This window comes from Cellulomonas sp. RIT-PI-Y (genome assembly GCF_025642745.1).
Classification (GTDB): Bacteria; Actinomycetota; Actinomycetes; order Actinomycetales; family Cellulomonadaceae; genus Cellulomonas.
The window spans coordinates 1-45177 of sequence record NZ_JANZKP010000027.1; the positions used below are offsets into that span (position 1 = coordinate 1).

At 73.2% G+C, this 45177-nt stretch carries 42 protein-coding genes and 1 pseudogene; 37 read left to right on the top strand and 6 right to left on the bottom strand.

Annotated elements, in window-relative coordinates; all coding sequences use genetic code 11:
• The first annotated feature begins 50 nt into the window (after nt 1-50).
• Both OGL89_RS10000 and OGL89_RS10005 read left to right on the top strand, forming a co-directional pair.
• A complete protein-coding gene (locus OGL89_RS10000; protein WP_263119916.1) occupies nt 51-1346 on the top strand; it encodes an aspartate aminotransferase family protein in 1296 nt (431 codons plus the stop codon).
• Between the two features lie 71 nt (nt 1347-1417).
• Nucleotides 1418-2170 (top strand): SDR family oxidoreductase, encoded by a 753-nt coding sequence (locus tag OGL89_RS10005; protein WP_263119917.1) that lies wholly within the window; start codon nt 1418-1420, stop codon nt 2168-2170.
• Here OGL89_RS10005 and OGL89_RS10010 read toward each other — a convergent pair.
• Genes OGL89_RS10010 through OGL89_RS10020 form a run of 3 tightly spaced genes read right to left on the bottom strand, consistent with a single transcriptional unit; the run spans nt 2167 to nt 3973 of the window.
• Complete coding sequence (locus OGL89_RS10010) at nt 2167-2712, bottom strand: dihydrofolate reductase family protein (protein ID WP_263119918.1); 546 nt, start codon at nt 2710-2712, stop codon at nt 2167-2169. The two genes, OGL89_RS10005 and OGL89_RS10010, sit on opposite strands and share 4 nt — an antisense overlap.
• A gap of 1 nt (nt 2713) precedes the next feature.
• The gene (locus tag OGL89_RS10015) at nt 2714-3316 is read right to left on the bottom strand and encodes a dihydrofolate reductase family protein (RefSeq protein ID WP_263119919.1); all 603 of its coding nucleotides are present in this window, start codon (nt 3314-3316) and stop codon (nt 2714-2716) included.
• A gap of 9 nt (nt 3317-3325) precedes the next feature.
• Complete coding sequence (locus OGL89_RS10020) at nt 3326-3973, bottom strand: HAD hydrolase-like protein (protein ID WP_263119920.1); 648 nt, start codon at nt 3971-3973, stop codon at nt 3326-3328.
• A gap of 62 nt (nt 3974-4035) precedes the next feature.
• Here OGL89_RS10020 and OGL89_RS10025 point away from each other — a divergent pair, with 62 nt between their 5' ends.
• From OGL89_RS10025 to ndk, 10 genes are all read left to right on the top strand, one after another.
• A complete protein-coding gene (locus OGL89_RS10025; protein ID WP_263119921.1) occupies nt 4036-4542 on the top strand; it encodes a phosphoribosyltransferase in 507 nt (168 codons plus the stop codon).
• 248 nt (nt 4543-4790) lie between these two features.
• Nucleotides 4791-8057: an isoleucine--tRNA ligase gene (ileS, locus tag OGL89_RS10030; protein ID WP_263119922.1), complete on the top strand. Its 3267-nt coding sequence runs from the start codon at nt 4791-4793 to the stop codon at nt 8055-8057.
• Nucleotides 8054-9430: a folylpolyglutamate synthase/dihydrofolate synthase family protein gene (locus OGL89_RS10035; protein WP_263119923.1), complete on the top strand. Its 1377-nt coding sequence runs from the start codon at nt 8054-8056 to the stop codon at nt 9428-9430. The genes ileS and OGL89_RS10035 overlap by 4 nt, the downstream gene beginning before the upstream one ends.
• A gap of 98 nt (nt 9431-9528) precedes the next feature.
• Complete coding sequence (gene dhaK, locus OGL89_RS10040) at nt 9529-10524, top strand: dihydroxyacetone kinase subunit DhaK (RefSeq protein ID WP_263119924.1); 996 nt, start codon at nt 9529-9531, stop codon at nt 10522-10524.
• 63 nt (nt 10525-10587) lie between these two features.
• Nucleotides 10588-11226 (top strand): dihydroxyacetone kinase subunit DhaL, encoded by a 639-nt coding sequence (gene dhaL / locus OGL89_RS10045; protein WP_263119925.1) that lies wholly within the window; start codon nt 10588-10590, stop codon nt 11224-11226.
• The gene (dhaM, locus tag OGL89_RS10050; RefSeq protein WP_263119926.1) at nt 11223-11993 is read left to right on the top strand and encodes a dihydroxyacetone kinase phosphoryl donor subunit DhaM; all 771 of its coding nucleotides are present in this window, start codon (nt 11223-11225) and stop codon (nt 11991-11993) included. Before dhaL ends, dhaM begins: the two co-directional genes overlap by 4 nt.
• A 77-nt stretch (nt 11994-12070) precedes the next feature.
• Entirely contained in the window at nt 12071-12682 is a 612-nt protein-coding gene (locus OGL89_RS10055; RefSeq protein ID WP_263119927.1) for a TetR/AcrR family transcriptional regulator, read from the top strand.
• Nucleotides 12683-12763: 81 nt separating this feature from the next.
• Nucleotides 12764-14416: an MDR family MFS transporter gene (locus OGL89_RS10060; protein ID WP_263119928.1), complete on the top strand. Its 1653-nt coding sequence runs from the start codon at nt 12764-12766 to the stop codon at nt 14414-14416.
• Nucleotides 14417-14425: 9 nt separating this feature from the next.
• Nucleotides 14426-14842 (top strand): DUF4233 domain-containing protein, encoded by a 417-nt coding sequence (locus OGL89_RS10065; protein ID WP_263119929.1) that lies wholly within the window; start codon nt 14426-14428, stop codon nt 14840-14842.
• A gap of 21 nt (nt 14843-14863) precedes the next feature.
• On the top strand, nt 14864-15289 hold the full coding sequence (gene ndk / locus OGL89_RS10070) for a nucleoside-diphosphate kinase (protein WP_263119930.1): 426 nt from the start codon (nt 14864-14866) through the stop codon (nt 15287-15289).
• Here the strand turns inward: ndk and OGL89_RS17185 are convergent.
• Nucleotides 15286-18270: a DEAD/DEAH box helicase gene (locus OGL89_RS17185; protein ID WP_263119931.1), complete on the bottom strand. Its 2985-nt coding sequence runs from the start codon at nt 18268-18270 to the stop codon at nt 15286-15288. The two genes, ndk and OGL89_RS17185, sit on opposite strands and share 4 nt — an antisense overlap.
• Nucleotides 18271-18322: 52 nt before the next feature.
• Between OGL89_RS17185 and smc the strand changes: the two genes are divergently transcribed.
• The 19 genes from smc (at nt 18323) to OGL89_RS10170 (ending at nt 37907) form a co-directional block, all read left to right on the top strand.
• Nucleotides 18323-21880 carry a chromosome segregation protein SMC gene (smc, locus tag OGL89_RS10080; RefSeq protein ID WP_263119932.1) on the top strand — a complete coding sequence of 1186 codons (3558 nt, stop codon included), beginning with the start codon at nt 18323-18325 and terminating at the stop codon, nt 21878-21880.
• A gap of 90 nt (nt 21881-21970) precedes the next feature.
• Nucleotides 21971-22417, top strand: a complete 447-nt coding sequence (locus tag OGL89_RS10085; protein ID WP_263119933.1) for a hypothetical protein — start codon at nt 21971-21973, stop codon at nt 22415-22417.
• Between the two features lie 27 nt (nt 22418-22444).
• A complete protein-coding gene (ftsY, locus tag OGL89_RS10090) occupies nt 22445-23599 on the top strand; it encodes a signal recognition particle-docking protein FtsY (RefSeq protein WP_263119934.1) in 1155 nt (384 codons plus the stop codon).
• 141 nt (nt 23600-23740) lie between these two features.
• A complete protein-coding gene (locus tag OGL89_RS10095) occupies nt 23741-25045 on the top strand; it encodes an ammonium transporter (RefSeq protein ID WP_263119935.1) in 1305 nt (434 codons plus the stop codon).
• Entirely contained in the window at nt 25045-25386 is a 342-nt protein-coding gene (locus OGL89_RS10100; RefSeq protein WP_263119936.1) for a P-II family nitrogen regulator, read from the top strand. Before OGL89_RS10095 ends, OGL89_RS10100 begins: the two co-directional genes overlap by 1 nt.
• Nucleotides 25387-25396: 10 nt before the next feature.
• Nucleotides 25397-27133: a [protein-PII] uridylyltransferase gene (locus tag OGL89_RS10105; protein WP_263119937.1), complete on the top strand. Its 1737-nt coding sequence runs from the start codon at nt 25397-25399 to the stop codon at nt 27131-27133.
• A 24-nt stretch (nt 27134-27157) separates the two neighbouring features.
• Nucleotides 27158-28753 (top strand): signal recognition particle protein, encoded by a 1596-nt coding sequence (gene ffh, locus OGL89_RS10110; RefSeq protein ID WP_263119938.1) that lies wholly within the window; start codon nt 27158-27160, stop codon nt 28751-28753.
• 1 nt (nt 28754) lies between these two features.
• On the top strand, nt 28755-29840 hold the full coding sequence (locus tag OGL89_RS10115; RefSeq protein WP_263119939.1) for an amidohydrolase family protein: 1086 nt from the start codon (nt 28755-28757) through the stop codon (nt 29838-29840).
• A 166-nt stretch (nt 29841-30006) separates the two neighbouring features.
• The gene (gene rpsP / locus OGL89_RS10120; RefSeq protein WP_263119940.1) at nt 30007-30441 is read left to right on the top strand and encodes a 30S ribosomal protein S16; all 435 of its coding nucleotides are present in this window, start codon (nt 30007-30009) and stop codon (nt 30439-30441) included.
• Nucleotides 30441-30680: an RNA-binding protein gene (locus tag OGL89_RS10125; RefSeq protein WP_263119941.1), complete on the top strand. Its 240-nt coding sequence runs from the start codon at nt 30441-30443 to the stop codon at nt 30678-30680. The genes rpsP and OGL89_RS10125 overlap by 1 nt, the downstream gene beginning before the upstream one ends.
• 78 nt (nt 30681-30758) lie before the next feature.
• Nucleotides 30759-31301, top strand: a complete 543-nt coding sequence (gene rimM, locus OGL89_RS10130) for a ribosome maturation factor RimM (RefSeq protein WP_263119942.1) — start codon at nt 30759-30761, stop codon at nt 31299-31301.
• A complete protein-coding gene (gene trmD / locus OGL89_RS10135) occupies nt 31298-32095 on the top strand; it encodes a tRNA (guanosine(37)-N1)-methyltransferase TrmD (protein ID WP_263119943.1) in 798 nt (265 codons plus the stop codon). Before rimM ends, trmD begins: the two co-directional genes overlap by 4 nt.
• Nucleotides 32096-32262: 167 nt before the next feature.
• Nucleotides 32263-32628: a 50S ribosomal protein L19 gene (gene rplS / locus OGL89_RS10140; RefSeq protein WP_263119944.1), complete on the top strand. Its 366-nt coding sequence runs from the start codon at nt 32263-32265 to the stop codon at nt 32626-32628.
• 65 nt (nt 32629-32693) lie between these two features.
• Nucleotides 32694-33434, top strand: a complete 741-nt coding sequence (lepB, locus tag OGL89_RS10145) for a signal peptidase I (protein ID WP_263119945.1) — start codon at nt 32694-32696, stop codon at nt 33432-33434.
• Nucleotides 33431-34144, top strand: coding sequence for a ribonuclease HII (locus tag OGL89_RS10150; RefSeq protein WP_263119946.1), 714 nt, complete (start codon nt 33431-33433; stop codon nt 34142-34144). Before lepB ends, OGL89_RS10150 begins: the two co-directional genes overlap by 4 nt.
• A 45-nt stretch (nt 34145-34189) precedes the next feature.
• On the top strand, nt 34190-34513 hold the full coding sequence (locus tag OGL89_RS10155) for a DUF2469 domain-containing protein (RefSeq protein WP_263119947.1): 324 nt from the start codon (nt 34190-34192) through the stop codon (nt 34511-34513).
• A gap of 117 nt (nt 34514-34630) precedes the next feature.
• Entirely contained in the window at nt 34631-34984 is a 354-nt protein-coding gene (locus OGL89_RS10160; protein ID WP_263119948.1) for a YraN family protein, read from the top strand.
• A gap of 38 nt (nt 34985-35022) precedes the next feature.
• Nucleotides 35023-36513 carry a YifB family Mg chelatase-like AAA ATPase gene (locus OGL89_RS10165; protein WP_263119957.1) on the top strand — a complete coding sequence of 497 codons (1491 nt, stop codon included), beginning with the start codon at nt 35023-35025 and terminating at the stop codon, nt 36511-36513.
• Complete coding sequence (locus OGL89_RS10170; RefSeq protein ID WP_263119949.1) at nt 36510-37907, top strand: DNA-processing protein DprA; 1398 nt, start codon at nt 36510-36512, stop codon at nt 37905-37907. The genes OGL89_RS10165 and OGL89_RS10170 overlap by 4 nt, the downstream gene beginning before the upstream one ends.
• A 102-nt stretch (nt 37908-38009) precedes the next feature.
• Here the strand turns inward: OGL89_RS10170 and OGL89_RS10175 are convergent, their stop codons facing one another.
• Nucleotides 38010-38519: a hypothetical protein gene (locus OGL89_RS10175; RefSeq protein WP_263119950.1), complete on the bottom strand. Its 510-nt coding sequence runs from the start codon at nt 38517-38519 to the stop codon at nt 38010-38012.
• A gap of 305 nt (nt 38520-38824) precedes the next feature.
• On the opposite strand from OGL89_RS10175, the gene OGL89_RS10180 reads away from it, so the two are divergent.
• Nucleotides 38825-39757, top strand: coding sequence for a tyrosine recombinase XerC (locus OGL89_RS10180; RefSeq protein WP_263119951.1), 933 nt, complete (start codon nt 38825-38827; stop codon nt 39755-39757).
• Nucleotides 39758-39984: 227 nt separating this feature from the next.
• The gene (gene whiG / locus OGL89_RS10185; RefSeq protein WP_346770698.1) at nt 39985-40881 is read left to right on the top strand and encodes an RNA polymerase sigma factor WhiG; all 897 of its coding nucleotides are present in this window, start codon (nt 39985-39987) and stop codon (nt 40879-40881) included.
• Between the two features lie 72 nt (nt 40882-40953).
• Here whiG and OGL89_RS17190 read toward each other — a convergent pair.
• Nucleotides 40954-41895, bottom strand: a pseudogene (locus OGL89_RS17190) (peptidoglycan DD-metalloendopeptidase family protein); the annotation flags it as partial.
• A gap of 38 nt (nt 41896-41933) precedes the next feature.
• Here OGL89_RS17190 and rpsB point away from each other — a divergent pair.
• The 4 genes from rpsB to frr form a co-directional block, all read left to right on the top strand.
• Nucleotides 41934-42884: a 30S ribosomal protein S2 gene (gene rpsB / locus OGL89_RS10195; RefSeq protein WP_263119953.1), complete on the top strand. Its 951-nt coding sequence runs from the start codon at nt 41934-41936 to the stop codon at nt 42882-42884.
• Between the two features lie 29 nt (nt 42885-42913).
• Nucleotides 42914-43759, top strand: coding sequence for a translation elongation factor Ts (gene tsf / locus OGL89_RS10200; RefSeq protein ID WP_263119954.1), 846 nt, complete (start codon nt 42914-42916; stop codon nt 43757-43759).
• A 111-nt stretch (nt 43760-43870) separates the two neighbouring features.
• Complete coding sequence (pyrH, locus tag OGL89_RS10205; RefSeq protein WP_263119955.1) at nt 43871-44608, top strand: UMP kinase; 738 nt, start codon at nt 43871-43873, stop codon at nt 44606-44608.
• A gap of 37 nt (nt 44609-44645) precedes the next feature.
• The coding region (gene frr / locus OGL89_RS10210) for a ribosome recycling factor (protein ID WP_263119956.1) at nt 44646-45177 on the top strand (532 nt) is incomplete at its 3' end.

A 45177-nucleotide genomic window follows, 5' to 3' on the forward strand; every position in this document is an offset into this window, starting at 1 on the left:
CGCCGATGTACCGAACTCGGCGGACACCCCCACCCACCGAGGGACACACCATGACGTCTGTTGCGTATGAGCTGGACCGGGCGCACGTCTTCCACTCCTGGTCGGCGCAGGGCGCGCTGGAGCCGTTGGTGGTGGAGTCGGCGGCGGGCTGCGAGGTCACCCTGGAGGGCGGGCGCACGCTGCTCGACTTCTCCAGCCAGCTGGTGAACACCAACATCGGTCACCAGCACCCCGCGGTGGTGGCCGCGATCCAACGGCAGGCCGCCACCCTGAGCACGATCGCACCCCAGCACGCCGTGCTGCCCCGGGGCCGGGCGGCCGAGGCGATCCTGCGCCACGCACCGGCCGGCTTCGGCAAGGTCTTCTTCACCAACGGCGGCGCCGACGCGAACGAGAACGCGATCCGGCTGGCCCGCCAGGTCACCGGCCGGGACAAGGTGCTGTCCTTCTACCGCTCCTACCACGGCAACACCGGTGCGGCGGTGGTGGCGACCGGCGACTGGCGCCGGGTGCCGAACGAGTTCGCCCGCGGGCACGTGCACTGCTTCGGGCCCTACCTGTACCGCTCGGAGTTCTGGTCCGCGACCCCCGAACAGGAGTGCGAGCGCGCCCTGCACCACCTGGAACGGGTGATCCAGGCCGAGGGCCCGGGGTCGATCGCCGCGATCCTGATCGAGACCGTGGTCGGCACCGGGGGAGTGCTGGTCCCGCCGCCGGGCTACCTGGCCGGGGTCCGGGCGATCGCGGACCGCCACGGCATCCTGCTGATCCTGGACGAGGTGATGGTCGGCTTCGGCCGCACCGGCAGCTGGTTCGCCCTGGACCAGCACGACGTGGTGCCGGATCTGATCACCTTCGCCAAGGGGGTGAACTCCGGGTACGTCCCGGCCGGCGGGGTGATCCTGTCCGACGCGATCGCCGCCGTCTTCGACGACCGGGTGTTCCCCGGCGGGCTGACCTACTCCGGGCACCCGCTGGCGATGGCCGCGATCGTCGCGACCATCGAGGCGATGGAGGACGAGGGGATCGTGGCGAACGCCGCCCGGATCGGTGCCGAGGCGCTCGCCCCCGGCCTGGCGGAGCTCGCCGACCGGCATCCCGGTGTCGGCGAGGTCCGGGGTACCGGGGTGTTCTGGGCGGTCGAGCTGGTCACCGACCGGTCCACCCGCGCACCGGTGCCCGCCGCCACGATGGCCACCCTGAAGTCCGCGCTCCTGGACCGGGGACTGCTGCCCTTCGTCCAGGACAACCGGATCCACGTCGTCCCGCCCTGCCTCGTCACCGACGACCAGGTCGCCGCCGCGCTCGCGGTGTACGACGAGGCGCTGACCGCGGTCGCGCTCTGACCCGCGGCCGGTCGTAGGGTCGACCCGGCCGCACCCCCGCCCCGCACCGCCCTGAGGAAGGTTCCACCGTCATGACCAGCACCCCCGCCCTCCGCGCCGTCGTCACCGGCGCGTCCTCCGGCATCGGCGCCGCCACCGTCCGTCGGCTGCGCGCCGAGGGATGGCAGGTCGTCGCCGTCGCCCGTCGCGCCGACCGGCTGACCGCGCTCGCCGAGGAGACCGGCGCCGAGCCGTTCGTCGCCGACCTCACCGTGCAGGGGGACGTCGACCGGCTGGCCGCGCACGTCGAGGAGACCGGCGGCCTGACCTCGCTGGTCAACAACGCCGGTGGCGCCTTCGGCCTGGAGCCGGTCGCGCAGGCCGACGTCGCCGACTGGCAGCGGATGTACGACATCAACGTGCTCGGCACCCTGCGGGTCACCCAGGCACTGCTGCCGCAGCTGGTCGCCAGCGGCCGGGGCGACGTGCTGGTGGTCACTTCCACCGCGTCGCTGGCCCCCTACGAGGGCGGTGGCGGCTACACCGGCGTCAAGCACGCCGAGCGGATGCTCACCACCACGCTGCGCCTGGAGCTGATCGGCCAGCCGGTCCGGGTGATCGACATCGCCCCCGGCGCGGTGGCCACCGAGGAGTTCTCGCTCAACCGGTTCGGCGGCGACGCGGACAAGGCCGCGCAGGTCTACGCGGGCTACACCCCGTTGGTCGCCGACGACATCGCGGACGTGATCGCCTTCGCGCTCACCCGACCGCACCACGTGAACATCGACACCCTGGTGGTCCGGCCGCGGGCGCAGGTGTCGAACACCCAGACCGCCAAGGGCTAGTCGCGCCGGGGCCGGTAGCGCGCGGTCACCGACCCGCCGCCGACGTAGGTGGCGATCTGGTCCAGCCGTGCGCCCGGCCCCTCCGGGAGCAGCGGGGTCCCGCCGCCGAGCACCACCGGGACCCAGTTCACCATCAGCTCGTCCAGCAGTCCGGCGGCCAGCAGCTGGCCGGTCAGCGACGCGCCGACCACGCTGACGTCCAGGTCCCCGGCGGCGCGGCGGGCGAGGTCCACCGCGGTGGCCAGGTCGTCGACGTAGGTCACGTCACCGGCCACCGTGCCGGAGGGTCGTCGGTGGGTCAGGACGACCTCCGGCCCGTGCCACACCCCGGCGTACAGCCCCTCGTGCTCGGGATCGCCCGCGTGCGGGTCGTCGCCGAAGTGCGAGCGCGCGCCGGAGAGCACGGCCCCGGTCCGGGCGACCAGACCGTCGACCAGCGGGTTCGGATCGTCGGTCAGGTAGGGGGTCAGCCAGGACATGTCGCCGTCCGGTCCGGCGATGAACCCGTCGACCGACACCGAGGACGCCGCGATGAGCGCCACCTCAGGCCTCCCGCCGGCGGTACGTGGTGTGCAGGACCAGGTCGGTGGCGCGGGCGGACACCGGCACCAGGTCCACCGCGGGCACACCGTCGAACAGGCGCTCGCCCGCGCCGAGCAGCACCGGGGCGACATGCAGGCGCAGCTCGTCGACCAGGCCGGCGGTCAGGAACTGTCGGGCGGTCGAGGCCCCGCCGCAGATCGACACGTCCCGGTCCCCGGCGGCCTCCCGGGCCCGGTCCAGGGCGATCCGCGCGCCCTCGGTGACGAAGTGGAAGGTCGTCCCGCCGTCCAGCACCAGGTCCGGGCGCGGATGGTGGGTGAGGACGAACACCGGCCCGTGGTACGGCGGTTCGGATCCCCACCACCCGTCCCAGGGGTCGGCGGCCTCCCAGGGGCCACGGATCGGCCCGAACATGTTCCGGCCCATCACGAACGCCCCGGCGGCGACGATCCCCGCCAGCTCGCCGGCGTTCTCCTCCGCGGCCTCGAACTGCCAGCGGTGCACCGCCTCGCCGCGGACGCCCAGCGGGTGCTCGAGGTCCTGCCCCGGGCCGGCGACGTAGCCGTCCAGGGACACCGCCAGATCGCACGTGACGTCGGCCATGGGCCGACGCTAGCCGAGCGCGCTCAGCACCGCTCGGGTCAGACCGCCCGGGTCGTCGACCACGGTCACCGCACCCGCCGCGGCCAGCTCACCCGGCGCGCCGTAGCCCCACCCCGCGCCGACGGTGGCGATGCCGTGCTCCCCGGCGCCGTGCACGTCGTGCTCCCGGTCGCCGACCATCACCGGGGGCCCCTCGACGCCTGGCCCCGCCATCCGCAGGGCCCGCGCCACCACCTGGGACTTGGTGCCGCGCACACCGTCCATCGACGCCCCGGCGATCGCGTCCACCCGCCGGGTCAGGTCCAGGTGCGCGCAGATCCGCACCGCGAACGGCTCCGGCTTGGAGGTCGCCACCACCAGCCGCGCGCCGCTCGCCCGCAGCTCCGCCAGGGCCGCGGGGATGCCGGGGTAGACCGCGTTGTCGTACATCCCGGTCGCGTAGGACCGGCGGTAGGCGGCGACCGCCTCGTCCAGCCGCTCCGGCGGGACGCCGTGGCCGAGCAGGTTCTCGGTCAGCGGCGGGCCGACGAACCCCCGCAGCTGCTGCTCGGTCGGCAGCGGGAGGCCGAGCTCGGTGTAGGTCGTGCGGATCGAGCCCAGGATCCCGGGGGCGGAGTCGGTGAGCGTGCCGTCGAGGTCGAGCAGGACGAGGCGCATGCTCCGCATCCTCCCAGGCCGGTCCCGTCCGGCGCACAGCCGGGGCCGTCTAGGCTTCCGCCATGACGTTCGCCGAGGCCGCAGCCGGACAGGAACTTCCCGAGGATCGCGAGATCCTGACCTGGGACGACTTCGGTGAGGCGGCGCGCGAGCTCGCCCGCGAGGTGGTGGCCTCCGGCTTCGAGCCGGACGTGGTGATCGCGGTCGCCCGGGGCGGTCTACTGCCCGCGGGCGCGCTGTCCTACGCGCTCGGGCTGAAGGCCTGCGACGCGCTGAACGTGGAGTTCTACACCGGGGTCGACGCCCGGCTCGCGGAGCCGCAGGTGCTGCCGCCGTTCCTGGACACCGACGCGCTGGTCGGCCGCCAGGTGCTGGTGGTCGACGACGTCGCGGACACCGGCGAGACGCTCGCCCTGGTGCAGAAGATCGTCGCGCAGCACTGCGAGGAGGCCCGCACGGTCGTCCTGTACAGCAAGCCGCACTCGATCGTGTCGCCGGACTTCGTGTGGCGGCGCACCGCGAAGTGGATCACCTTCCCGTGGTCCGCGCTGCCGCCGGTGACCGCCTGAGGCGACCCGGGCTACCATGTCCGTCACAGGCACCGATCCGGCCATCACCGGGGAGCCTCCGGAAGAACGGGCGTCCGCGTCCCAGTAGAACCGGACGGGTAGGCCCGTCACAGCCCTTCGAGTGGTCGTTGCGCCGTGAGGCGTGCCGGCAAGCGGGGTGGTACCGCGGTATCGACCGGCGACGTGGGTCGTCGGGAGGCATCGTCCCCGTGGCCCCGCTGGAACGCCGACCACAGGAGTGCGCCGTCATGGCCTACCCGATGCACCGCGACGACCCCACCGCCCTGCCCGCCTCCCCGGACCTGCCCGCGCTGGAGCGCCGGATCCTGGACTACTGGCAGCAGGACGGCACCTTCCAGGCGTCGATCGACCAGCGCGAGGCGGGGCAGGACGGCGGCAACGAGTTCGTCTTCTACGACGGCCCGCCGTTCGCCAACGGCCTGCCGCACTACGGCCACCTGCTGACCGGTTACGCCAAGGACATCGTCGGTCGCTACCAGACCCAGCGCGGGCGCCGGGTGGAGCGCCGCTTCGGCTGGGACACCCACGGCCTGCCCGCGGAGCTGGAGGCCGAGCGGATCCTCGGCATCACGGACAAGTCCCAGATCGAGGAGATGGGGATCAAGGCCTTCAACGAGGCCTGCCGCTCCTCGGTGCTGCGGTACACGAAGGAGTGGGAGGAGTACGTCACCCGGCAGGCCCGGTGGGTGGACTTCGCCCGCGACTACAAGACGCTGGACCCGACCTTCATGGAGTCGGTGATCTGGGCGTTCAAGACGCTGTACGACAAGGGCCTGGCGTACCAGGGCTACCGGGTGCTGCCGTACTGCTGGCACGACCAGACCCCGCTGTCCAACCACGAGCTCAAGATGGACGACGACGTCTACGCCGACCGTCAGGACCAGACCCTGACCGTCTCCTTCCCGTTCACCGGTCCGGCGGCCGAGGCGGCGGGGCTGGCCGGGGTGTCCGCACTGGCCTGGACGACCACGCCGTGGACGCTGCCGACCAACCAGGCGCTTGCGGTCGGGCCGGACGTGACCTACGTGGTGGTGCCCGCCGGCCCGAACGGGACCTCCGCCGGTGACGGGTCGTTCCTGCTGGCGGCGGCGCTGCTGGGGAACTACGCCAAGGACCTGGGCTACGACGACGCCGAGTCCGCCCGCGCCGCGGTGACCCGGGAGCTGCCCGGCCGGGAGCTGGCCGGTCTGCGCTACGAGCGGCTGTTCGACTACCTGACCGACAGCTCGGTCCGGGACGGCCTGGACAACGCCTGGCAGGTGCTGCTCGGCGACTTCGTCACCACCGAGGACGGCACCGGTGTGGTGCACATGGCCCCGGCCTACGGCGAGGTCGACTCCGAGGCGTGCGCCGCCGCGGGCATCCCGACCGTGCTGAGCGTGGACGACGGCGGCAGGTTCCTGCCCTTCGTCACCGACTTCGCGGGGGAGCAGGTCTTCGAGGCGAACCGCCCGATCAGCCAGCGGCTGAAGGCCGACGGCCGGGTGCTGCGCCAGGCCTCCTACGTGCACTCCTACCCGCACTGCTGGCGGTGCCGGAACCCGCTGATCTACAAGGCGGTGTCCTCCTGGTTCGTCCGGGTGACCGAGTTCCGGGACCGGATGGTCGAGCTGAACGAGCAGATCACCTGGGTGCCGGAGCACATCAAGGAGGGCCAGTTCGGCAACTGGCTGGCCAATGCCCGCGACTGGTCGATCTCCCGCAACCGGTTCTGGGGCACGCCGATCCCGGTGTGGGTGAGCGACGACCCGGCGTACCCGCGGATCGACGTGTACGGCTCCTTCGCCGAGCTGGAGGCGGACTTCGGCCGACTGCCGCTGAACGACGACGGCGAGCCCGACCTGCACCGCCCGTACATCGACGACCTGACCCGGCCGAACCCCGACGACCCCACGGGCGCGTCGACCATGCGCCGGATCGAGGACATCTTCGACGTCTGGTTCGACTCCGGGTCGATGCCCTACGCCCAGGTGCACTACCCGTTCGAGAACACCGACTGGTTCGAGCATCACTACCCGGGCGACTTCATCGTCGAGTACATCGGGCAGACCCGTGGCTGGTTCTACCTGCTGCACGTGCTGGCCACCGCGCTGTTCGACAAGCCCGCGTTCCTGACCAGCGTGTCGCACGGCATCGTGCTGGGCTCCGACGGCCGCAAGATGAGCAAGTCGCTGCGCAACTACCCGGACGTGAGCGAGGTGTTCGACCGGGACGGCTCGGACGCGATGCGCTGGTTCCTGATGGCGTCGCCGATCCTGCGCGGCGGCAACCTGGTGGTCACCGAGGAGGGCATCCGCTCCGAGGTGCGGCAGGTGCTGCTCCCGCTGTGGAGCACCTGGTACTTCTTCGCGCTGTACGCCAATGCCGCGACGACCCCGGTCGAGGCCCGCCGGGTGACCGCGGACGACCCGCTCAGCACGATGGACCGCTACCTGCTGGCCCGGACCCGGACCCTGGTGGAGCAGGTCTCGGCCCAGCTGGACGCCTACGACGTCCCCGGTGCCTGCGAGACGATCCGGCAGCACCTGGACCTGCTGACCAACTGGTACGTGCGCACCCAGCGCGACCGGTTCTGGGCCGAGGACCCGGCGGCCTTCAACACGCTGTGGACCGCGCTGGAGACCCTGACCCGGGTGATGGCCCCGCTCGCTCCGCTGCTGACCGAGGAGGTCTGGCGCGGCCTGACCGGCGGCCGTTCGGTGCACCTGACCGACTGGCCGGTGCTCCGGAACGACAGCGGTGCGGACAGTGCCGACGGCGCGGCGCTGCCCGCCGCCGACGAGCTGGTCGCCGCGGTGGACGCGGTGCGCGAGGCGGTCTCGGCCGCCCTCGGGCTGCGCAAGGCGCACGGACTGCGGGTGCGCCAGCCGCTGCACGAGCTGCGGGTGGCCGTCGCCGACCCGGCCGCGCTGGAGCCGTTCACCGACCTGCTGGCCGGGGAGCTGAACGTCAAGGCGGTCCGGCTGACCACGGTCGAGGAGTCCGGGGTCGGTGTGCGCCAGAACCTGGCGGTGAACGCCCGGGCCGCCGGTCCGCGCCTGGGCCGCGGGGTGCAGGCCGCGATCAAGGCCGCCAAGTCCGGCGCCTGGTCGCTGGACGCCGACGGCCGGGTGGTGATCGCCACCGACGACGGCGACGTGCCGATGCTGGCGAGCGAGTACGAGCTGAGCACCACCATCGACGTGGCGGGCGGCGAGGACCTGGCCGCGGGCATACTGCCCGGTGGCGGGTTCGTGCTGCTCGACCTGCGCCTGGACGACGCCCTGCTGGCCGAGGGCTACGCCCGGGACGTGGTGCGCGCGGTGCAGGACGCCCGTAAGGCCGCCGGTCTGGACGTGTCGGACCGGATCGCCCTGACCCTGGGCGTGCCGACCGCCGACCAGGCCGCGGTGGAGACCCACCGCGACGTCATCGCCCGCGAGACCCTGGCCACCTCGGTGACCGTGGCCGCCGCCGAGGAGCTGACCGTGACCGTGACGAAGGTGGACGCATGAGCAAGCCGAACGCTGGGGACCGAGCGGCGTCGGAGGCGCAGGCGCGCCGGGAGGCCGACGAGGTCTACGCGGGCATCCTGGCCCGCCGGCCCGAGCACGACATCGACCCCACGATCGACCGGGTCGCGCAGGTGTGCGAGCTGCTGGGGGACCCGCAGCGCGCCTACCGGGTCGTGCACGTGACCGGCACCAACGGCAAGACCTCCACCGCCCGGATGATCGAGCGGCTGGTGCGTGAGCACGGGCTGCGCACCGGACGGTTCACCAGTCCGCACCTGAGCCGGGTCACCGAGCGGATCGCGATCGACGGCGAGCCGATCAGCGACGAGGACTTCGTGGCCACCTGGCAGGACGTGGCGCCCTACGTGCACATGGTCGACGTGCGAGAACGGGAGCAGGGCCGCCCCGGCCTGAGCTTCTTCGAGGTGTTCACGGTGATGGCGCTGGCCGCCTTCGCCGACGCGCCGGTGGACGTCGCGGTGATCGAGGTCGGCATGGGCGGTCGCTGGGACGCCACCAACGTGGTGCACGGCGAGGTCGCGGTGATCACCCCGGTGGCGCACGACCACGAGCGCTGGCTCGGGCACTCGCTGGTCGAGATCGCGGGGGAGAAGGCCGGGATCATCAAGGAGGGCGCCACCCTGGTGCTGGCCACCCAGCAGGAGGAGGCCGAGTCGGTCATCCTCGGCGAGGCCGCGGCCCAGGGTGTGCGCGTGGTGCGCGAGGGCGTCGACATCGAGGTGCTGGACCGCCAGGTCGCGGTCGGCGGTCAGCTGCTCACCCTGCGCGGGACGGGCGGGGTCTACACCGAGGTGTTCCTGCCGTTGTTCGGCGCGCACCAGGCGCACAACGCGCTGGCCGCGCTGGCGGCCACCGAGTCCCTGATGGCCGGTGGCGGGGCGCTGGACGGCGGGGTGGTCGAGGCGGCGTTCGCCACGGTCGACTCGCCGGGCCGCTTGGAGATCGTGCGCAGCAGCCCGACCGTGATCGTGGACGGCGCACACAACCCGGCCGGTGCCGAGTCGCTGGTCGCCGCGCTGGACGAGGCCTTCGCCTTCCAGCGGGTGGTCGGGGTGGTCGGGGTGATGGCGGACAAGGACGCGGAGAGCATCCTGGCGACCCTGGAGCCCGGCCTGGCCGAGATCGTGATCACCCGGGCGGCCACCGACCGCTCGATGGAGGTCGACGACCTGGCGGAGATCGCGAACGACGTCTTCGGTGAGGACCGGGTGCACGTGCGCGAGCGGCTGGACGACGCCGTGACCCTGGCCAGCGACCTGGCCGAGGGCGGGGTGGAGCGCGGTGCGGGCGTCATCGTCACCGGCTCGATCTTCCTGGTCGCGGAGGCGCGGGTGCTGTTCGGGCGCGCCTGAACGGATGTGCACGGCCGGTCCTTGACGTCCCGGCGGCTGCACCGCGACTGTGGGTCCATCAGACGACGCCGTCTGACCCCCTGCGGAAAGGACCGGCCGTGAAGAAGCTCATCAACGACCCGCAGAACGTCGTCGCCGAGTCGGTGGAGGGCTTCGCGCTCGTCCACGCCGACCTGGTCACGATGCACACCGACCCGCTGTTCGTCAGCCGGGCCGGGGGTGCGGTCGACGGGAAGGTCGGGCTGGTCTCCGGCGGCGGCAGCGGGCACGAGCCGCTGCACGCCGGGTTCGTCGGCGACGGGATGCTGGACGCCGCGGTGCCGGGCGCCATGTTCACCTCCCCGACCCCGGACGCCATCGCCCCGGCGATCGCCGCCGCGGACTCCGGCGCGGGTGTGCTCGCCATCGTGAAGAACTACACCGGCGACGTGCTGAACTTCGAGACCGCGGCCGAGCTGGCCGAGGCCGAGGACATCAGCGTGCGCACCGTGATCGTCAACGACGACGTCGCGGTGGAGGACTCGCTCTACACCGCCGGCCGGCGCGGTGTGGCGGGCACCGTCGCGGTGGAGAAGATCGCCGGTGCCGCGGCCGCGCGCGGGGACGATCTGGACGCGGTCGCCGCGGTGGCGGAGAAGGTGGTCGCCCACGTCCGGTCGATGGGGGTCGCGCTCACCGCCTGCACCGTGCCGCACGCGGGCAAGCCGTCCTTCGACCTGCCCGAGGACGAGATCGAGATCGGGATCGGCATCCACGGCGAGCCGGGCCGGCGCCGGATCCCGCTGGCCCCCGCGGACGAGATCACCGAGCTCCTGCTCGACCCGGTGGCGGACGACCTCGGGCTGGCCTCGGGTGAGAACGTGCTGCTGTTCGTCAACGGGATGGGCGGCACGCCGCTGAGCGAGCTGTTCGTCGTCTATCGTCAGGCACGCAAGCTGCTGGAGGGGCGCGGGGTCCAGGTGACCCGGTCGCTGGTCGGCAACTATGTGACATCACTGGAGATGCAGGGCGCCTCGGTCACTGTGCTCCGGCTGGACGACGAGTTGACCGCGCTCTGGGACGCGCCGGTCCGCACGGCGGCGTTGCACTGGTGACGCGCCAGCCGAGGCCATGAGGCACGACGACGCAGCGTGGGACAACCGGAGGCGACACAGAGCATGGCGGGAAGCCTGGGTGTGGACTGGGCGGTGGCGTGGACACGACGCACCGCGCAGGTGATCGGTGAGCACCGGGACGAGCTGATCGAGCTCGACCGGCAGATCGGCGACGGCGACCACGGGGAGAACCTCACCCGGGGTTTCGCCGCGGTGGTGGCCAAGCTCGACGGGCTCGCCGAGCCCCCGGCCGACCCGGGGGAGGTGCTGAAGCTGGTCGCCACCACCCTGATGTCGACCGTCGGCGGCGCCGCCGGTCCGCTGTACGGCACCGCCTACCTGCGGGCCGCCAAGGTCACCGGGGTGCCCGAGCTGGACGCGCACGGCGTGGTCGCGCTGCTGGAGGCCGGGCTGGAGGGCATCGTCGCGCGCGGCAAGGCCTCGCCCGGCGAGAAGACGATGGTCGACGCCTGGACCCCCGCGGTCGAGGCGGCGGTGGCGGCGGCGGACCAGGGAGCGTCCCCGGCCGCGGTGCTGGCGGCCGCGGCCGAGGCGGCGCGGGCCGGGGCGGAGGCCACCGTGCCGCTGCTGGCGACCAAGGGCCGGGCGTCGTACCTCGGCGAACGGTCGATCGGCCATCAGGACCCGGGGGCCACGTCGACCGCGCTCATCCTGGCCGCGGCGGCGGAGACGGCCGCATGACCGCCGCGGTCGCGCTGGTCCTGGTCTCGCACTCGGCCCTGATCGCCGAGGGACTGCGCGACCTGGCCGGGCAGATGGCACCCGGGGTGGAGATCGTCCCGGCGGGCGGCGATCCGGCCGGTGGGCTGGGCACGTCGGTGGACCGGGTGACCGTGGCGATCGAGCAGGCGGCGGCCGACGGGCGTCAGGTCCTGGTGCTCACCGACCTGGGCTCGGCCGTGCTCACCACCGAGATGGTGCTGGAGCTGCTGGACGAGGGCGTGGCCGCGCGGGTCCGGCTGGCCGACGCGCCGCTGGTCGAGGGGGCCGTGGTGGCCGCGGTCGAGGCGGCCGGTGGCGGCGACCTGGACACCGTACGGACCGCGGCGGAGCGGGCCGGGGCTGCCGCGGCGCCGGCCCCGGACGAGGTGACCCAGGACGGACCGGCCCCGCACGAAGCGGCCCAGGACGGACCGGCCCAGGACGGACCGGCCCAGGACAGGCCGGCTCAGGACGGGCCAGCCGACAGCGGGACGATCAGCGGGCAGGTCACGGTCAAGAACCCGCTGGGGCTGCATGCCCGCCCCGCGGCGGTGCTGTCCCGGATGATGGCCGGGTTCGACGCCTCGGTGCAGGTCAACGGCGTCAACGCGGCCAGTGTGCTGGAGCTGATGCAGCTCGGCGCCACCCAGGGTCAGGTGCTGGCCCTGTCCGCCACCGGGTCCCAGGCCCGTGCCGCGGCCGACGCCTTCATCGGTGCGGTGGACGAGGGTTTCGGCGAGATCTGACCCGCGCCGGGCGGGTGTGATCGGAGGAACAGCCACCGGGATGGGCTTTTCTTGCACGCCGTGCAAAAATGCATGCCATGCAAGAAGTCGACGGCAGTCTCCGGGCGCGCAAGAAGCGTGCCCGCCTGGAAGCACTGGTCGACGCCACCCACCGGCTGGCCGCCGAGCACGGGCTGGACCAGGTGACGGTCGAGGCGATCAGCGCCGAGGCCGGGTGCAGCGTGCGGACGTTCTTCAACTACTTCGAGTCGAAGGACGACGCCGTGCTGGGCATGGCGCAGTGGCCCGTGGACGCGGAGGCCGCCGAGGTCTTCGCCTGCGGCGGTCCCACCGGTGACCTGCTGCCCGACCTGGAACAGCTCGTCCGGGTCCTCCTCGACCACCCCCCGCTCGGCAAACAGCGGATGGAGCGTGCCTTCGAGCTGGCCAAGGGCCATCCCGAGCTGCTGCTGCGCGCGTACACCCTGATCCAGCAGCACCAGGAGGAGACCGCCGACCTGATGCGCCGACGGCTCGGCCCGGACTGCGACGTCGCGACCATCCACCTGGTGGGTGGCCTGCTGATGGGTCTCACGCACAGCACCTTCGTGCGCTGGGACACCTCCGGCCAGGTCGGCGAGGTGCAGGAGTACCTGCCCTCGGTCGTCGCGGACCTGGCAGGCATCCTCACCTCCCGCGCCCCGGCCTGACCGCGACACTCCGCCCCGCACCACCCCGCCGACGACGGCTCGCCCCCACGGCGTGCCCAGAACCAGAACGGAACGTCCCTCATGGCGAACACGGCCCCCGCGCCGGACAAGCCGCTGGTCGTGCTGAACCAGCGCACGATCTGGCTGATCTTCGGAGCGCTGCTCGCCAGCATGCTCCTGTCCTCCCTCGACCAGTCCATCGTCGGCACCGCGATGCCGACCATCGTCGGCGAGCTCAACGGCGTCGAGCACCAGGGCTGGGTCATCACGATCTACATCCTGGCGATCGCGATCGTGATGCCGCTGTACGGGAAGTTCGGCGACCTGTGGGGCCGCCGCTGGCCGTTCCTGGTCGCGATCGGCCTGTTCACCCTGGCCTCGGCCGGTGCCGGCTTCTCCCAGACCTTCCACGAGCTGGTGATCTGGCGCGGGATCCAGGGACTGGGCGGCGGTGGGCTGATCATCCTGTCCCAGGCGATCATCGCGGACATCGTGCCGGCCAAGGAGCGCGGCAAGTACATGGGCCCGATGGGTGCGCTGTTCGGCGTCTCCGCGGTCGCCGGCCCGCTGCTCGGCGGCCTGTTCACCGACCACGCGGACTGGCGCTGGTGCTTCTGGATCAACATCCCGATCGGCCTGGCCGCGCTGGTCACCGCCTGGTTCACCCTGAAGCTGCCCAGCCACCGCTCCGGTCGCAGGCTGGACGTGGCCGGCATCGTGCTGCTGACCCTCGCCACCTCCGGCATCGTGCTGGTGACCAGCTGGACCTCGCTGACCGGTGAGGGCGGCTACGACTGGTCCGACGGGCGCCTGATCGGCCTGCTGATCGGCACCCTGGCCGCCGCGGCCGCCTTCGTGCTGGTCGAGCGGAAGGCCGCCGAGCCGATCCTGCCGCTGCACCTGTTCAAGAACCGCACCTTCACCCTGGCCACCCTGGTCGGTCTGGTGATCGGCATGGGCATGTTCGCCTCGCTCGCGTTCCTGCCGACGTTCCTGCAGATGTCCACCGGTTCGGGCGTGACCGAGTCCGGGCTGCTCATGCTGCCGATGACCGTCGGCGTCATGCTGACCGCCATCGCCTCCGGCTTCGCGATCACCAGGACCGGGCGCTACAAGGTCTTCCCGGTGGTCGGCATGGCGATCGCCACCGCCGGTCTGGCCTGGCTCACCGCGATCACCGGCGACATGTCGATGATCCTGTTCGGCGTGATGATCTTCTTCCTCGGCGCCGGTCTGGGCCTGGTGATGCAGACCATCGTGCTCGCGGTGCAGAACTCGGTGGACCCGAAGGAGATCGGGACCGCGACCAGCGCGAACAACTTCTTCCGTGAGATCGGCGCAGCGGTCGGCACGGCGCTCTTCTCCACCATCTTCACCACCCGGCTGACCGAGCGGCTGACCGACGTGTTCGCCGGCTCCGGCGGCGCGGTGGACACCTCCGGCGGCGCCGAGTCGCTCACCCCGGCGGTGGTCGCCCAGCTGCCCGAGGCGCTGCACGACGGCGTGGTCAACGCCTACACCGACGCGCTGGCGCCGGCGTTCTGGTACCTCGTGCCGCTGCTGGCGATCGGCTTCGTGCTGACCCTGTTCCTCAAGGAGGTCAAGCTCTCCGACGTGGCCGGCATGGTGGCCCGGGGCGAGGCGGTGACCGAGGCGCCCGCGACCGTGGCGGCCGCTGCGCCGACCTCGACCGGTGCCGCGGCCGACTCCGCCGACGACGAGCGCGCCAGGTAGCCTGCCCGCGTGAGTCAGCCTGCACCGCGGCCCGTACGCCGGAAGAAGCCCGCCAAGCCCCAGTTCACCTCGACGATCCTGTTGCTCGAGGGTGTGCTGGTGCTGTTCGCGGCGCTGACGGCGTACGGGCTGCAGGTGCTCCCGGCCGGGGTGATCTGGACGGTGGCCGGGGTGATGTTCCTGGTCTTCGTCCTGCTGTCCCGGATGGTCGAGCTGCCCGGCGGGTACGTCGCCGGGTCGATCGCCCAGGTGCTGGTGCTCGCCTGCGGGCTGGTGATCCCGATGATGTATCTGCTCGGCGTGGTGTTCATCGCGCTGTGGGTGTCGGCCTACCGGTTGGGGGCGCGGATCGACGCGGAGCGGGCGGCCTACGACGCCGAACACCCCGACGAGCGTGGCCCGGAGGACGCCCGGCGCGCGCACTGACCAGCACGTAGGGTGACGCCCATGAGCGACATCCAGCGCACGTTGATCCTGGTCAAGCCGGACGGAGTCCGCCGCGGTCTCGCCGGGGAGGTGCTCCGCCGCATCGAGGCCAAGGGGTACACCCTGGCCGCGGTCGAGCTCCGCACCGCCGACGACGCCCTGCTGGGCGCGCACTACGAGGAGCACCAGGGCAAGCCGTTCTTCCAGCCGCTGGTCGACTTCATGAAGTCCGGTCCGGTGCTGGCCGTGGTGGCCGAGGGTCACCGGGTGATCGAGGGCTTCCGGTCGCTGGCCGGGTCCACCGAGCCGACCGCCGCCGCCCCCGGCACCATCCGTGGCGACCTGGGCCGGGACTGGGGCCTGGCCGTGGTGCAGAACCTGGTGCACGGCTCGGACTCGCCGGAGTCCGCCGAGCGCGAGATCGGGCTCTGGTTCCCGGGGCTCTAAGCCAGCAGCTCCCGCACGTCGTCCGCGGTGAGCGTCGCGGAGAACAGGTCGCCGTCGTCGATCACGGCATCGACCAGCGCGGCCTTGCGGGCCTGCAACGCCAGCACCTTCTCCTCGATGGTGTCCGCGGCGATCAGCCGGTACACCATCACGTTCTTGTCCTGGCCGATCCGGTGGGCCCGGTCGACCGCCTGCTGTTCGGCGGCCGGGTTCCACCACGGGTCCAGCAGGACGACGTAGTCCGCCTCGGTGAGGTTCAGGCCGATCCCGCCCGCCTTGAGGCTGATCAGGAACACCGGGGCGTCCCCGGCGCGGAACTCCTCGATCACCCGGTCCCGGCCGGTGGTGGACCCGTCCAGCCGCGCGAACGGCACCCCGGCGGCGGTCAGCCGGGTGGCGGCCAGGTCCAGGTAGGACGTGAACTGGCTGAACACCAGCGCGCGGTGCCCCTCCGCCACCAGGTCGTCCACCTGTTCCAGCAGCAGGTCGAGCTTGGCCGAGCCGACCCCGGCCTGGTCGGGGTCGATCAGCGCCGGGTCCAGCGCCAGCATCCGCAGCAGGGTGAGCGACCGGTAGACGATGAACCGCTGCCGGTCCAGGTCGTCGATGAGGCCGAACAGCTTCTGCCGTTCGCGTTGCAGGTAGAGGTCGTACAGGTCGCGGTGCGCGGGGGAGAGCTCCACGGTGAGCGTCTGCTCCTGCTTGCCGGGCAGGTCGGCGGCGACCACCTCCTTGGTGCGGCGCAGCAGGAACGGCCGGATCCGGCGCCGCAGCCGGGCCAGACGCTCCTCGCGGGACCGGCCGAGGTCGGTCGGCAGTGACCCCGCACCGCGTCCGGCGGTGACCCCGGTGCGCTCGCCCTCGATCGGCCGGACGTACTGCTCGGCGAAGGCCCGGGCGGAAGGGAACAGCCCCGGGGCGGACAGCGCGAACAGCGCGTGCAGTTCGGTGAGCGAGTTCTCGATCGGGGTGCCGGTGACGGCCAGGGTGAACGGGACGTCCAGGTCCCGCGCGGCGCGGTGCACCTGGGACGCGTGGTTCTTCACCTGTTGTGCCTCGTCCAGGATCAGCCCCGCCCAGTCGACGGCCGCGTAGGCCTCCGCGTCCAGGCGCAGCAGGGCGTAGCTGGTCACCACGATCGACGCGCCGCCGGCGACCGCGGCCACGTCCACCCCGGTCGCCTGGGTGGCGGCGATCCGGCGCACGGTCAGACCCGGTGTGAAGCGGGCGGCCTCGGCGACCCAGTTCGGCGTGACCGAGGTCGGGGCGACCACCAGGAACGGTCCGGCGCCGCCCTGCTCCACGGCGTGCTGCACCAGCGCCAGGCACTGCAGCGTCTTGCCCAGCCCCATGTCGTCCGCCAGGACCCCGCCGAGCCGATGCCGCCAGAGGAACGCCAGCCAGTCGAAGCCCTGCTGCTGGTACGGCCGGAGCTCCGCGCGCAGGCCGGCGGGCGGCGGGGTGGGCCGGGGTGCGTCACCCGCCGCCTCGTCCACCAGCGCCCGCCACTCGACGGCCGGGGTCGCCTGGTCCGCCAGGTCGACGAAGTCCGCCCACAGACTGGTCTGGTGCCGGCTGATCCGCGGGCCGGTGTCCCACTCGCTGAGGTCCCGCGCCTCGGTGATCAGCTCGGTCAGCGTGGCGAGCGCGGGATGGTCCAGCCGCAGGTAGCTGCCGTCGACCAGCAGCAGCTTGCGCCGACCCCGGGCCAGCGCGCGGAACAGCGGGACGAACGGGACGTCCCGGCCGTCCAGGGTGACCGTGACACCCAGGTCGAACCAGTCGTGCTTCTCGGTGGGCAGGGTGGTCACGGTGAGCACCGGGTCGCCGCGCAGCTCGCGGTAGTCCGGCTGCTTCCCGACGGTGTCGATCGCGACGCCGGGCAGCGCGGCGAGCAGCGGCAGGGTCACGGCGACGAACTCGGCGGCCTCGACGTCCCGCAGGGTCACCGGGAGCGGCAGCGGGTCCTCCGCCCACCAGCCCTCGGGCAGCGTCCCGGCCGGGATCAGCGCCCGCGGGTCGGGTGCCGGGGCGTTGCGGGGCCCGGTGCGCCAGGACCAGTGCAGGTCGACGGTGTGCCGCGGGGCGAACCGCACCGTGAGCAGCAGGGTCGGCGGGGCGGGCGGCGGGATCGTCACGGTGCCGTCGGTGGAGCTCAGCTCCAGGTCGCCGGTCAGCAGGTGGTCCAGGCCCTCCGGCGGGACCAGCACCCCGGCCCCCAGCTCCTCGGCCACGCTGTGTCGGCCGTGCGCACCGAGCAGGGCCAGCCGCTGCGGGTCGAGGGCGCTCGGTGCGAGCAGGATCTGGCGCGGGTGGGCGGGGTCGGCGACGTACAGGCCGTGGTCGCCGATCGGGTGCGCGTGCCGGGGGTCGGCGGTCTCACCGTCCACCGTGAGCCGGGCGGCGATCCGGATGCCGCCGGTGACTCGGGTGGCGTCCAGGGTGAGCTCGGCGGCCCGTCCGAGCCGGACCCGCGCGCCGGCGCCGGAGCCGACGAACGCGATCCCGATCCGCTGCGCCTGGTCGAGCAGGTCCCAGAGCACCGGGTTGGCGAACTCGTCCAGGAACACCCAGTCCGGATCGGTGCCGGGCAGGGCGGGCCCGGCGGCGCGGTGCAGGGCGCCGACCTCGCAGAACCATCGGTGCTGCGCGGCGTCCAGGCCCAGCCGGGTGCGTTGGTGCGGGATGTTCGACCAGGTCACGCTGCCGCGGGCCCAGCCGCGCGCGGTCCGCAGCACCGGGCGCACGGCCAGGCGGTACTGGCCGTTGCCCGGCGGGTCGTCCTTGGCCGGCCGACCGCCGACGGTGCGGGAGGTCGGGCCGTTCCAGCGCTCCCGGGTCCGCGGGGTGAGCTCGCGCAGCTCGAACTGCAGACCGGTGTCCGTCGTCGGCCCGGCGGGGGCGGGCGGGCCGGCGGCGACCGAGGCCGCCAGACTGGCGAGCACCTCCTGCCAGCGCTCGGGGGACGGGGTGGACGACACGGCCGCGATCCTGTCACGGCGGGCCGACACCGGTCGCCACTAGGCTGCCCGCGTGCACCTGAAGACGCTCACCCTGCGCGGGTTCAAGTCGTTCGCCTCGGCGACGACGCTGAACTTCGAGCCCGGGGTCACCTGCGTCGTCGGCCCGAACGGCTCCGGCAAGTCGAACGTGGTCGACGCGCTGGCCTGGGTGATGGGCGAACAGGGTGCCAAGTCGCTGCGCGGCGGCAAGATGGAGGACGTCATCTTCGCCGGGACCTCCGGCCGCCCGCCGCTCGGCCGGGCCGAGGTCTCGCTCACCATCGACAACGCCGACGGCGCGCTGCCGATCGAGTACACCGAGGTGACGATCTCCCGGACCCTGTTCCGCAACGGCGGGTCGGAGTACGCCATCAACGGCCGGGCCGCGCGCCTGCTGGACATCCAGGAGCTGCTCTCCGACTCCGGCCTGGGCCGGGAGATGCACGTGATCGTCGGCCAGGGGCAGCTCGACGCCGTGCTGCGGGCCACCCCGGAGGAGCGGCGCGGCTTCATCGAGGAGGCCGCGGGCGTGCTCAAGCACCGCAAGCGCAAGGAGAAGGCTCTCCGCAAGCTCGATGCCATGCAGGCGAACCTGACCCGGCTCACCGACCTGACCGCCGAGCTGCGTCGCCAGCTCGGTCCCCTGGGGCGGCAGGCCGAGGTGGCCCGCAAGGCCCAGCTGGTGCAGGCCGACCTCCGGGACGCCCGGGCGCGGCTGCTGGCCGACGACCTGGCCCAGCTCACCGCAGGGCTGGAGCAGGACATCGCCGACGAGTCCGCCCTGCTCGCCCGCAAGGCCGCCGCCGACCAGGCGTTGAACGCGGCCCGGGACCGGCTGACCACCCTGGAGCGTGAGGCTGCCGAGGCCGCCCCCGCGCTGGGGGAGGCCGCGGACCTCTGGTACCGGCTGTCCGCCCTGCGGGAGCGGCTGCGCGGCACCGCGTCGCTGGCCGCCGACCGGGCCCGTCTGCTCGGGTCCGCGGCACCCGAGCGCACGGACGGCCGGGATCCGGAGGAACTGGAGCGCCAGGCCGAGCGGGCCCGGACGGCCGAGGCCGAGCTCGCCCAGGAGGTCGCCGCCGCCCAGGAGGGACTGAACCGCGCCCAGGCCGCCCGCCAGCAGGCCGAGCAGGCCGCGCAGGAGGCGGAACGCGCGCTGGCCGCCGTGCTGCGCGGAGCCGCCGACCGCCGCGAGGGACTGGCCCGGCTCGCCGGTCAGGTCGGTGCCCGGCGCAGTCGGCTGGAGGCCACCGAGTCCGAGCTCGGCCGGCTGCACCAGACGCTGGCCGAGGCCGAGAGGCGGGGGCACGAGGCCACGGTCGAGTTCACCGCGCTGGAGACCCAGGTCGCCGGGGTCGAGGAGGGCGAGGAGGGGCTGGACGCCGAGCACGAGGCCGCCGCCGACGTCCTGGAACAGGCCGGCACGCGGGTCCGTGACCTCACCGAGCAGCTCGCCGCCGCCGAGCAGCGCCGCACCGCGTGGCTGTCCCGGATCGAGACGCTGGAGCTGAGCCTCACCCGCAAGGACGGGGCCGGTGCCCTGCTCGCCGCCGACGGCCTCACCGGCGTGATCGGGTCGCTGGCCGCGCTGATCGCGGTCGCCGCCGAGGACGAGGAGGCGATCGTCGCCGCTCTGGGCGCCTCGGCGGACGCGATCGCGGTGCAGTCGGTGGGCGCGGCGGTGGACGCGATCCGGTTCCTGCGCGAGCAGGACGCGGGCCGGGCCGGGCTGGTGGTCGCCGGGGACGTCGACGGCGACGACCCCGATCAGGGGGCCGCACCGGCCGCCGGACGCTGGGCGCTGGACCTGGTCCGGTCGCCCGCGCAGATCCGGCCCGCGGTCCGACGGCTGCTGGCCGGGGTGCTCGTGGTCGACGACCTGGTCGCCGCCCGGGCCGTGGTCACCGAGCGGCCCGACCTGGTGGTCGCCACCCGCACCGGCGACGTGCTGGCCGAGCACCGGGCGCACGGCGGGTCCGCCGCCGCGCCGAGCGCGCTGCACCTGCAGTCCGCCCTGGACGAGGCCCGGACCGGCGCGGAGCGGGACGCCGCCCTCGCCGAGCAGGCCCGATTCGCGCTGGTCGGCGCCCACGAGGCCGAGACGGCCGCGCGGGAGGCCTACGAGGAGACCCTGGACCGGCTGAACGAGTCCGACGCCGCCCTGGCCGCGGTGGCCGAGCAGCTGGGCCATCTCGGTGCCACCGCGCGGGCCGCCGCCGCGGAGGCCGACCGGGTGCGTGCCACCCTGGACGCCGCCGAGCGCACGCTGGCCGAGGGGCAGACCGAACTCGCCGAGCTCACCGCCCGGCTCGCCGCCGCCGAGGCCGAGCCGGAGGACACCGAGGCCGCGATCCAGCAGCGCTCCGGTGAGCGGGACGTGCTGGCCGCGCGCGCCACCGAGGCGCGGGCCCAGGAGACCGAGGCCCGCCTCACCCTGCGGACCAGCGAGGAACGGGCACGTGCCCTGTCCGGCCGGGCCGAGTCGCTGGACCGGGCCGCCCGTGCCGAACGCGAGGCCCGGGAGCGCGCCGCCCGCCGGGAGCAGCAGCGTGCCCGGCAGTCCGCCACCGCCACCGCGGTCGCGCTCGGCGCCGCCCAGGTGCTGTCCGCGGTCGAGCACGCCCTGCAGCGTGCCGCCGACGCGCGCGAGGCCGCGGAGGCGGCCCGGACCGAGCGGGAGACGCAGCTCGCCGCGGTGCGCACGGAGGTCGACGAGCGCCAGGGCGAACTGGCCCGGCTCACCGACGCCGCCCACCGGGACGAGATGGCCCGGGCGGAGCTGCGGATGCGGATCGAGACCCTGCAGAACCGTTCGATCGAGGAACTGGGCATCGACCCTGCGGACCTGGTCGAGGAGTACGGCCCGCACCGGCTGGTGCCGGTCCTGGCGGAGGACGGCACGGCGGTCGACGGCGAGACCCTGCCCTTCGTGCGCGAGCAGCAGGAGAAGCGCCTGACCGCCGCCGAGCGCGCGCTGGCCCGGCTCGGCAAGGTCAACCCGCTCGCGCTGGAGGAGTTCGCGGCACTGGAGGAACGGCACAAGTTCCTGGTCGAGCAGCTCGCCGACCTGAAGAAGTCCCGCTCCGACCTGCTGCAGATCGTGCAGGACATCGACGACCGGGTGGAGCAGGTGTTCGCCGACGCGTACCGGGACACCGCGGCCCAGTTCGACCTGGTGTTCCCGCGGCTGTTCCCCGGCGGCGAGGGCCGCCTGGTGCTCACCGACCCGTCGGACATGCTCACCACCGGCATCGAGGTCGAGGCTCGTCCGGCGGGCAAGAAGGTCAAGCGCCTCTCGCTGCTCTCCGGCGGTGAGCGCTCGCTGACCGCCGTGGCGCTGCTGGTGTCGATCTTCAAGGCCCGGCCGAGCCCGTTCTACGTGATGGACGAGGTCGAGGCCGCCCTGGACGACATGAACCTGGGGCGCCTGCTGGAGATCTTCCGCGAGCTGCAGGAGGACTCCCAGCTGATCGTCGTCACCCACCAGAAGCGCACGATGGAGATCGCCGACGCGCTCTACGGCGTCACCATGCGCGGCGACGGCGTCACCACCGTGATCAGCCAGCGACTGGCCGCCGAGACCGCCTGAATCGCCCGAACTGTGAAGATGTGGTGGCAGTTCGCACCGGGTCCTCGATCCGCGCCGGGCGGATCGTCCGCGGCGGCGGAGAATGGTGGCATGGGCGCGTACGTGGTGGGGGTTCTGCTGGCACTGGCGGCCGCGGCGGCGGTGATGGTCGTCGCGAGCCGCGGCAGTGACGAGCGCACCGGCTGGCGCACCTTCCTGGCCGACTTCCGGGCCGGCTGGCGCGACCGGAAGAACGACGAGCCCGAGCCCGAGCCGGTGGACGTGCGCTTCGACGAGCTGTTCGCCACCGAGTCCCGGCCCGGCGACGACTACCTGCACCTGGACGAGTTCGCCGAGATGATCGAGCGCACCGGTGACCGCGCCGAGCGGATCTGGCACCGGGAGAGCGACGGCGAGTCCCCGGAGCGGGGGCCGTGGACCCTGCACCCGCGCGGTCACCGCGGCGGACCCCGGCGGACCGGCGGCACGGACCACCCGGCGAGCGACACCGCGAAGGGCGCCGCACCCCGCCGGACGAGCATCTCCTCGCAGCACTGAGCCCCACCGCCTGACAGACTGACCCGCGTGGACCACTCCGACCTGCTCACTCTGCTCTACGTCGCCGTTCCCGCCCTGGTGGTGATCGCCGGCGGTGGCACGCTGATCGCCCGTCGTCGTCGCGGCGAGGACACCACGACCGTCGAGCCTCCGGCCACCCCGGCGGACCTCGAGGCGCCCGAGGCACCGGCCGCGGACGACGTGGCGGTCGAGACCCCGCCCACGCCCACTGTCGAGACACCCGCACCGGCCGCGGGGCGGTTGGCCCGGCTGCGCGACCGGCTCGCCCGGTCGGGGTCGCCGCTGGGGGCGCGGATGCTGCAGGTGCTGTCCCGGGATCACCTGACCGAGGACGACTGGGACGAGCTGGAGGAGACCCTGCTGCTCGCCGACGTGGGCGCCGGCCCGTCCGCCGAGCTCGTCGACGCGCTGCGGACCCAGGCCCGGGTGCAGGGACTCAAGGACCCGGCGCAGGTCCGCGGTCTGCTCCGCGCGCAGCTGCTCGCCCTGGTCGACCCCACGCTGGACCGCACGCTGGCCACCGCGCCCGGGTCGACCGAGGACGGTGGCCGGACGCCCGCCGTGGTGATGGTGGTCGGGGTGAACGGCACCGGCAAGACCACCACGGTCGGCAAGCTGGCGCGGGTGCTGGTCGCCGAGGGCTCGACCGTGCTGCTGGGCGCGGCGGACACGTTCCGAGCCGCGGCCGCCGACCAGCTGGAGACCTGGGGCTCCCGGGTCGGCATCCGCACGGTGCGCTCGGACAAGGACGGCGCGGACCCCGCGTCGGTGGCCTTCGAGGCGGTGGCCGCGGGCATCGACGAGGGAGTGGACGTGGTGCTGGTCGACACCGCGGGCCGGTTGCAGAACAAGGCCGGGCTGATGGACGAGCTGGGCAAGATCACCCGGGTCATCACCCGGCGGGCGCCGCTGTCCGAGGTGCTGCTGGTCCTGGACGCCACCACCGGGCAGAACGGCCTGAACCAGGCCCGGGTGTTCGCGGAGGTCGCCGGGGTGACCGGCATCGTGCTGACCAAGCTGGACGGGACCGCCAAGGGCGGCATCGTGGTGGCGGTGCAGCGCGAGCTCGGCGTCCCGGTCAAGCTGGTGGGCCTGGGCGAGGGGCCGGACGACCTGGCACCCTTCGACGCCGACGAGTTCGTGGACGGCATTCTGGGCTGAACGGGGTGCCCGCAACGGAACGTTTACCCGCGGGGTGCTTCCGTCACACGCCTGTAACACCACCGGCCCGAAGCGGAAATCGCGTCACTCCACGCTGGTCCCCGACCGGCCGCCCGGCTGGCGAGGGGAGAGGCGTTCCACATGGACCTGGACACCGGAGCGACAGCCTGGATGCTGATGTCAGCATCGCTGGTGCTGCTCATGACGCCTGGCTTGGCGTTCTTCTACGGGGGCATGGTGCGCGGCAAGTCCGTGCTCAACATGATGATGATGTCCTTCATCGCCATTGGCGCGGTGGTGGTCGTCTACGTGCTGTACGGCTGGTCGATGTCCTACGGCGCGGACGTGGGTGGCTTCTTCGGCAACCCGTTCGACCAGTTCGGCCTGAACGGCACGATCTGGAACGACGACGGCAGCTACGCCATCGACGCGTTCGGCGTGCCGGTGATCGTCGGGGTGGCCTTCCAGGTGACCTTCGCGATCATCACGGTCGCGCTGATCTCCGGTGCGATCGCCGACCGCGTGAAGTTCGGCACCTGGGTGGTCTTCGTCGTCCTGTGGGTGACCGTCAGCTACTTCCCGCTGGCCCACATGGTCTGGGGCGGTGGCCTGCTCTCCGGGGCGGAGAACGGCGTCGCGGCCAAGATCTTCGGGGTGACGGACGGTGCGGCCACGGTCGCCCCGATCGACTTCGCCGGTGGCACCGTGGTGCACATCAACGCCGGTATCGCCGGTCTGGTGCTGGCCCTGATCATCGGTAAGCGCAAGGGCTTCGGCCGGGAGCCGATGCGGCCGCACAACCTGCCGTTCGTGATGCTGGGCGCGGCCCTGCTGTGGTTCGGCTGGTTCGGCTTCAACGCGGGCTCGGCGTTCACCGCCGACGGCAACGCCGGCCTGGCCTGGGTGAACACCACGGCCGCCACCGCCGCCGCGATGATCGGCTGGCTGGTCACGGAGAAGGTCCGTGACGGGCACGCCACCAGCCTGGGCGCCGCCTCGGGTATCGTCGCCGGCCTGGTCGCGATCACCCCGGCCGCCGGTGCGCTGCGCCCCGTCACCTCCATCGTGCTGGGTGTCGTCGCCGGTGTGCTCTGCGCCCTGGCCGTCGGCCTGAAGTACAAGTTCGGCTACGACGACTCGCTCGACGTGGTGGGCGTCCACCTGGTCGGTGGTCTGGTCGGCACCATCGGCATCGGCTTCCTGGCCGCCGAGGGCGGACTGTTCTTCGGTGACGGTGCCAAGCTCCTGGTGGTCCAGATCGTCATCGCCCTGCTGGCCCTGATCTTCTCCGGACTGGTCACCGCGGTGATCGGGTACATCCTGAAGGTCACCCTGGGCTGGCGGGTCAGCGAGGAGGCCGAGGTCGGCGGGATCGACCTGGCGGTGCACGGTGAGACCGCGTACGAGACGCTGGGCGGAGCCCGCGTGGTGACGGAGGTGAAGTGATGACGAAGCTCGTGTCGGCTGTCATCCAGCCGCATCGGCTGGACGACGTGAAGTCCGCCCTGGAAGCAGCCGGTGTCCGCGGCCTGACCGTGAGCGAGGCCAGCGGCTACGGCCGCCAGCGCGGTCACACCGAGGTCTACCGCGGCGCCGAGTACACCGTGGACCTGGTGCCCAAGGTCAAGATCGACGTCCTGGTCCGGGACGAGGATGCGGCCGAGGTGACCGAGGTCCTGATCAAGGCGGCGCAGACCGGCAAGATCGGCGACGGCAAGGTCTGGGTGATCCCGGTCGAGGACGTCGCACGGGTCCGTACCGGTGAGCACGGACCGGACGCCCTGTGACGGACGTCGCGTGACGACCGGCGAGGTCCCGCACCCCCCGACGGTGGGGGTGCGGGACCTCTCCGCTGCCCGGTACGCGCTCGCGCGGCGGCTGCCCGAGGGCGGTGCGCGTCGCCGGGCGATGTCCGACCTGGTGCTCGGGGCCCTGGTCGAGCTGTGGGCCGAGGCGACCGCGGGGGAGGAGACCCCGGGGATCGGGCTCGGCGTGGTGGGCTCGGTGGGTCGGGGCGACGCCAGCCCGGCCTCCGACCTGGACCTGCTGCTGGTGCACGACGGGCGTGGGCACTCCGCCGCGGAGCTGTCCGCGCTGGCCGACAAGCTCTGGTACCCGATCTGGGACGCCGGGCTGGACCTCGACCACTCGGTGCGCTCGCTCGCCCAGTGCCGCCAGGTCGCCAGCCGGGATCTGCCCGCCGCGGTCGGGCTGCTCGACCTGCAACCGGTGGCCGGCGACCCGGGGATCGTGCACCGGGCCAAGTCCGCGCTGCTGGCCGACTGGCGGTCGGCCGCCCGGCGACGACTGCCCGAGCTGCTGGCCTCCACCCGGCAGCGTGCCGACCGCCACGGTGAGCTCGCCTATCTGATCGAGCCGGATCTCAAGGAGTCGCGGGGCGGCATCCGGGACGCCGTCGTGCTGACCGCACTGGCCGCCACCTGGCTCACCGACCGGCCGCACGGCGCGGTGGACGCCGCGCACGCGCACCTGCTGGACGTCCGGGACGCGGTGCAGACGGTCACCGGGCGGCACACCAACCGGCTGCTGTCCGCCGACCAGGACGAGGTCGCCGAGCTGCTCGGGGTGGGCGACCGGGACGATCTGCTCGCCGGGCTCGCCGAGGCCGGCCGGGTGATCTCGTACGCACTGGACTCCACCGCGCGCAACGCCCGCCAGGCGCTGCACCGTCCGGCCCGCAAGCCGGTGCTGGTCCGCGGACGCCGGGCCGCGCCGCGGTTGCGGACGGTGGCCGAGGGCCTGGTCGAGCACGACGGGGAGCTGGTGCTGGCCGCCGACGCCCAGCCCGAGCACGACCCGGTGCTCGCCCTGCGGGCCGCCGCCACCGCCGCCCGCACCGGACTGACCCTGTCGCCGATCAGCGTCGCGAGCCTGACCCGGACCCCGCCGCTGCCCGAGCCGTGGCCGAAGGCGGCCCGCACGCTGCTGGTCCAGCTGCTCGCCACCGGCCCGGCGCAGGTGCCGGTCTGGGAGGCGCTCGACCTGGCCGGGGTGGTCACCACCTGGATCCCGGAGTGGGCCGGCATCCGGAACCGGCCGCAGCGCTCGCCGATCCACCGGCACACCGTGGACCGACACTGCGTGGAGTGCGCCGCCACGGCCGCGGGTCTGCGCAAGGACGTCGACCGCGGCGACCTGTTGCTGGTCACCGCGTTGTTGCACGACATCGGCAAGCGGGCCGGTGGCGGGGACCACTCCGTGACCGGTGCCCGGCTGGCCGGACCGATCGCCGCCCGGATGGGCTTCACCTCACCCGAGGCGGCCGATGTCGCTCTGCTGGTCCGCGAGCACCTGACCCTGTCCGAGCTGGCCACGACGGCCGACCCCGAGGACCCGGCCACGGTGGACCGGCTGCTGACCGCCGTCGACCACCGGCTCGATCTGCTCCGGCTGCTGCGTGCGCTGACCGAGGCGGACGCAGGTTCCGCGGGCCCGACCGCGTGGACCGCGTGGCGGGCGCGGCTGGTCGACGATCTGGTGGCCCGCGCTGCGGGTACGCTGGAGCGTCCCTGATCTTGAGAGATAGAGGATCGCGCGGTGTTCGCCAGCCTGTCCGACCGACTGACGTCGACGTTCAAGAACCTGCGCACGAAGGGCCGGTTGTCCGAGGCGGACATCGACGCCACCGTGCGCGAGATCCGTCGTGCCCTGCTGGACGCGGATGTCGCCGTGCCCGTGGTGCGCACCTTCACCGGGGCGGTCCGGGAGCGGGCGCTGTCCTCGGAGGTCTCCGGCGCGCTGAACCCGGCGCAGCAGGTCGTCAAGATCGTCAACGACGAGCTGGTCTCGATCCTCGGCGGCCAGAACCGCCCGCTGAACCTGGCGAAGAACCCGCCGACGGTCATCCTGCTCGCGGGTCTGCAGGGCGCCGGTAAGACCACGCTGGCGGGCAAGCTCGCCCTGCACCTCAAGGGTCAGGGCCACACCCCGCTGCTGGTGGCCGCCGACCTGCAGCGGCCGAACGCGGTCACCCAGCTCCAGGTCGTCGCCGAGCGCGCCGGGGTGCCGGTGTTCGCCCCGCACCCGGGCAACCAGGGCGCCGAGGACGATATCGTGGTCGGCGCCGACCCGGTCGCGGTCGCCCGGGAGGGTCTGGCCACCGCCACCGCCCGTCAGCACGACGTGCTGATCGTGGACACCGCGGGCCGCCTGGGTGTGGACCAGCTGCTCATGCAGCAGGCCGCGGACATCCGCGACGCGGTGAACCCGGACGAGATCCTGTTCGTGATCGACGCGATGATCGGTCAGGACGCGGTGACCACCGCCCAGGCCTTCGCCGACGGCGTCGGCTTCACCGGTGTGGTGCTGTCCAAGCTGGACGGCGACGCCCGCGGTGGCGCGGCTCTGTCGGTCGCCTCGGTGACCGGACGCCCGATCCTGTTCGCCTCCACCGGTGAGAAGCTCACCGACTTCGAGGTCTTCCACCCGGACCGGATGGCGTCGCGCATCCTCGACATGGGTGACGTGCTCACCCTGATCGAGCAGGCGGAGAAGGCCTTCGACGCCGAGCAGGCCGAGGAGATGGCCGGCAAGCTCGCCTCCGGCGAGGGCTTCACGCTCCAGGACTTCCTGCAGCAGATGCAGCAGCTCAAGAACATGGGCTCGATGAAGAAGATGCTCGGCATGCTCCCCGGGATGGGGCAGATGCGCGAGGCCATCGACAACTTCGACGAGCGCGAGGTCGACCGGGTCGAGGCGATCATCCGGTCGATGACCCCGGCCGAGCGGATCAACCCCAAGATCATCAACGGTTCCCGCCGGTCCCGGATCGCCCAGGGCTCCGGCGTCCAGGTCTCCGAGGTCAACGGGATGCTGGAGCGGTTCGAGGCCGCGCAGAAGATGATGAAGCAGATGTCCCGCGGCGGCGGCATGCCGATGCCGGGGATGGGCATGCTCCCCGGCTCCGGCAAGAAGTCGCGCGGCAAGGGTCAGGCTCCCCGCAAGGCGAAGGGCAAGTCCGGCAACCCCGCCAAGCGCGCCCAGCAGGAACAGGCCGCCGCGGACCGTGCCGCCGGGATCGCGCCGCCCGCCCCGCAGGGGTTGGCGTTCGGGATGGGTGCCGCGCCGCAGCAGGACGACCCGAGCTCGATCGAGATCCCCGAGGGTCTGGACAGGTTCTTCGGCGGTCGCTGACATGACCGCGCTGCACCTGCGGGGCCCGGTGGTCGTCGACGACGAGCACGTGGCGCCGCAGGCGTGGGTGGTCGGCGGCCGGATCACCTTCGACCGGCCGGCCCGGGTGGCGGCGTCGATCGACGGCTGGGTGCTGCCCGGCCTGGTCGACGTGCACTGCCACATCGGTCTCGGCCCGCACGGCGAGGTCGACCGCGCCACCGCGCAGTCCCAGGCGGTGGCCGACCGCGACGCCGGGGTGCTGCTGATCCGGGACGCCGGGTCGCCGGCCGACACCCGGTGGGTCGACGAGCGGGACGACCTGCCGCGACTGATCCGGGCCGGGCGGCATCTGGCCCGGCCCAAGCGCTACCTGCGGCACTACGGCCGGGAGCTGCCGGAGGCCGCGGACCTGCCCGCCGCGGTGGCCCAGGAGGCGGCGCGGGGCGACGGGTGGGTCAAGCTGGTCGCGGACTGGATCGACCGGGACCTCGGTGCGGCGGGCGACCTGCGACCGCTCTGGCCCGACGACGTGCTGGCCGACGCGGTCCGGGTCGCGCACGGCCTCGGCGCCCGGGTCACCGCGCACACCTTCGCCACCGAGCCGCTGGACGGCCTGCTGGACGCCGGGATCGACTGCCTGGAGCACGCGACCGGTGCCGATCCCGGGCAGATCGACCGGATCGCCGCCGCGGGCGTCCCGGTGACGGCGACGCTGCTCCAGGTCGCCCAGTTCGGGGCCATCGCCGACCGGGCCGACCGGTTCCCGGTCTACGCCGCGCGGATGCGCTGGATGCACGAGCGCCGGTACACCCAGGTCCGGGACCTGTTCGACGCCGGGGTGCCACTGCTGCTCGGCACCGACGCGGGCGGCACGATCGCCCACGGCCGGATCGCCGACGAGGCCGCGGAGCTGCTCGTCGCGGGCATCCCGGACCCGGAGGTGGTGGCCGCCGCGAGCTGGCGCACCCGGGCATGGCTGGGCGCCCCCGGGCTGGGCGAGGGGGCGCCCGCCGACCTGGTGGTGTACCCCGGCGACCCGCGTCGGGACGCCCGGCTGCTGGCCGACCCGCGGGCTGTGCTGCTGCGCGGTGAACGCGTCGCCTGACCGGGGTTGGGAGCACTCGCCTCCGTCTGGCACAATGGCCTGCTGTACTCGGCGCGCGCGGACCCTCTACCCGCTCGATGCTGTGACACACAGGTGGGACCTTCCCCCGCATGCCCCACGTGCGGACCGGTCCGCACCGCCCCACATCAACAGGAGAGACCACCTCGTGGCCACCAAGATTCGCCTGAAGCGCCTCGGCAAGATCCGTGCGCCGTACTACCGCATCGTCGTCGCGGACTCCCGCACCAAGCGTGACGGCCGCGCGATCGAGGAGATCGGCAAGTACCACCCCACCGAGGAGCCCTCGCTGATCGAGATCTCCTCCGAGCGTGCGCAGTACTGGCTCGGTGTCGGCGCGCAGCCGACCGAGCAGGTCCTGGCCCTGCTCAAGGTGACCGGCGACTGGCAGAAGTTCAAGGGCCTCCCGGGCGCCGAGGGCACCCTGCGGGTCAAGGGCGCTGCCGAGGACGTGCAGGCCACCGTCGCCGCGGTCGCCGCCGACGCCGAGAAGGCCAAGGCCAAGGCTGCCGAGAAGAAGACCGCCGCCCCCGCCGAGGAGGCTGCTGAGACCGAGGCCCCGGCCGAGGACGAGCAGGCCTGATGCTCGCCGACGCGCTCGAGCACCTGGTCCGCGGGATCGTCGACCATCCGGACGACGTGCGGGTGGACTCCCGCGCGCTGCGCCGGGGCGACCTGCTCGAGGTCCGGGTCCACCCCGAGGACCTCGGCCGCGTGATCGGGCGTGGCGGTCGGACGGCGCGTGCCCTGCGCACGGTCGTCGGCGCGCTGTCCACGGACGGCCCGGTCCGGGTCGACGTCGTGGACGTCGCCCGCCGCTGAGCGCACTGCTGTGACAGGCCCGGTCCCCGCCGCTGGTGGGGACCGGGCCTGTGCCATGTCGAGAACGAGGAGCACCCCATGCAGCTGACCGTCGCCCGGATCGGTCGCGCCCACGGACTGCGCGGCGAGGTCGCCCTCGACGTGCGCACCGACGACCCCGGGGCCCGGTTCGCGGTCGGGACGGTCCTGTCCACCGATCCCGCCGAACGTGGCCCGCTCACCATCACCCGGGTGCGCACCCAGCAGGACCGCTGGTTCGTGCAGTTCGCCGAGGCGGCCGACCGGACCGCCGCCGAGGGCCTGCGCGGCGTGACCCTGGTGGTCGAGGCCGCCGACGGCGAGGAGGACGACGCCTGGTACCCGCACGAGCTGGCCGGGCTGCGCGCCGAGCACGTCGACGGCCGGGTGCTGGGCGAGATCACCGGGCTGGAGCACCTGCCGGCCCAGGACGTCCTGGTGCTGCGCGAGACCGACGGCAGCCGGACCCTGGTGCCCTTCGTCCGGGCGATCGTCCCGGTGGTGGACGTGCCCGGCGGCCGGGTCGTGATCGACCCGCCCGGCGGGCTGCTGGCCTCGGACCAGGAGAACCTGGTGATCAGCGAGGAGACCGAGGGCGCATGAGGATCGACGTCGTCACGATCTTCCCGGACTACCTGTCGCCGCTGACCCTGTCGCTGGTCGGCAAGGCGCGCACCGCCGGGATCCTGGACCTGCGGGTGCACGACCTGCGCGACTGGACCGCCGACCGGCACCGGACCGTGGACGACACGCCCTTCGGCGGCGGGGCCGGGATGGTCATGCGCCCGGACATCTGGGGCGCGGCCCTGGACGAGCTGCTGGCCGAGGGCTCGCACCTGCTGCTGCCCACGCCCTCGGGCGCTCCGCTGACCCAGCGGCAGGCCGAGACGCTGGCCGCCGGGGACGAGCACCTGGTGATCGCCTGCGGCCGGTACGAGGGGATCGACGCCCGGGTCGCCGAGCACTACGCCCGGCGCGGGGTGCGGGTCAGCGAGTACTCGATCGGCGACTACGTCCTCAACGGGGGAGAGGTCGCCGCCCTGGTGCTGATCGAGGCCGTGGTGCGCCTGCTGCCCGGGGTGGTCGGCAACCCGCACTCGCTGGTCGAGGAGTCGCACGGCGAGGCCGGTCTGCTGGAGTACCCGGTCTACACCAAGCCCCCGGTCTGGCAGGACGCCGAGGTGCCGGAGGTGCTGCTGTCCGGCCACCACGGCAAGGTGGAGCGCTGGCGCCGGGACCAGGCGCTGGCCCGCACCGCCGAGCGACGGCCGGATCTGCTGCGCCGACTGGACCCGTCGGCGCTGGACCGGAAGGACCGCGCGACGCTCACCGAGCTCGGCTGGGCGATCGGCCCGGACGGGCCGTTTCCGCAGTCGACGCCGGGTGTGGCAGACTAGTGCGCTGGTGCGCGTAGGTCGCGTCTCTGCCACAGGGGAGACGAGCACGACCGCGCTGCTTCACGGCAGGGCCGCGCACCGCATCGATGCCCACTTCCGGCCCGATCCGTGGATCGGTGCCGACGATGACGCGCGTGACCTGTGGCACGGCGGGAAAGTGAAACGAGATGTCCCACCTGCTCGACAGTGTCGACGCGGCCTCGCTGCGCACCGACATCCCGGAGTTCCGTGCCGGTGACACCCTCAAGGTGAACGTGAAGGTCGTGGAGGGCAACCGCTCCCGCGTCCAGCTGTTCCAGGGTGTCGTGATCGCCCGTCAGGGCGACGGCGTGCGCGAGACCTTCACCGTCCGCAAGGTCTCCTTCGGGGTCGGCGTGGAGCGGACCTTCCCGGTGCACTCCCCGTCGCTGGAGTCCATCGAGGTCTTCACCCGCGGTGACGTGCGTCGCGCGAAGCTGTACTACCTGCGCAACCTGCGCGGCAAGAAGGCGAAGATCAAGGAGAAGCGCGACACCCCGGCCAAGAAGGCCTGAGTCGCAGCATCCCGCACGAGGGCGGTCACCGGTTCCGGTGGCCGCCCTCGTGGCATAGTGTCCGGGTGACGCACCTGGATGCCAGCAGCGGGGACGAGCCTGTTCCCACCTCCACCACCCGCCGGCAGCCCCGCGGTCCGCGCCATCCCGTGCTCGGCTTCCTGCGCGAGGTCGCGATCATCCTGGTCAGCGCGATCGTGCTCTCCTGGGTGGTCAAGACCTTCCTGGCCCAGGCGTTCTTCATCCCGAGCGCCTCCATGCACGACACCCTGCTCGAGGGCGACCGGGTGCTGGTGAGCAAGCTGGTCCCCGGCCCGTTGGACGTGCACCGTGGCGACATCGTGGTCTTCGCCGACCCGGGCGGCTGGCTCCCGGCGGACGAGCAGACCGGCACCAACGCGGTGCAAGACGTGCTGATCACGATCGGCCTGATGCCGCAGCAGTCCGAGGACCACCTGATCAAGCGCGTGATCGGCCTGCCCGGCGACCACGTGTCGGCCGCCGGTGACGGCACCCCGATCGAGGTGAACGGCGTCGCGATCGACGAGACGTCCTACCTGGCGCCCGGCGCCAGCCCGAGCGAGATCGCCTTCGACATCACGGTGCCGGAGAACTCGCTGTGGGTGATGGGCGACAACCGGCAGCACTCCGCCGACTCGCGGTGGCACATGGGCGACGCCGGCGGTGGCGCGATCCCGATGGACAACGTGGTCGGCACCGCGTTCGTCAAGCTCTGGCCGCTCGACCGGATCGGGCTGCTGCGCAACCCCGGGGACGTCTTCGCCGACGTGCCCGACCCGTCATGACCGAGACCCTGACCCGATCCCGCACGACGGCGCCGTCGCTGCGGATCGAGCGCCGGCTGCTCCGGGACGGCGCGACCGCGCTGGCCTGCCTGGACGAGGTCGGCCGTGGTGCGCTCTGCGGTCCGGTGACCATCGGCGTGGTGGTGGTGACCGCCGACGCCAAGCCGGCCCCGGTCGGCGTGCGCGACTCCAAGCTGCTCAGCCCCAAGGCCCGGACGGCCCTGGTGCCCCGGATCCAGCGCTGGGCGGCCGCCTGGGGCGTCGGGCACGCCAGTCCGGCGGAGATCGACGACTACGGCATCATCGCGGCGCTCCGGCTCGCGGGTCAGCGCGCGCTGGACGGGCTGGCGATCACGCCGGACGCGGTGCTGCTGGACGGCAATCACGACTACCTGTCCCCGCCGGTGCAGGGCACCCTGTTCGACGACGGGCCCGTGCTGCCCGAGCCGGTCTGCCCGGTGCCGCCGGTCACCACGATGGTCAAGGCGGACATGACGTGCGCCGCGGTCGCCGCCGCCAGCGTGCTGGCCAAGACCACCCGGGACGCGATGCTGCTGGAGCTGGCGGCCGAGTTCCCGGAGTACGGCTGGCAGGAGAACAAGGGCTACGCCTCGGCCGAGCACGTGGCCGCGCTGCGCCGCCTGGGCCCGACCGCGCACCACCGGCGGTCCTGGCGGCTGCCCGGGGTGGATCTGCCGCCGACGCTCTGATCGTCCGGTGCGAATCCTGGTCCCGGATGAGCGATGATGGTCCGCGTGAGTGCCGAGGATCTGGAGAACTACGAGACCGAGATGGAACTCGCGCTCTACCGCGAGTACCGGGACGCGGTCGGGCTGTTCTCGTACGTGGTCGAGACCGAACGTCGCTTCTACCTGGCGAACCATGTCGACCTGCAGGTGCGCTCCGCCGCCGGTGAGGTCTACTTCGAGCTGACCCTGGCCGACGCCTGGGTCTGGGACGTCTACCGTTCCGCGCGGTTCGTGAAGTCGGTGCGCGTGGTGACGTTCAAGGACGTCAACGTCGAGGAGCTGGTGAAGGCCGACCTCGACCTGGGCGGGGACAGCGGCTTCGGCCGATGATCGTCCGGCGTCCGACTGTCCACAGTCCGGCGCCCCCCGCGGTGGTCCCCAGCCGCGCCTGACCGTCCTCGACCCGCCGGGCCGACCCCGCGCACCCTCCTGGCAGGAGGTGGCGCGATGGACAGGCAGCGGATCGGGCGGCGCGGGGAGGACCTGGCCGCACGGTGGATCACCGACCGTGGCTGGCAGGTGATCGACCGGAACTGGCGGTGTCCGGCCGGGGAGATCGACCTGGTCGCCCGGGACCGGGACCACCTGATCGTGATCGAGGTGAAGACCCGGACCGGGACCGGCTGCGGCCATCCGGCCGAGGCGGTGACCGCGACCAAGCTGCACCGGTTGCGCCGGCTCGCCGCGCACTGGCTCGCCGTCCACGACCTGCACCCGGCGTCGGTCCGGGTCGACGTGCTCGCGGTCCTGATGCCGCCCGGCGGTGCGCCGCGGATCGAGTGGCTGGCGGGGGAGCGGTGACCGCGCTCGGCCGGACCCTGGCGGTGGGGCTGCTCGGGATGTCCGCCCGCGTGGTCGAGGTCGAGGCCCATCTGGCCAGCGCCCTGCCCGCGTTCGTGCTGGTGGGGCTGCCCGACGCCTCCCTGGCCGAGGCGAAGGTCCGGGTCCGTGCCGCGGTCGCCTGCACCGGGCTCGCCTGGCCGCCGCGCCGCGTCACGGTGAACCTCTCCCCGGCGGCGCTGCCCAAGCACGGACCGGGCTTCGACCTGGCGATCGCGGTGGCGGTGCTCGGCGCGACCGGGCAGCTCGACCCGGAGCGGGCCCGGGACACGGTGCACCTGGGGGAGCTCGGTCTGGACGGCCGGCTGCGCCCGGTGCGCGGCGTGCTCCCCGCGGTCGCGGAGGCGGTCGCCCAGGGCCGCACGCGGGTGGTGGTGCCGGCCGCGGACGTCCCGGAGGCGGAGCTGGTGCCCGGGGCCGGGGTGATCGGCTGCGCCACCCTGGCGGAGGTGGTCGCCCTGCACGGCGGTGAGGTGGACGCCACGCCGACGACCCCGGTGCCCGCTCCCCGCACGTCCACCGCCTCGGCGGCCCCGGGCGGCGATCTGGCCGAGGTGCTCGGGCAGCCGGCCGCGAGGCATGCGGTCGAGGTCGCCGCCGCGGGTGGGCACCACCTGCTGCTCACCGGTCCACCCGGCGCGGGCAAGACCATGCTCGCGTCCCGGCTGCCCGGCCTGCTGCCCGACCTGACCGAGCCCGAGGCGGTCGAGGTCAGTGCCGTGCACTCGGTCGCGGGCAGCTTCGACCCCTCCGGCGGCCTGCTGCGTCGACCGCCCTACGAGGACCCGCACCACACGGCCAGCGCCGTGGCGATCGTCGGCGGGGGCTCCGGGTGGCCGCATCCCGGAGCGGCGTCCCGCGCGCACCGGGGCGTGCTGTTCCTGGACGAGGCCCCCGAGTTCAGCGGCCGGGTGCTGCAGACCCTGCGCCAACCCCTGGAACACGGGCAGCTGGTGATCAGCCGGGCGGCCGGCGCCGCGCGGTTCCCGGCCCGGTTCCAGCTCGTGCTCGCCGCCAACCCGTGCCCGTGCGGTCGGGCCACCGGCAAGGGACTGGACTGCTCCTGCACGCCGCAGGCCCGGCGCCGCTACCTGGCCCGACTGGACGGCCCGCTGCTGGACCGGGTGGACCTCCAGGTCGAGGTGCCCGCGGTTCGGCACCTCACCGGTGAGCGGCCGGGGGAGAGCACCGCCACCGTCGCGGCCCGGGTCGCCGCCGCCCGGACCGCGCAGGCGCTGCGCTGGGCGGACGACCCGTGGCGGACGAACGCCGAGGTCCCCGGTGCCCGGCTGCGCGCGCTGCTGCGACCCGATCCCGGGCTGACGGCGGACCTGCACCGCGCTCTCGACGCGGGACGGCTGACCCTGCGGGGTGCCGACCGGGTGCTGCGGATCGCCTGGACCCTGGCGGACCTGGCCGGGGCGGCCGCACCGAGCCGCGAGGACGTCGGCCGTGCGCTGTTGCTCCGCACCCGGGGAGCGAGGCCGTGAATACCCGTCGGGACGAGGATCCGGAGCTGCTCGCCCGGATCGCCTGGAGCCTGTGCGCCGAGCCCGGTGATCCTGCCGCCGTGGCAGTGGTGGCAGCGCTCGGGGCGGTGGAGGCGTGGCGGTGGTTGCTGGACGTCCGCGAGCTCACCCCCACGGCGGCAGCGCGGTCGTTGCGATCCCGGGTGCGGGAGCGCGACGGGTCCGCTCCCGGCGACGGGTCCACCGGGTGCCGGCGGGAGGACGGGGACGCCGACGAGCCCGAGCGGGCGGCCCTCGACGACCACGGCCGGGCGCTGCGCTCCATCGCGCGGGCGCTCGGACGCTGGCTGCCGCGGGTGGACGCGGATCCCCGCGCCGTGCTGGGGGCGGCGCGCCGGATCGGCGCGGTGCCGCTGATCCCCGGTCGCCCCGGCTGGCCGGATCGGCTGGCGGACCTCGGGCCGACCGCACCGCTGTGTCTGTGGGTGCGTGGTGACCCCGGGCTGGACGTCCTGGTGGAACGGTCGGTCGCGTTGGTGGGCGCCCGGGCCGCGAGCGAGTACGGCGAGCTGGTCACCGGTGACCTGGCCGGTGGGTTGGCCGGGACGGGCGTGTGCGTCCTGTCCGGTGGCGCGTACGGCATCGACGCTGCGGCGCACCGGGGCGTGGTGGCGGTGCGCACGGGTGCGCCGACCGTGGCCCTGCTCGCGGGCGGACCGGACCGGCTCAGCCCCGCGGGCAACGCCGATCTCCTGCGCCGGGTGATCGATCAGGGTGGGGCGGTGGTGGCCGAGAGCCCACCCGGACGACCGCCGAGCCGGTCGCGGTTCCTGCTCCGGAACCGGCTGATCGCGGCGTTGACCGGCGCCACCGTGGTGGTGGAGGCGGGATGGCGCTCCGGGGCGTTGAGCACCGCCCATCACGCGGGCGAGCTGCTGCGTCCGGTGGGTGCCGTGCCGGGACCGGTGACCTCTCCCGCCTCGGCGGGGTGCCATCGGTTGCTGCGGTCCGGGGCGGCGGTCTGCGTCACCGAGGTGGCCGACGTGCTGGAGCTGCTGGGCCCCGCGACGACGACGGCGGCGGCGGACGATGCGCCGCACGGGGTGGACGGGACGCCGGTCGGCGGTGCCGGTGACGCGCCGGGGCGAGCCGACCACGTTCCGGGTGCTGTGGCGGGAGGGACCCTGGGAGTTCCTGCCCCGGCGTGGTCCCGCGCGGGCGGGGAGACGGAGCCGCACAGCCGGCGGGCGCGGGTGCTGGACGCGCTGGGCCGACATCCCGCGGGGGTGTCGACCGTCGCCGCCCGGGCGGGTCTGGCGGTCGCGGAGGTGGAGGCGGAGCTGGGGCTGCTGGAGCTCGGCGGACTGGCGCGACGGACCCGGGAGGGGAGGTGGTCGCGCGAGCGAGTCGGCTGACCTCGCGGCGGTTCAGCCGAGGCCGCGCGGGCTGATGTGGCGCCGGCTCAGCCGAGTTCGCGCCGGCTGACCTCGCGCCGGTTCAACCGACCTCGTCTCGGCTCAACCGACCTTGCGTCGGCTCAGCTCGTCCTCGAACGCGGTGATCGCCGCTCCGTCGCCGCCCTCGTGCGCGAACCGGATCCAGCGGTCGTTGCTGCGGCAGTGCCCGAGGCCCACGTCGCCGAAGGAGTCGAGCAGCACGGCCGGGTTCCACGCCGCGCGGCGGGTCGGCCGGTGACCGAGGTCGGCGAGCGCGCGGTTGATCGGCCAGGTGCTGGCGTCCTGATCGGTGGTGGGGTTGTCCACGTCGGACCAGATCAGCCGGCCGTCGCGGTGGAACCAGGCGCTCTGCATCCCGGTCCCGCCGAAGAAGTCCGCCTCGATCCGGGCCACGGTCAGACCGTCGAGCAGGCTCTCGCCGGGGGACAGGTCGACCAGGTCCACGTCGTCGGGGGCGAGGACCATCGCGACGCCGCCGCGCAGCGGGACCAGGGTCGACCGGGGCGCGCGGGCGTGCAGTTCTCGCGCAGCGGGAGCGAGCGCGATGAAGGCGTCGAGTTCGTAGGCCATGGGGTCCTTCCGGGCTGCACCGAGGGGATCCGGAGGGTTGCGGTGCCGACCGGTCTGCGGGGCGCGAGCACCGGCACCCACGCGGGGACGAGAGTAGTCATGTCGTGGGGGTGCCTCGTCCGGGCCGAAGGGCCTAGAGCATCGGTCGTTGACCCGCCGGACCTGAACCCCCGCACCGGATGACCACCCGTTCAGCCGCGACACCACCACGGAAAATCGGACAAAAGACCGTGATTCGCCCAGGGGTGGGTGATTCCTCACACAGGACGCTTGTCGCCCGGAGGTGTGACGGTCACCCTAGAGCCGTGCAGGCGGCGGCAGGGGTGCGAGAGACGGGTGCGGACACCGCACTCGTCGACGGCTTCGTACTGCACCTGCGGGCCCAGCGCGGGCTGTCCGAGCACACGATCCGGGCCTACGTGAGCGACCTGCGGGACCTGGCCGGCCACGCCCGGCGGCACGGCGTGGACGGACTGCGCGGTGTCGATCTCGCGGTGCTGCGCGGATGGCTCGCGTCGATGGCCGCCGCCGAGCGCAGTCGTGCCACCCTGGCGCGCCGGGGCGCGGCGGTCCGCACGTTCTTCGCCTGGGCCGCGCGCACCGGGAAGATCGGCTCGGATCCTGCGCTGCGGCTGGCCTCGGCCCGCCCGTCCTCCACGCTGCCGACCGTGCTCAGCCAGGACTCCGCCGCCGATCTGCTAGACGTGGCCCGGATCCGCGCCGACGACGAGGACCCGGTGCACCTGCGGGACTGGGCCGCCCTCGAGCTGCTCTACGCCACCGGTGTCCGGGTGGGCGAGCTGTGCCGCACCGACGTCGACGACCTGGACCTCGGCGAGCGCACGCTCCGGGTGCTGGGCAAGGGCGGCAAGGAACGCGTGGTGCCGGTGGGCGAGCCCGCCGTGGACGCCACCCGCGCCTGGCTCGGTCGTGGGCGTCCGGCGCTCGCGGTCGACGGCTCCGGTCCGGCGCTGTTCCTCGGTCGCCGCGGCGGCCGGGTCGACCAGCGTCAGCTGCGCACCGCGGTGCACGAGGTCGCCGGTGCCGCCGGGGTGGAGGACGTCGCCCCGCACGCCCTGCGGCACTCCGCCGCCACACACCTGCTCGAAGGCGGCTCCGACCTGCGTAGTGTGCAGGAGGTGCTCGGCCATTCGAGTCTGGCCACGACCCAGCGCTACACCCATGTGACCGCGGACCGCCTCCGCGCGTCGTTCGAGCAGGCCCACCCCCGAGCATGACCCTCGAGACGGAGACCCCCATGACTGTTCCGGTCGAGCAGCACACCGCCCCCGGTGCTGCCGTGCGCGCGCTGCGTGCACCCCGTGGCGTCATCCCGCACCAGGTCGGTGCGGACGGTGTGGACCCCGCGGACGGCGAGCTCGCCACCGTCGTGCTGCTGGCCGAGGGCGGCGATCTCACGGAGACGCTGGACGCGGTCGTCGTCACCGAGACGCTCGGGGACCTGATGCCGCAGGCACCGCGGCTCACCCTGGTCGAGCCGCTGGACCTGACCGGCCCGGACCCGAGCGATCTCCTGGGCGTCGCCGAGCCGGACCTGGCCGAGCTGGACGAGTCCGAGGAGGACCTGGAGCGGCGGACCGCGCTCGACCGGGTCGCCCAGGACTGGGCCGCGTTCAAGTCGGGCGGCGACCGCCTGGTGCGCGAGCGCCTGATCCTGCACTACGCGCCGTTGGTCACCGCGGTCGCGGGCCGGGTCGGGATGCGGCTGCCGGCGATGGTCGAGCAGGCGGACCTGGTGTCCTACGGCATGTTCGGCCTGATCGACGCGATCGAGAAGTACGAGCTCGGTCGTTCGGTGAAGTTCGAGACCTACGCGTCCTCGCGGATCCGCGGCGCGATCCTGGACGAGCTGCGGGCGATGGACTGGATCCCGCGTTCGGTGCGGACCAAGGCCCGGGCGGTGGATCGCGCGTACGCCGAGCTGGAGGCCGAGCTGCACCGGGTCCCCACCGAGCGGGAGGTCGCCGGGCGGCTCCAGATCGACCTGCGCGAGCTGCGCGCGCTGTTCACCCAGCTGTCCACGGTGAACGTGGCCGCCCTCGACGAGCTGCTCGGCGCCGGTGACTCCGACCGGCTCTCGCTGCTGGACACCCTGGGCGACGACCGCAGTCCGGACCCGGGCGACTCCTTCGAGGCGCAGGAGACCAAGTTCCTGCTGGCCCGGGCGATTGACCAGCTCGGCGAGCGGGAGAAGCTGGTGCTGGTCCTCTACTACTACGAGGGCATGACCCTGGCCGAGATCGGCCGCGTGCTCGGTGTCACCGAGTCCCGGATCTCCCAGATGCACACCGCCGCCATGCTGCGGTTGCGGGCCCGGCTGACCGAGGCCGACCGGGGCTGACCCGACCGCGGCCGCCACGTCGGGCAGCAGCACCACCGGCCCGCCGTGCAGCAGCTCCCAGGGATCGAGGTACTCCTCGCCCTGCCGCACGCCCCAGTGCAGGCAGCTCACGGGCTCGCAGTGCGTCGCCCCGCCGCCCAGGACCCCGATCGCCTGCCCGGCCGACACCCGGGCGCCGACCGGCAATTCGGTCAGGACGGGTTCGAGGCTGGTGCGCAGCCCGTCGTCGTGGGTCACGGTGAGCACCGGCCGGTCGACCACCACGCCCGCGAAGGTCACCGTCCCGTCCCGGGGCGCGAGCACGGGATCATCCGGAGCCGCCGCGAGGTCGACGCCGCGATGGCCGGGGGACCAGCGCTGCGCCGGACGGTCGAACCCCCGGACGAGGCGCGGCTCGCCGGCGACCGGGGCGGACCACACGGCTGGGGATGCCTGGGCGGACCCTGCGACCGGGGCGGGCACTGCGACCTCGGTGGACCCTGCGACCGGGGCCGACCCGGTGACCGGGGCCGACCCTGCGACCGGGGCGGCGGCGGACGCCGGGTCGCCCCCGGCACTGGAGCCCACCCCGGCCGGGCCGAGCGCGGCGAGCAGCACGACGGCCCCGAGCGAGGTGGCGAGGGTGCGTCGGATCGAGGGCATAGCGCCACGGTGATCCCGCACCGGATCGCCGGTCCAGCGACCGCGTGCCGCCCTGGGGACCACCACCCTGGAACGCCCGCTGTGGACGGTCGAGGGCCGGGTGATCACGGGCACATCGCCGCGGACTCCGAGCGCCCGCCGGTCCGGTAGACTCCTGCATGCGATCGGTACGTGCCGATCGACATCGCGCGTCATCCCCGCGATCCGACACCCTGGCGAGAGCCGGGACCGGAGCGCGGGCCGACGTCGGCAGCGGTCCGTCCGGGTCTCCCGGACGGTGTCGACCCAGGTGTGACGCCAGGGATGCCGCCCACCCGGTCGGCATCGACAACCGAACGAGCGGGTCCCGCCCAGCGCGGAGCCCGCGATCATGTCGCGCGCCCCCGTGGGGCGCGCCGGAAGGACGTGCCATGGCCGTCGTGACCATGCGCCAGCTGCTCGAGAGCGGTGTCCACTTCGGACACCAGACCCGCCGGTGGAACCCGAAGATGAAGCGCTTCATCTTCACCGAGCGCAACGGCATCTACATCGTCGACCTGCAGCAGTCGCTGTCGTACATCGACCGCGCCTATGAGTTCGTCAAGGAGACCGTCGCCCACGGCGGCAGCATCCTGTTCGTCGGCACCAAGAAGCAGGCGCAGGAGCCGATCGCGGAGCAGGCCGCTCGCGTCGGGATGCCCTTCGTGAACCAGCGCTGGCTCGGTGGCATGCTCACCAACTTCCAGACGGTGAACAAGCGCCTGCAGCGCCTCAAGGAGCTCGAGCTCATCGACTTCGACGACGTCGCGGGGAGCGCCTTCACCAAGAAGGAGCTGCTGATCATGCGTCGCGAGAAGGACAAGCTCGCCAAGACCCTCGGCGGCATCCGCGACATGGCCCGGGTCCCCTCGGCGGTGTGGATCGTGGACACCAACAAGGAGCACCTGGCCGTCGACGAGGCGCGCAAGCTCAACATCCCGATCGTCGCGATCCTGGACACCAACTGCGACCCCGACGTGGTCGACTTCCCGATCCCGGGCAACGACGACGCCATCCGCGCCGTGCAGCTGCTGACCCGCGTGATCGCGGACGCCGCCGCTGAGGGAACCATGGCCCGCCACGCCGCCCGCTCCGGCCAGAACGAGGGCGCCGCCGCCGGTGCCGCCGCCGAGGCCGAGCCGCTGGCCGAGTGGGAGCGTGAGCTGCTCGCCGGTTCCGAGTCCACCGGGGCCCCGGCCGCCGAGGCCGCCGCCGAGGAGGCCCCCGCCGCGGAGGAGGCCCCCGCCGCGGAGGAGACCCCCGCCGCCGAGGTCGCCGAGACCCCCGCCGCCGAGACCGCCGAGGCCCCGGCCGCGGAGTCCGGCGACGAGACCGCCAACTGACCCCCACGAGCACGAGGACGGATACCCAGATGGCGAACTACAGCCTGGCTGACATCAAGGACCTCCGTGAGGCCACCGGTGCCGGCATGATGGACGTCAAGAAGGCGCTCGAAGAGGCCGACGGCGACAAGGACAAGGCGCTGGAGATCATCCGCGTCAAGGGCCTGAAGGGCGTCTCCAAGCGTGAGAGCCGTTCCGCCTCCGACGGCCTGGTCGCCGCCGAGGTCGTGACCGCCGGTGACGGCGAGAACGAGGTCGGCGTCATCGTCGAGGTGAACTCGGAGACGGACTTCGTCACCAAGAACGCCACCTTCATCACCCTGGCGGAGAAGGTGCTCGCCACGGCGGTCGCCTCCGGTGCCCGCGACGCGGACGCCCTGATCTCGGCCGACGTCGACGGCAAGCCGCTGTCGGAGATCGTCGACGAGACCGCCGCGGTCCTGGGCGAGAAGCTCGTCGTGCGTCGCCTGGAGCGCGTCGCCGGCGAGAAGGTCACCCTGTACCTGCACAAGGTGAACAAGGACCTCCCGCCGCAGGTCGGCGTGCTGGTCGCCACCGACGCCAAGGGTGCCGAGATCGCCCGGGACATCGCCACGCACATCGCGGCGTTCTCCCCGACGTACCTCACCCGCGACGAGGTCCCGGCCGAGACGGTCGAGAACGAGCGCCGGATCGCCGAGGAGACCTCGCGCAACGAGGGCAAGCCGGAGGCCGCGCTGCCGAAGATCGTCGAGGGCCGCCTGAACGGCTTCTTCAAGGAGGTCGCCCTGCTGGACCAGCCCTTCGCGAAGGACCCGAAGAAGTCGGTCGGTCAGGTCCTGACCGAGGCCGGCGGCACCGTCACCGGCTTCGTCCGGTACCGCGTCGGCGCCTGACGCACCCCGCATCCGGTGGCCCCGGCCCGTACAGGGCCGGGGCCACCGGCGCGAGCACGACCAGCAGCACCCGCCAGCCGACGACCTCCCGGAGGGACCACCATGGCCACCATGATCGAAGAGACGACCGGCGAGGTCCGCACCGCACGACGGGTGCTGCTGAAGCTCTCCGGCGAGGCCTTCGGCGGGGGTGCGATCGGCCTGGACGCGGCGGTGGTGCGCCGGATCGCCAGCGAGATCGGCGCCGCGGTCGCTGACGGCGTGCAGGTCGCGATCGTGGTCGGCGGCGGCAACTTCTTCCGCGGCGCCCAGCTCGCCACGATGGGCCTGGACCGGTCCCGCGCGGACTACATGGGCATGCTCGGCACCGTGATGAACTGCCTGGCGCTGCAGGACTTCCTGGAGCAGGCCGGCGTGAGCACGCGGGTGCAGACCGCGATCACGATGGGCCAGGTCGCCGAGCCCTACATCCCGCTGCGGGCGATCCGGCACCTGGAGAAGGACCGCGTGGTCATCTTCGGCGCCGGGGCCGGCCTGCCCTACTTCTCCACCGACACCGTCTCGGTCCAGCGCGCGCTGGAGACGCACTGCGACGAGGTGCTGATGGGCAAGAACGGCGTCGACGGCGTCTACACCGCCGACCCGCGCACCAACCCGGACGCCCAGCGCCTGGACCACCTGACCTACACCGAGGCCATCGTCGGCGAGCTCGGCGTGATGGACTCCACCGCCCTGAGCATGTGCCGCGACAACGGTGTGCGGATGCGCGTGTTCGGCCTGGAGGAGCCGGGGAATGTCACCCGGGCGCTCCGGGGTGAGAAGATCGGGACCCTGGTCACCGAGGACTGACCCGCCAGACCCGGACCACAGAACCAAAGGAGCCACCGTGATCGACGACATCCTCCTCGAGGCCGAGGAGAAGATGGACAAGGCCGTCGAGGTCGCCAAGGAGGACTTCGCGGCGATCCGCACCGGCCGTGCGAACGCCGCGATGTTCAACAAGATCGTCGTGGACTACTACGGCGCGCCCACGCCGCTGCAGCAGCTCGCGTCCTTCCAGGTGACCGAGGCGCGCACCGTGCTGATCTCGCCCTTCGACAAGTCGGCGATGGCCGCGATCGAGAAGGCGCTGCGCGACTCCGACCTGGGCGTGAACCCGAGCAACGACGGCAACGCGATCCGGATCATCCTGCCCGCCCTCACCGAGGAGCGCCGCAAGGACTACGTGAAGCTGGCCAAGACCAAGGCCGAGGACGCCAAGATCTCGATCCGCAGCGTGCGTCGACGGGCCAAGGACGGCCTGGACAAGCTGGTCAAGGACGGCGAGGCCGGCGAGGACGAGGTCGCCCGGGCGGAGAAGGAGCTGGAGTCCCTGACCAAGGGGCACGTCGACACCATCGACACCGTCCTGTCCGCCA

Excerpts from the sequence above, each read along its gene's own strand:
- OGL89_RS10175 (WP_263119950.1), bottom strand. The coding sequence starts at position 38,519 with ATGGCCTACGAACTCGACGCCTTCATCGCGCTCGCTCCCGCTGCGCGA.
- tsf (WP_263119954.1), top strand. The coding sequence starts at position 42,914 with ATGGCGAACTACAGCCTGGCTGACATCAAGGACCTCCGTGAGGCCACC.
- OGL89_RS10060 (WP_263119928.1), top strand. The coding sequence starts at position 12,764 with ATGGCGAACACGGCCCCCGCGCCGGACAAGCCGCTGGTCGTGCTGAAC.
- ndk (WP_263119930.1), top strand. The coding sequence starts at position 14,864 with ATGAGCGACATCCAGCGCACGTTGATCCTGGTCAAGCCGGACGGAGTC.
- OGL89_RS10100 (WP_263119936.1), top strand. The coding sequence starts at position 25,045 with ATGACGAAGCTCGTGTCGGCTGTCATCCAGCCGCATCGGCTGGACGAC.
- dhaM (WP_263119926.1), top strand. The coding sequence starts at position 11,223 with ATGACCGCCGCGGTCGCGCTGGTCCTGGTCTCGCACTCGGCCCTGATC.
- OGL89_RS10000 (WP_263119916.1), top strand. The coding sequence starts at position 51 with ATGACGTCTGTTGCGTATGAGCTGGACCGGGCGCACGTCTTCCACTCC.
- dhaL (WP_263119925.1), top strand. The coding sequence starts at position 10,588 with ATGGCGGGAAGCCTGGGTGTGGACTGGGCGGTGGCGTGGACACGACGC.
- OGL89_RS10165 (WP_263119957.1), top strand. The coding sequence starts at position 35,023 with ATGTCCGCCCGCGTGGTCGAGGTCGAGGCCCATCTGGCCAGCGCCCTG.
- rpsB (WP_263119953.1), top strand. The coding sequence starts at position 41,934 with ATGGCCGTCGTGACCATGCGCCAGCTGCTCGAGAGCGGTGTCCACTTC.
- OGL89_RS10125 (WP_263119941.1), top strand. The coding sequence starts at position 30,441 with ATGCTCGCCGACGCGCTCGAGCACCTGGTCCGCGGGATCGTCGACCAT.
- OGL89_RS10020 (WP_263119920.1), bottom strand. The coding sequence starts at position 3,973 with ATGCGCCTCGTCCTGCTCGACCTCGACGGCACGCTCACCGACTCCGCC.
- whiG (WP_346770698.1), top strand. The coding sequence starts at position 39,985 with ATGCCGCAGGCACCGCGGCTCACCCTGGTCGAGCCGCTGGACCTGACC.
- trmD (WP_263119943.1), top strand. The coding sequence starts at position 31,298 with ATGAGGATCGACGTCGTCACGATCTTCCCGGACTACCTGTCGCCGCTG.
- pyrH (WP_263119955.1), top strand. The coding sequence starts at position 43,871 with ATGATCGAAGAGACGACCGGCGAGGTCCGCACCGCACGACGGGTGCTG.
- OGL89_RS10095 (WP_263119935.1), top strand. The coding sequence starts at position 23,741 with ATGGACCTGGACACCGGAGCGACAGCCTGGATGCTGATGTCAGCATCG.
- OGL89_RS10035 (WP_263119923.1), top strand. The coding sequence starts at position 8,054 with ATGAGCAAGCCGAACGCTGGGGACCGAGCGGCGTCGGAGGCGCAGGCG.
- OGL89_RS10085 (WP_263119933.1), top strand. The coding sequence starts at position 21,971 with ATGGGCGCGTACGTGGTGGGGGTTCTGCTGGCACTGGCGGCCGCGGCG.
- OGL89_RS10115 (WP_263119939.1), top strand. The coding sequence starts at position 28,755 with ATGACCGCGCTGCACCTGCGGGGCCCGGTGGTCGTCGACGACGAGCAC.
- OGL89_RS10055 (WP_263119927.1), top strand. The coding sequence starts at position 12,071 with ATGCAAGAAGTCGACGGCAGTCTCCGGGCGCGCAAGAAGCGTGCCCGC.
- OGL89_RS10005 (WP_263119917.1), top strand. The coding sequence starts at position 1,418 with ATGACCAGCACCCCCGCCCTCCGCGCCGTCGTCACCGGCGCGTCCTCC.
- rimM (WP_263119942.1), top strand. The coding sequence starts at position 30,759 with ATGCAGCTGACCGTCGCCCGGATCGGTCGCGCCCACGGACTGCGCGGC.
- ileS (WP_263119922.1), top strand. The coding sequence starts at position 4,791 with ATGGCCTACCCGATGCACCGCGACGACCCCACCGCCCTGCCCGCCTCC.
- OGL89_RS10150 (WP_263119946.1), top strand. The coding sequence starts at position 33,431 with ATGACCGAGACCCTGACCCGATCCCGCACGACGGCGCCGTCGCTGCGG.
- OGL89_RS10015 (WP_263119919.1), bottom strand. The coding sequence starts at position 3,316 with ATGGCCGACGTCACGTGCGATCTGGCGGTGTCCCTGGACGGCTACGTC.
- OGL89_RS10160 (WP_263119948.1), top strand. The coding sequence starts at position 34,631 with ATGGACAGGCAGCGGATCGGGCGGCGCGGGGAGGACCTGGCCGCACGG.
- rplS (WP_263119944.1), top strand. The coding sequence starts at position 32,263 with ATGTCCCACCTGCTCGACAGTGTCGACGCGGCCTCGCTGCGCACCGAC.
- OGL89_RS10025 (WP_263119921.1), top strand. The coding sequence starts at position 4,036 with ATGACGTTCGCCGAGGCCGCAGCCGGACAGGAACTTCCCGAGGATCGC.